A 56,914-nucleotide genomic window follows, 5' to 3' on the forward strand; every position below is an offset into this window, starting at 1 on the left:
GGGATGACAGGGGAGGGGACTACTCCAATGTCACCGCCGTGCCGCTGACCGTCACCATCATCATGCCTTCGTTCTTGCCGATGGCCCCGTAATCCATGTGAACGCCGACGATGGCTTGGGCACCAAGGCGCTTTGCCTCGTCGATCATCTCCTCCAGGGCCGTGTCGCGCCCGTCGCGCAAAACCCGCTCGTAGGAGCCGGAGCGCCCGCCGACCACGTCGCGGATGGAAGCAAAGAAATCGCGGAACACGTTGGCGCCGAGAATGGCCTCACCCGAGACGATGCCGCGATATGAAGCGATGCGACGGCCTTCGATAGTGGGCGTGGTGGTGACGATCATGTGCTTCTCCTTTGCTCTGTCCAATATGGGAAGGCTGAGGAGAAACGTCATCCCGGACGGCGTGAGCCGATCCGGGATGACGCTGTTGTCAATGCCTGAAATGCCGGTGGCCCGTGAACACCATGGCCAGCCCCGCCTCATCAGCGGCCTTGATCACCTCGTCGTCGCGCATGGAGCCGCCGGGCTGGATGACGGCGGTCGCGCCGGCTTCAGCTGCGGCGAGCAGGCCGTCCGCGAAGGGGAAGAAGGCGTCTGAGGCCACCACAGAGCCTTTGGCCAGCGTTTCCGGCAGGCTGGCGGCCTTTGCCGCTTCCGCAGCCTTCCAGGCGGCGATGCGGGAGGAATCGACGCGGCTCATCTGGCCGGCGCCGATGCCCACGGTGGCGAGGTCCTTCGCATAGACGATGGCATTCGATTTTACGTGCTTGGCGACCCGGAAGGCGAAGCGCAAATCGGCGAGCTCCTGCTCCGTCGGTGCGCGCTTCGTCACGACCTTGAGGTCCATGGCATCGACCACGGCGTTGTCCCGGTTCTGCGCCAGGAAGCCGCCAGCGACCGTGCGAAGCATCAGGCCCGGTGCACGCGGATCGGGCAGGGAGCCGGCGAGAAGCAGGCGCAGGTTCTTCTTGGCGGCGACGATCGCAATCGCCTCCTCGCTCGCATCGGGCGCGATGATCACCTCGGTGAAGATCTCGGTGATGGCCTTGGCCGCCTCCGCATCGAGCGGGCGGTTCATGGCAACGATCCCCCCGAAGGCCGATACCGGATCACAGCGCAACGCCTTCTCGTAGGCCTCGCGAAGGCTCGCGCCTTCCGCCACGCCGCAGGGATTGGCGTGCTTGACGATTACGATAGCGGCCGAGCGATTCGGATCGAACTCGGCCACGGCCTCATAGGCCGCATCGGTGTCATTGATGTTGTTGTATGAGAGCTGCTTGCCCTGCACCTGACGGGCGGTGGCGACGCCGGGGCGGTTCTCCGGCGTACGGTAGAAGGCGGCGCTCTGGTGCGGGTTCTCGCCGTAGCGCATCACTTCGGCAATCGAGCCGCCGAGCGCGCGGAACGGCGGTGTGGCCTCGCCGAGCTCGTTAGCGAACCAGTTGGAGATCGCCGCGTCATAGGCGGCCGTGCGCGAGTATGCTTTCTGCGCCAGCCGGCGCCGCAGGGTGAGCGTCACCGATCCGTCGTATTGCGCGAGATCGTCGAGAACGGATGCATAATCGGCGCCGTCCACCACCACGGCCACGTCGCCGTGGTTCTTGGCCGCCGCACGGATCATGGCGGGGCCGCCGATATCGATGTTCTCGATGCAGTCGTCATGGGGTTTTCCCGCCGCGACCGTGGCCTCGAAGGGATAGAGGTTCACCACCAGCAGGTCGATGGCCTGGATGCCATGCGCCAGCATGGCCGCCTGATGCTCCGGGTTGGACCGGATCGCGAGCAGGCCGCCATGGACGGCTGGGTGCAGCGACTTCACGCGCCCATCCATCATTTCCGGAAAGCCCGTGAGCTCGCTCACATCCTTCACGGGCAGGCCCGCCTCGCTCAGTGCCTTATGTGTGCCGCCGGTGGAGACCAGCTCGATGCCGCGCTCAACGAGCGCGCGAGCGAAGTCCACGAGACCCGTCTTGTCGGATACGGAAAGCAGAGCACGGGTGACACGCTTCAGGTCGCTCGGCATGGCGGCCGCTCCCTTCGAGGAAAAAGATGCGGGCGCGATAGCACGGTGGGGCAGGGATGGGAACAGGGGAGGGGCTGAGTTTCAGGCCACTCCTTACGCAGTGCCGGGCAAATCCCTTGTCGCTGGTCATCGACATTCCACCGGGCCTGAACAGCGCCATTCATCTGCCAGAGCCCTCTCGATCATATCGGCACGCTCCGCCACACTGACCTTAGGCAAGATGGAAACCTTGTACCCAAGCATTGGGTAGGCTTCCAGCAAGCGGGCGTATTCAGCTTCCGCTGCTTCCATGTTGTGACGCCGCTCTGGATCATTGACGTATATTTCCGGCCAGGGAGGCGTGAGGAACACAGTTTGGTGGTAGCGATGCGGCTGGGCGAGCGAAGTGAGAATTGGCTCGTTGGTCAGGTGCTGTAGAAAAGACGCAGCGTCCACCAAGCTCCTGTCAAAGAACACCCACCCATCCAGAGCAGCAGCTGCTGCTCGATCTTCGAGGGCCATAGCGATGGCACGGCGAGAAAAGGCCCATTCATCTTTCCAGGGAAGCGCCGTCCCTCCTTCTTGCAATTCCTGTTTGACGATCCGTCGGCCAGGCTCCTCCACAATAGGGTGCCCACGCCTGCCAAGCTCGGCCAGCAAGGTGGATTTGCCCCCGCCCGAACAGCCGGAGATGACGACAAACCGCTACATTCACCCTCTTGCATTCATGAGATCGCGACCGTTTCCATCAATGGCCACATAGAGATGCAGCCTATCAGCGCATTTGCTTCACATCCAAAAGCTTGGCGGACGATATAACTTCTGCTAGGACTTCTGTCATGATCAACCGCATGTCCCGCCTTACCCATCAATTCACGTACCTCAAAGGGTGCGGGGGATGGGTATTGCGCTGATGCGTGCGTGATCATTCCCGAGGACCCTCCCGAGGCGGGTAGGGTCCTGACGTTCTCTGCTCTCCTCGCGTCGATTGTGGAGAGCAAGCATGAACACACATTTATCTGCGCCGAAACATAAGCTCCGATTCCGTCAAGCCATTCTCACGGTCAGGAACGCTGCATCTTGGGCGACGGGACTTGTCGCGTGGTGGAAGCGTTTCACCTACCAGCGGGCTTTGCAGAGGTTTGATCATCTCAACGATTATACGCTGCGTGACATCGGCCTGTGGCGCGAGCCCGAAAGCCGAGTCGATGAATGGTGGATGATGAATCCGCCGCCTTGAGAAAACGAGAACTGTAAGGCCTCAGGGGATATAGAGCCCCTGAGGCTGCTCGGTGCCTTTGAGGAAAACACATGGGTGCGGTAGCACGATGAGTGCTGGACAACCGATAGAAGCGCGAGCTGGCTTTACTCTGTCTGCCACCAATCAATGCGCCAGCCCCGCAGAGCCGAGAGTAGCGCGAATATACCGTAAGGAAGAACTACCCAGTAGGGGCTGGATGTCGGAAACCACTTCGCCGGGGCTGAGTTCAGAAGTGCAATTCCTATCCCTAAAAAGATAACCATTGTTAGCAGGAAGTGCATTCTTTTGCCGACGCTGTGCCGTCCATCGTAGGGATGGATTCCCCGCTCACCTCTCCAGAACACGATAGCTAGAGCTACACACATCACAACAGGCATGACGTCAGAGAACAGGCCTTGTCGATGCATCCAGAACGCCAGGATCACGACAGAGGCTGTGATCCCATACCATGAGCGTTCATGAGCCTGATCTTTGGAGGGGGCAGGCCTGCTGAATTCTTTGATAAAGCCCCACAGCCTATCCATGCTCATGCTCCCCTAGTTACATTATAGGAGAAGATAAACCCGAAAATTTCATAAGTGCATAGTCAGAGGATTCTTGATCCTATTCAAATCAGCTCCGCCTGCTCCTGTGGCTGGTTCGGCTCGAACGTGCGCGCCAGGCGCTCGAATCGCCAGCGCACCGTCGGGGTCTCGCTCGGGCGAACGGTCAGGACGATCTGCTCCGTACGGCGCATGCCGTCGGCTGTGGCGAGGAACACGCTGTCCTCGATCTCCGCCTCGATGGGAACCGCCGAGAACTGCCAGGCCTCCCGGTTCGGCAGCACCAGCATGACCACGCGGCCGCCTTGTGCGCGGCTCGCCTTGATGCCAGGCGCGAGATGGAAGCGGATGATGGCTTGCGCGCTGCCGGAATGTCCGCCCTGGCCCCCTTCGCTCCAGAAATTGTCCTCGCCTTCCAGCACGTTGCCCTTGGGCGCCAGCTGCCAGCGCCGCTCGTGGGTGATCCCGAAACGGGGCTTGTAGCCGTCATGGCTGGCGCTCAGGAGCTGCGCGTGCTCGCGCTCGCTGCGCTCCGCCGCGACACGCTGGGGGCCATTCAGGACGACAGGACCGACGCGGCGCACGATCCAGGCCGAGACCCGGCGCTGCAGCCAGTTGCCTTTCTTATCGACGATCTGGCAGGACGAGATGTCGTTGATCGAGGCGGTGGAATGCGCCGCCGTCGAGCGCGAGGCCTGGATAATCGGATTGCTGGCGATCTGCGGCATGCCGCAATTGACCACGATGCGCTGCGCAGCGCTCGAGAACTCGAACGACAGGCAGCTCGCGCAAGCCTCCTGGGACAGAGGCCGCGGTGGTGATGCGCCCACATCGGCGACCAGCAGCGTGCGCCCGGCCTCCAGCCGCTCATAGCCCGAATGGGGCGCATGATGGATCGGCTGGCTGCGCATGTCGTCATAGGTGAGCAGCGTCGCCAGATGGTCCGCCGCCGTCACGCCCATGCCGTTGAAATGCGACAGCGTGCCGTCCCCGTGCCGGAACAGGCGCACCATCGGCAGCATGCGGTCGACGGAGCGCAGGAGCGCCTCGGGCGTGTCGACCTCGCGGCTGGCGAACATCTGGCGCAAGGGCAGAAGGTCGAACAGCAGCTCGACAACGACGCGCGGGTTGCGGCTTACATGCCCGCCATCGGCCAGGATCTGCCGGTCGAGCTCCCGTGACAGCAGGCGGCTGGCGCGCCTCAAGGTGCGGTCGAGGCCTTCGCAGCATAGGCCGGCATAACAGAGGGCGATGGCTGCCATGAGCTGCTGATAGGGCATGGCGCCGGCGCGGGCCTGTCGCTCCAGAATGCGTACATGCTGCCCGATGATGCGCAGGAAACGCTGGTAGAAGGCGTGGTCGGCGCCTTCCAGGATCAGCGGCGACTGGCTGATGAAGGACATGAGCCGGCGCGCCGTGATTTCGGTGCTGCAGGCAAGCCGCTTGTCGCCGAGCTTGGAGGTGACGAACTCATCCACCAAAGAGCGGGCATTGGCCTGGGCCAGCGCCGTGCCGGCGGCGCGCAGGTGTCGCAGCCAGCCGAATCCGTAGAGCGCCTCGCCCCAGGCGCGGCTCGGCGGGTTGTAGGCGAAGGGCGAACGACCGCCCGTGGTGATGGCGCGGCCTGAGAAGGCGAAGAAGCCGGAATAGATGTCGGTCGCGATGGTGGGGTCGGCGGTGCGCAGGTCCTGCGGCGCGAAGAGCAGCCGCGTCGGCACGGGCGCGCTGGAGAGCCTGGACAGGCTCCAGACCATGCTCTCACGCGTGGCGCGGCCTGCCTCCCGAGCGGCAAGCCTGTACAAACGCCAGCGATCCGGCCCGAAATCCACCCGTGGCGCTCCTCTTGTTCTGAATCCCTGCCAGCTTAAGAGAGGAGTTCCTGCTGACCGGTTAACAACCGGTAAGGGACGATTCACCATCGTCACGAAGCGTTGTGCATAAACCGTGCGACAAAGAACCCGTCGAGGCCGCTGCGATCATGGTCTGCCAGCGCCAATTGGCTCGGCAGGGTGCGAAGATCGCCCTCCGGGGTGATGCATTCCGCAAAACCGCCGATCTCGTCGGGCGTGACGGGCACGCGCACGAACTCGGGATGACGCGCCAGGAAGGCTTCTGCCTGCCGCTCACCTTCCTCCGCCTCCAGGGAACAGGTGCAATAGACCAGCCGCCCGCCGGGTTTCAGCAGGCTTGCCGCCTTGTCGAGGAGCCGGCTCTGGAGGCCTGCCAGCTTGCGGATGTCCTCTTCACTCTTCGTCCAGGCCACGTCCGGGTGGCGGCGGATGGTGCCGGTGGCAGAACACGGGGCATCGAGCAGGATCGCGTCGAAGGGCCCGGCATCGAGCTTTTCCGCATCGATGGCGCGGGTCTCGGCCTTCAGCTTCAGGCGGGCGAGGTTTTCATCGAGCCGCTGCAGACGCTTGGCCGAACGGTCGACGGCGAGCACCTCGGCGCCGGCGGTGGCCAATTGTGCGGTCTTGCCACCGGGCGCGGCGCAGAGATCCGCGATGCGCTCGCCGGGCTTTGCCTGCAGCAGGCGGGCCGGCAGGGCGGCGGCTGCATCCTGCACCCACCATTCACCGGCCTCGAAGCCAGGAAGATCACGGATGGCGGTGCGCTCTTTAAGCCGAATGCTGCCGGTGGGCAGGAGAACGCCACCCAGACGCTCAGCCCAGGATTCCGGATCGGACTTCACCGTCAGGTCGACGGAGGCGAGCGAGCGATGAGCTTCGGCAATCCTTGTGGCGAGAGGCTCGCCGTATTGTGCGATCCAGCGCTCCTCGAGCCAGGTGGGCGTGTCGAGCCAAGGATCGTCCTGGGCCAGAATCGCCTCGCGCTCGCGCGCCACACGGCGCAGGACGGCGTTGATGAAGCCGCCGGCGTGATGGAGCTTGGGGTCGCTTTGCGCCAGCTGCACGGCACTGTCGACGACGGCATGGTCCGGCACGTCGAGAAACAGGATCTGCGCCGCCCCGGTGGCGAGCAGGTGCATTAGGCGCTCGTCCTTCGGCGGCTTGTTGAGCCGCTCCCTCAGCGCGTGCCCGACGGTGCCGAGGCGCCGGAAGGTCACGATGGCGATGGCCCGCGCCAGCGCCTCATCGCGACCCGACAGGTTCTCCGCCCGGGCGAGTTCCTCCATCACGTCGTCGAGCGGCACGCGCCGCTTGAGGGTTTCCGTGACCGCCATCCAGGCGAGGCGGCGGGGCCCTAGGCCCGATTGTTCGTCCGATTGATTCAAGATTTATCCCCAGGGCCCGCGGCGAGTGCCGGTCGAGCCCCCAGTGGATCCCCATGGACCCGATGAATTCTGCGTGAAGAAGCCGCTTTGCGGCACGGAGCCACTCTCCTGCGCCAAAGCGTGGAGCGCCGCAATCCGGTTTTCCGTCGCGGGATGGGTGGAGAACAGGTTGTCCACGCCTTGGCCCGAGAGCGGGTTGATGATGAACAGCGAGGCGGTTGCCGGGCGGCGCTCCGCATCGGGGTTCGGAATCTGCGCCACGCCACCGGCGATGCGGGCGAGCGCCGAGGCCAGCGCCAGGGGCTGGCCGGAGATTTCGGCGCCCATCCGGTCGGCGTCGTATTCCCGCGAGCGGCTGATCGCCATCTGGATGATCATGGCGGCAATCGGCGCGAGCAGGGCAGTGGCCAGCATGATGATGGGGTTCGGGCGCTCGTCGCCACGCCCGCCGAAGAGAAAGCCGAACTGGGCCAGGGTCGCGATGGCGCCGGCAACGGTCGCGCTGACCGTCATGATCAGCGTGTCGCGGTTCTTGATGTGGGCCAGCTCATGCGCCATCACGCCGGCAATCTCGTCGCGGGAGAGCATGTGCAGCAGGCCCGTGGTGGCGGCCACTGCCGCATTTTCCGGGTTGCGCCCGGTGGCAAACGCATTGGGCTGCGGGTTGTCGATGAGATAGACCCGCGGCATGGGAAGCCCCGCACGCTGGCTGAGATCGCGCACCATGTACACGAGCTCGGGCGCGGTGCGCTCGTCCACCTCGACGGCGTGATGGGCGGCGAGCGCCAGCCGGTCCGAGTTCCAATAGGCGAAAAGGTTGGTGGCAAGGCCAAAGCCCAGCGCAATCATCATGCCGGTGCCGCCGCCCAGGAAATAGCCGACGATTCCGAACAGGGCCATCAGGCCTGCCAGCAGCATTCCGGTCTTGACGGTGTTCATCGGGGTCTCCACCTCGTGGTCAACACGACATCATCCTTCAACCCCTATGTGGGAACGGTCCAGCTCCCTCCCAAGAGGGGCTTGGATCTGGCATAAGGCAACCCATGAGCACGAACGAACACCCCATTGAAGGCGCGGCTCCCGGCAAGCCCCTGTCACCCGCGGCCCAGCGGGCGCTTGAGGAAGCGGCCCAGCGCCGCCTCGAGATCGACGCCCGCGCGGCCGAGATCGCCAAGCAGAAGGAACTCCAGGGCCGCGGCGGCCTCGAGCCCGTCCGCTACGAGGACTGGGAAGTGAAGGGGCTGGCGAGCGACTTTTAGAAAATTTTCGGGTCTCATGTCACATCCGGCTGCCCTGTCTCGTCTTACCATCGTCAGCAACACGACAATGAGGACCAAGACGATGAAAGCCCGGTTGATTCCCTTCGAAGTCGCCCCCCAAGCTCTGAAGCCGATGATCGAGCTGGAGAAGACCCTGAAGAACAGCGGTCTGGAGCTTAAGCTCATCGAGCTGGTAAAGACCCGCGCCTCGCAGATCAACGGTTGCGCCTATTGCATCCACATGCACACCAAGGATACCCGCGCCAACGGCGAGACCGAAGAGCGGCTCTATCTCCTGAGCGCTTGGCGGGAATCCCCGCTCTACAGCGACCGCGAGCGGGCGGCGCTCGCGTGGGCCGAGGCCCTGACGCTTGTGGCCGAGACCCACGCTCCCGATGAGGATTATGCGGAACTTAAGCAGCACTTCACCCCCGCCGAGCAGGTCAACCTGACCCTGCTGATCGGCGCGATCAACGCCTGGAACCGTCTGGCCATCGGCTTCCGGTCCGTCCATCCGGTCGAGGCGAACCGTGCTGCCGCCTGACGACGCGGCGGACCGGTTCCAGCCCCTCAGGCCGGGGCTGGTCCGCCTCGCCTACCGCATGCTCGGCTCCATCGCGGAAGCCGAGGATGTGGTGCAGGAGGCCTATATCCGCTGGCACCAGACGGACCGCACCATGATCCGCGAGCCCGGCGCCTTCCTGTCCAGGACGGTCACGCGCCTGTGCCTCGACATCCTGAAATCGGCACGCGTGAAGCGCGAGACTTATATAGGGCCCTGGCTGCCCGAACCGGTTCTGGAAGCGGACGGGGAGGAGGATAGGGCCGAGGACCTCTCCCTGACCCTGATGATGGCGCTTGAGCGGCTCTCGCCTCTGGAGCGCGCGGCCTTTCTCCTGCACGACGTGTTCGGGCTCGGTTTCGACGAGGTTGCCACGACCCTTGATCGCGACCCGGCCGCCTGCCGCCAGCTCGCTGCCCGGGCCCGCAAGAACGTGCGTGCGGAAAGACCGCGTTATGCCGTCGACCGTGAGGAAGGCGAGCGCATGACCAACGCCTTCTTCGCCGCCTCGCGCAGCGGCGACCTGTCCGGGCTGCGCAATCTCCTAGCCGAAAACGTCGTCTCCTACACGGATGGCGGCGGCATCCGGAATGCGGCGCTCAATCCGTTGTTCGGTTTCCGCCGGGTCGCCGGCCTGTTCCTGGGCGTGGCGCGCAAGAGCGGAGGCGAGTTGCCGACGGTTCTCTACAAAGGCCCGATCAACGGGCTGCCGGGCTTCGTCACTCTCGAACAGGACGGCATGGTGCAGACCACCGCGCTCGACATCGAGGACAGCCGCATCGTCGGAGTCTATATCGTCCGCAATCCCGAAAAGCTCCGGCACCTGGCGGATCTGGCGCACTAGAGCATCGGACCAAAAGTGGATCTGCACTTTTGGATCCGCGCGATGCACTAAAGGACGGTCGACAATTCAATATTCATGCAACGGAAAGGTTGTTACGTCCGTAGCCTCCCGCTACTTTGGCCCGGGGGAGAGGCTCATGGTTGAAGCGGGCGAGACGGCACGGCTTGGAATGTTCCGGGAGCTGCTGAGCGATGCGCATAGAGCGCTCGATCTCCAGTTCGGCTTCGAGCTGTGGGACGGCTCAACGATTCCGGCGGACCTGCCGTCCTATGCCATGCGTCTCGTGATCCGGCGCGAGAGCGTGATCGCGGCCCTCCTGCGTCGCCCGAACCTGGATACCGCGCTGAATGCCTATGTGGCCGGGCTGCTGGATCTCAAGAACGGCACGATCTTCGATCTGGCCGACCAGCGCCCGCAAAAAATCGGGCGCCGCCTGAAAACGGTGAGCAAGCTCAAGGCCCTGAAGACCGCCTATCACTTCCTGCGCGCGCCTTCCCGCATGCCGCGCCCGCTGGCGCGGGTCGAGGAAAAGGCTGACGCCCGCGATGGCAGGCCGCAGACCAACAAGCGCAACGTCGCCTACCATTACGACGTCTCGAACGCGTTCTACCAACTCTTCCTCGACCCGGAGATGGTCTATACCTGCGCTTACTTTCAGCCGAATTGGCACGACGACATCGCCCGGGCTCAGCGCGACAAGCTCGACATGATCTGCCGCAAGCTGCGGCTCAAACCCAATGATCGCCTGCTCGACATCGGCTGCGGCTGGGGGGCGCTCATCTGCCATGCGGCGCAGCATTACGGCGTCAAGGCCACGGGCGTGACGCTGTCCGAGGAGCAGGCCGCTCTGGCACGGGAAAAGATCGCGCGATTGGGCCTGCAGGACCGGGTCGAGGTTCTGCTGAAAGACTTCACTCAGATCGAGGGCGAGTTCGACAAGATCTCCTCCATCGGCATGTTCGAGCAGGTGGGGATCGCCAATTATCCCTCCTATTTCACTGCCGTGCATCGCCTGCTGCGCCCGCGCGGGCTCTATCTCCACCACACCATCGCGCGGCGAGCCAAGCGCAGCGAACGCGCGTTCCGCAAGCTCAAGCCCGAATACAAGGCGCTGACCCGCTACATCTTCCCCGGCGGCGAGCTCGATCATTTGGGCATGTCGATTTCCAACCTGGAGCGACACGGCTTCGAGGTGCACGACGTCGAGGCCTGGCGCGAGCATTACCAGCGCACCACGCGCCTGTGGTGGGAGAACCTCAACGCACGCCGGAAAGAAGCAGAGGCGCTCGTCGGACCGGAGAAGACCCGCATGTGGCTGCTCTACCTCGCCGGCTGCTCGCTCGCCTTCGAGCGCGGCGCGGTGGGCGTGAACCAGACGCTGGCCTCCAAGCGCACGCGAGGGCCATCAGGCCTGCCGCCGAGCCGTGCGGATCTCTACGCCTCGTCCGGCTCAAGCCAGCCCTGATAGCGGACAAGCGGGCCGACCCAAGGCAGCGCAATCGCGACATCGAAGCGATAGCGGCCTTCCTCATCAGCATAGGCTCTTGCCGGAGCCTGCGGGGCCAGGCGAAGAGGAAGCCGTAAGGGTCCAAGCTTCCAGCCCACGACCGTCAGCGTAAAACCGGCCGGATCGGGCGCGACCTCGAGCATGAAATCGAACGGGCCGAACCGTTCGTAGATGCACCCGGCCACATCGGCAGCGCGAAATGTGCTGCGAAAGGTCGAGCCTCCAAATCGGCGGATCCAGATCTCCCGGTGGCCGTGACGCTTCAGGGAAATGTCGGCGGCGGTATCCGGCGTGCCTGCCGGAAACCCGAACAGGCGAGCCAGAAGCTTTGTCGACCAGCTCCGCGCACCATCGATGCTGGCGCGGCCCAGGAGGTGCATCGGTGCATGAGTATGCACCTTTCGCACGATCGGCGGCAGGACCTCGACCCGAGCCCCAAGAGCCCTCTCGAAAAGACTGTCGGCTTCCGGCCAGCGAACGTCGCGCCGGGTCGCAATGCGGAAGCGGCCGAATTCCTGCTCGATGACATCAAGAGTCAGAAGCTCGCTCGCGATCTTCGCACCTTTCGCCTGCACGCGGCCCTGGAGCAGCCCGCGAAGGAGCGCGAGCGCCGGAAGCACGGGAATGTTCGGCCCGTCGCCGGCCTCCGCCACCAGGGACCACGTGGCGCGGACGGCACATCCGTTCGCATCCACGCCCGACACATCCACGCTCATGCCGCCGCGATCCGTGCCTAACCGCTCGAACAATGATGCGATCTTCTGCAAGGGAGCAGCACATGGCCGGAGCGAGCGGATCAGGCCAGAGCGGACGGGAAGAGTGAGCGCCCAAAGCCCGAGATGGAGGATCGACAATTCGAGGCCCGCCCGGAAGCGCACCGTGCGGACGGATGAATAGCGGGCGGGAAGAAGATCGAGATCCGGCGTCTCGCACAGGGAAAGCCAACGTGGTCCAAGCCCCGGCATGTCCCGCTTCACGAGTTCGCCCCAGCCCGGCCTCGTGGTCCACCGCCCGTCGAGCCAGATCCGCACAGGCTGCCCGGCATAGGCCAGAATAGCCTCCACCACCGACAGGCCGCGAGGTGCGCGGTTGCCCGGCGAGATAGCGATGGCGATCTCATCGACCTGTCGCCATCCATCCGTCAGGGCCGACACGGCCGCGCCGGACAGGGCCGGGGTCGAGCTTGCGCCGGTCGCGGCCAGCACGCCTGCCTCCCGGGCTGCCGCATCAAGGTTTTTGAAGCAGCCTACGAAATCGCGTGCATCCGCTAGGTCGATGTAATGGCAGCCTGCCGCAATCGCCGCCTTGGCCAGATGGGGATGGGCGTTCTGGAAGGGGCCTGCCGCATCGACGACGCAGAAGGGTTTCAGGTGCTGAAGGGTGTCGAACGCTTGGTCGCGATCAAGCGCGACGGCCTCGATCCTATCGTTTCCATAAAGCTGCCTCAGAGTGTCGATGAGGTCTGCGTAACGATAGGGCCTTCGCCCAGCGACGATCACCGTCGCATCCGTTGTCTCGAGCAAACCCTCGACGAGCCTGTGCCCGAAAGCACCCGCACCGCCAACGACCAGAATGCAGGGCTTCATGGGGAGCCCTCTTGCTGGGAGCGGTCAAGGAGACGGGCTGCAAGCTCCGGCGTCGGCAGCAGGCAGGCCTCGTCGCGCCCGAACCACGCATAGCGGTTGCGGGCGATCAGGTCATAGAGCTTGTCGCGCAGGCCTCTCGGGACGAGCGTCAGCACACGTGTCCATCGCACTCCGCGCAGATGACGCATCACCATCAGGGCGGCGTCGGATTTGAAATAGGCCACACCGTCGAGGATGGCCGCATTGGTCTGCGGATTGTCGGGGTCGATGCCGAACACCTCGGCCAGCCGGCGTCCTTGCGGAGACTGGATCGATACGAACCGGAAGCGGCCGGCCTCATCGCGCCGGATGATGAACCGTGTCCAGGACGTACACAGGACGCATACGCCGTCGAACAGGATCAGGTGATCCGTCCAGCCGGGAGCCGCCTGGGGAATCCAGCGGGGGCGCGCGTCGGAGAAACAGGGTTTCATCCCCTCCAGGTGTAGCGGAACTTGCTTTTAATCGTAAAGGTCTCTCACGGCACCACCACCACCCGTGTGCCGACGCCCACCTGATCGTAGAGGTGCACGATGTCCTCGTTGAGCATGCGGATGCAGCCGTAGGATGCATAAGTTCCGATGGAGCTCGGGCGGTTGGTGCCGTGGATGGCGTATTCGTCGAGGTTGAGGGTCAGCGCCCGTGCGCCCATGGGGTTGTTGGGCGCACCGCCGGGGATCACGTCGGGCAGGCGCGGGTTGTCGCGCTTCACCTCTGCCGGCGGCGACCAGGCAGGCCGCACGTATTTGCCGTCGATCTGCGCCTCGCCGAACCACTGCTTGCCCGGCTTGCCCACGGCCACCCGGTAGCGCAGAGCCGTTCCGTCGCCGCGCACATAATAAAGCCGGCGCTCGGCCGTCCTGATCACGATGGTGCCGGGCGATACGCTGGCCTGAAAGGGCACGACCTCGCGGGCGGAGGCTGCCGTGGTGACGGCAATGCCGATGATGGTGGCGGCGAAGGCGGCAAGGATGCGCATGTCTCGAACCCTCCTGCGGATAAGCTGAGGGTGAGACGCGATAGATAAGGCTACGGTTCCAGGGGCTGGAAAATGACACTCTCTGCGTCATCCCCGGACTTGTTCCGGGGATCCACGTCTTGAGCCCTTGAAACGTGGATGGCCGGGACGAGCCCGGCCATGACGTAGAGTATCAGGAAACGATCAAGCCGCCTGCGTGCGCTTGTTCTGCCTGTTCGTGATCAGGTCGTCGACCACATTGGGATCGGCCAGAGTGGAAGTGTCGCCCAGCGAGCCGAACTCGTCCTCGGCGATCTTGCGCAGGATGCGGCGCATGATCTTGCCGGAGCGCGTCTTGGGCAGGCTCGGGGCGAACTGGATCAGGTCGGGAGACGCGATGGGGCCGATTTCTTTGCGCACCCAGGCCACCAGCTCCTTGCGCAGCTCTTCCGACGGCTCCTCGCCTGTCATCAGGGTCACATAGGCGTAGATGCCCTGGCCCTTGATGTCGTGCGGGTAGCCCACGACGGCCGCTTCCGACACCTTCGGATGCGCGACGAGGGCGGATTCCACCTCCGCCGTGCCCATGCGGTGGCCGGACACGTTGATCACGTCGTCCACGCGGCCGGTGATCCAGTAATAGCCGTCCGCATCGCGGCGGCAGCCGTCGCCGGTGAAATACTTGCCCGGATAGGTGGAGAAGTAGGTCTGCACGAAGCGCTCGTGGTCGCCATAGACCGTGCGCATCTGGCCTGGCCAAGAATCGGCGATCACCAGATTGCCCTCGGCGGCACCCTCGAGCACCTTGCCTTCCGCGTCCACCACTTGCGGCTGCACGCCGAAGAAGGGCTTCGTGGCCGAACCAGGCTTGAGCTTGGTGGCGCCGGGCAGCGGCGAGATCAGGATGCCGCCGGTCTCCGTCTGCCACCAGGTATCGACGATCGGGCAGCGGCTGTCGCCGACTACCCGGTGATACCATTCCCAGGCTTCCGGGTTGATCGGCTCGCCGACGGAGCCCAGCAGGCGCAACGACTTGCGCGCGGTCTTCTTCACCGGCTCCTCGCCCGCCTGCATGAGCGAGCGGATGGCGGTCGGAGCGGTGTAGAAGATGTTGACCTGGTGCTTGTCGATCACCTCCCAGAAGCGGGAGATCGACGGATAGGTGGGCACGCCCTCGAACATGAGCGTGGTGGCGCCGTTCGCGAGCGGTCCGTAGAGAATGTAGGAGTGGCCCGTCACCCAACCCACGTCGGCGGTGCACCAGTAGATGTCGCCGTCGTGATAGTCGAACACATATTGGTGCGTCATCGCCGCATGAACGAGATAGCCGCCGGTGGTGTGCAGCACGCCCTTCGGAGTGCCGGTCGAGCCTGAGGTGTAGAGGATGAACAGCGGATCCTCCGCGTTCATTTCCTCATAGGGGCACTCGTCGGAGACCTGTGCCGCCGCCTCGTCGTAATAGACATCGCGGCCCGGCAGCATGTTCACCGTTCCACCTGTGCGGCGCACCACCAGCACGTGGTCGACCACGCCCGCGCCGACACGCTCGAGCGCCGCGTCCACGTTCACCTTCAGCGGAACTTTCCGGCCTCCGCGCAGGCCTTCGTCGGCCGTGATGATGAAGGCGGATTTCGCGTCCTGGATGCGGCTCGCGAGCGAATCCGGCGAGAAGCCGCCGAACACCACCGAGTGGATCGCGCCGAGCCGCGCGCAGGCCAGCATGGCATAGGCGGCTTCCGGGATCATCGGCATGTAGATCGTGACGCGGTCGCCCTTGGCGACGCCGCGGTTGCGCATGATGTTGGCCATGCGGTTCACTTCCGCATGCAGCTCGCGGTAGGTGATCTTTTTCGACTCGGACGGGTCGTCGCCTTCCCAGATGATGGCGACCTGATCGCCGCGGGTATGGAGATGCCGGTCGACGCAGTTATAGGCCACGTTGGTGACGCCGTCCTCGAACCAGCGGATCGCCACGTTCTCGGGGCCGAAATTGGTGTTCTTGATCCGGGTCGGGGCCTTGAACCAGTGAATGCGCTTGGCTTCCTCGGCCCAGAACGCCTCCGGGTCCTTGATCGAAGCCTCGTACTTGGCCCGGTAGCCTGCCTCGTCCAGATAGGCGCGGTGGGTCCACTCGGACGGCACGTCGTAGATCTTCTCTTCCATGGCGCTTCTCCCAGACGCATGCCTGATGAATTTAGCGCTAGATTTACGGAAAGAGCCAGGGGTCGGGCAAGCGGGACCGGGATCGGACTTTGGTCTTTGCTCCTTTTGGGGCATGGCCGGGCGGCGAGCCCTGCACCCCAATGCGCTCCCCACGTCATCCTCGGGCTTGTCCCGGGGATCCACGTCTTCTGCTGCGGTTTGAAGACGTGGGTGGCCGGAACAAGCCCGGCCATGACGGTGAGGATGTCATCCACGGCGCACGAAGTGCGGGAACGGGATCAATGCCTGCCGCAAGGCTGAGGCCTACTCAGGCACGTACCGCGGGTAGGTGGTCTTGCTGGCCCTCGCAAAGGCGAGGTCGATCTCCACGGTGGCATAGGGCGCCTCCGGGGTTGTCTCGGCCAGCACGTTGCCCTCCGGGTCCACCACCCAACCGAGCCCGCCGCAATTGGCCTTGTATCCTTCAGGCGCCCACAGGTTGGACGACAGGCAATAGGCGCCCGAGCAGACGGCTGCCGCCTGCCCGCCGGCCAGCCACTTGCGGGTGGATCCATGCGGCGTCGCCCGTGGGACGCACAGGAGATCGGCACGGCCGGCCGCGTAACGGCGCGCCCATTCGAAGAACCACATCTCGGTGCAGATCTGCACGCCGATGCGCATGCCCAGCGCCCGCGCGATGTCGAAGGTGCCCGGACCGCGCTCGTACCAGGTATGCTCGTAGTAGCCTTCCTCGTCGGGAAGGTAGTATTTCTGGTGCACGGGAGCGGCGCCGGTGCCTTCCGTCCAGACATAGGCCTCGTTGCGCCGGCTGCCGTGAGGCATGACGATGGGCCGTGTGCCCATGACGGCTTTGGCGTTCAAGGCGGACATGCGCGCGATGCGCTCGTCATGCGCGGCCACCGCCTTCTGCCACTGAGCGGCATCCGGCTTAGGGTCGGCCGCCAGCCACTCGCCGAAGCACATCTCCGGCACCAGCAGGAAATCCGACGCCTCCTTCGCCACATGCGCGGCAAGGCCCTTCAAGGCCTCATCCAGGTGATCCGGGCGGCAGTCGATCTGACAGACGGTGACTTTCATGGCCTCGACGTCCCTTTCTCTCCACGGCAGTTGCAAGTTTAGCGCCGCCTGCCGTCTTTTTTACAATCCGCCCATCCGGCACACGATGGCCCATTCCTCGTCCGTCACCGGCTGCACCGAGAGGCGGGAGTTGTTGATGAGGATCATCTTTTCGAGGCCGGGCTGCTTCTTGATGTCGTCGAGCGTCACTGGCTTGGGGAAGGCCTTCATGGCCTTGATGTCGACCATGCCGAACTTGCCCGTCTCGTCCGTGTGGTCTGGGTAGTATTCTTTAATCACCTCGACGATGCCGACGACGGCCTTGCCCTCGTTGGAATGGTAGAAGAAGCCCTGCTCACCCAGCTTCATGGCCATCAGGTTCTGCTTGGCGACATGATTGCGCACGCCGTTCCAATGGGTGCCCTTGGCGCTTTGCGCGACTTGGGCCTCCCAGGACCAGACGGAGGGTTCGGACTTGTAGAGCCAGTGGGCCATGTTCTGCTTACCCCTTTATCTGCAACGCGAAATCTTTGGGTTTCGCTTTAGTGCTCGGACTTGATCGGACGGTTCATCAGCGCATCGACCGCTTGATCGAGATTCCATGCGCCGTTCAGAATCTGGTCGACAGCTTCCGCAATCGGCATGTCGATGCCTTTGGCGCGCGCCAGCGTCACGAGGGCGCTCGCAGTGGCGGCCCCCTCGACCAGCTTGCCGCCGGAAGCGTCTTCGACGCTCAGGCCCTGGCCGAGACGCTGGCCGAAGGCGAAGTTGCGCGACTGCGCCGTTGAGCAGGTGAGCACGAGGTCGCCAAGACCGGAGAGGCCCATGAGGGTTTCCGCTTCGCCGCCATAGGCACGGGCAAAGCGCAGGAGTTCGGCGAAGCCGCGGGCGATCAGCGCCGCCTTGGCGCTCTCGCCGAGGCCCTTGCCCGCCACCGCCCCGCAGGCGATGGCCAGCACGTTCTTGGCCGCGCCGCCGATCTCAACGCCGCGCACATCGCCCCGGTGATAGACGCGGAACGTCGGGCCGGAGAGGGCATTCGCCAACTCCTCGGCCAGCACCGCGTCCCGGCAGGCCAGTGTCACGGCGGTGGGCAGGCCGCGCGCAACGTCATGGGCGAAGCTGGGGCCCGACAGCACGGCCACGGGTGCGCCGGGGCGCTCCTCCTCGACCACGTTGCAGAGAAAGGCTCCGCTCCCGCGCTCAATGCCCTTGGCACAGAGCACCAGGGGCGTTGCGGTCGGCAGCACGCGGGCCAGCGCCGCCGTCACCTCCCGGGTGGTCTGCGCAGGCGTGACGAGGAGGACGGCGCGGGTTGAGGCGAGCGCGTTCAGATCGGCGGTGGATCTGATCCGCTCGTGCAGGGGCACGCCCGGCAGGCAGCGCTCATTCGTGCGCGTGGCTGCCAACGCCTCAGCCTGTTCGGGCGAGCGCATCCAGAGCACCACGTCGTTGCCGGCGGCGGCCGCCGCGTTGGCGAGCGCCGTCCCCCAGGCTCCGGCTCCGGCAATGCCGATCGTTTGAGTCTGCACCGTCATGTCACAACTTGCCGGTCGATGCTCTCACCCGCCGACCTCATCCTGAGGAGGCGCGATAGCGCCGTCTCGAAGGAGGATCCAGAACGCACTGGAATCTTCTTCGAGACGCAGCTGCGCTGCTCCTCAGGATGAGGTGAAAGGATGATAAGCCTACTTCTCAGAACGACCATGTCGTTCACGCCTTCGCTCCGGCCTCGTCGCGGCTGGTGTCGAGCGGCCAGCGGGCGCGGGCCGGCGCTCCAATATCGTCGATGAGGCCAAGCCGCATGCGCTCGAGTCCCGCCCAGGCGATCATCGCTCCGTTGTCGCCGCACAGGTGCAGGGGCGGCGCCACGAGCTTGAGGCCGGCCTCAACGGCGAGCCGCTGCAGCCCCTGGCGCATGCCCTGGTTGGCGGCAACGCCGCCCGCCACCACGAGAGCTGCCGGATGGCCAGCGATCTCACGGAAGGCGCGAAGCCCCACGCGGGTGCGGTCGACCACCACGTCGACGACGGCGGCCTGGAAGCTGGCGCAGAGATCCGAAATGTCGCTGGCGGTGAGCGGCGCGATTTTCTCCGCCTCGATCCGCACGGCCGTCTTCAGGCCGGAGAGCGAGAAGTTTGGTTCTTTCCGGCCCTGCATCGGGCGCGGGAAGGCGAAGCGCTCCGGATTTCCCTTCACGGCCTCGCGCTCCACATGCGGGCCACCTGGATATCCCAGTCCCAGCATCTTGGCGACCTTGTCGAAGGCTTCGCCGATGGCGTCGTCGATGGTGGTGCCGATGCGCACGTAATCGCCGACGCCGCGCACCGCCACGAGCTGCGTGTGGCCGCCGGAGGCGAGCAGCAACAGGTAGGGAAAACCGATGCCGTCCGTGAGCCGCGCGGTGAGCGCATGGGCCTCGAGATGGTTCACCGCCATCAGGGGTTTTCGGGTCACGAGCGCGATGGCTTTTGCCGTGGTCAAGCCCACCAGCACGCCGCCGATGAGGCCGGGGCCCGCCGCCACCGCGATGCCGTCGATGTCCTTCACGGAGCAGTTCGCGTTCTTCAGCGCGCGTGCGATCAGCCGGTCGATCACCTCCACATGGGCGCGCGCCGCGATCTCCGGCACCACGCCGCCATAGCGGGCGTGCTCTGCGATCTGGCTCAAAACCTCGTTGGAGAGGATCTCGCCCCGTCCGTCGAAACCCAGTCCTACCACGGCGGCCGCGGTTTCGTCGCAGGTGGTCTCGATGCCTAGAATGCGCATGATCGTTGGCCGCTCGATTTAAGGTGTTGTCCGGGGTTTCGGCCCGGCGCTCCTCCCCCTATAGTCCGCCGCGCCGCACAAGATCAAACCCGTAACGCGAAACGCAGGAGAACTCGGGCAGAATGGCCTCTTCATCGACCCTGGTCATCGGTACGCGAGGAAGCCCCTTGGCTCTCGCGCAGGCTCATGAGACGCAAGACAGGCTGGTCGCCGCCCGTGGCTGGACCGTGGAGCACCTGCCCCTGTCGATCATCAAAACCACGGGCGATGCCATTCAGGACCGACCCCTGTCGGAGGCCGGCGGCAAGGGGCTTTTTACCAAGGAGCTCGACATCGCGCTGCTGGAAGGCTCCATCGATCTCGCGGTGCATTCCGCCAAGGACCTGCCGACGACCCTGCCGGAGGGCATCGTGATCGCCGGCTTCCTGCCGCGCGAGGACGTGCGCGACGCCTTCATCAGCCACCGCTTCAAGAGCCTCCAGGATCTGCCGCAAGGGGCCGTCGTGGGCTCGGCCTCCCTGCGGCGCCAGGCTCAAGTTCGGCGCCTGCGGCCGGATCTCCAGGTCACGCTCCTGCGCGGCAACGTGCAGACGCGGCTCGCCAAACTCGAACGCGGCGAGGTCGACGCGACGTTGCTCGCCATGGCGGGCCTGCGCCGCCTCGGCCTCACCGACCATGTGACCACGGTGCTGGAAACGGACGACTTCCTGCCTGCGGTCGGACAGGGCGCCATCGCCATCGCGATCCGGGCCGAGGACGAGCAGGTGCGGGAAGTTCTTCAACCCATCCTCGATGCGCCGACCGGCCATGCGCTCGCCGCCGAGCGGGCCTTCTTGACCATCCTCGACGGCTCCTGCCGCACGCCTATTGCCGGGCACGCGCGGCTGATCGGCGGCGAACTCGAATTCCGCGGTCTCGTGCTGCGCCCGGACGGCTCGGAGAGCCTGGAGGCCATGCGCCGCGGCTCACTGGGCGATGCGGCGGCTCTCGGGCGCGATGCCGGCAGCGAACTGCGCGCGCGCATGCCGGTCGATTTCCTCAAAGCCTGATGCGGTTCCTCGTCACCCGCTCAATGGACGATGCCGTCCGCACGGCGGAAAAACTCGCGAGCCGCGGCCATGAAGCATGCCTTGCGCCTGTGACCCGGATCGTCCCGACCGGCGATCCGATGCCGCTCGATTCGTACGATGCCCTGATCGTCACCAGCGCCCATGCGGAGGCGGCCCTCGCCAGCCTCGACCGAATGAGACCTGTCTTCGCCGTGGGCGAGCGCACGGCCGAACCGGTACGTGCGGCAGGCTTTCCCGACATCACCGTGGCGGAGGGCGATGCGGTCTCCCTGGTGCGGCTGATTCGCGGCACCCTGGCGCCCGGCCTGACCCTGCTGCACGTAACGGCGCGCCATCACAAGGACGAGCCGGCAGCCTCCTTGAGGGCTGCCGGGTTCACCATCCTGCAATGGGAGGCCTACGAAGCCGAGGCCGTCGAGACGTTGCCGGACAATGCCGTCGAGGCTCTCCGCTCTGGCCAAATCGCCGCCGCGCTCCATTATTCCCGGAGGAGCGCGGATCTCGTGATCCGGCTGGCAGGGGAGGCGGGTCTGGCATCGCGCCTCCTGGGGCTTCCCCATCTCTGCCTGTCGGCCGATGTGGCCGCGCCCCTGAGATTGGCAGGCGCCACGACCCTTGTGGCGGAGGAGCCGTCGGAAGAAGCGCTGCTCGGACTTCTCGATCGGGTCTCATGACCTTGGCCGTGACTTCGGATACGATCCCCACCGGGGATCTTTGTCGTAAGGAGAGGATCATGGCCCCATGGGTCTGCCGTTCGTGGACAATCACCGGCTCTTGAGGGAACGAAACCTGAGCGCCCAAGCTTGCCTCAATTGCCTATCACACTGCCCTTTTGAAGACCTCGCCCCAGAGAAATCTTTCCCTGGCGACCCTGCAAGAGAGACCCGTGACCGATTCATCTGACCCCCGACGCTCGAAATCCTCCCGCAAGAAGCCCTCGCGCGAGCCGGCCACCATCGACCTGAAGGCCTTCGTGATCGACGATGGTAGCGTTCGGGCCAATCCCGAGGCTGCCGCCCAGGAGACGGTCGGCCAGGATACTCTTGGCCAGGGTACCCTTGGGCAGGACACCATCGGTGAGGGGCTTCGCGCTTCGGAGACCCCCGACACAGATTCGGTGATGGGCTCGCAACCTGACGAGACCATTGCCAGCGGCAGCGAGCCCCCGGCCGAGGATGTGGTCGCGTCCCCGGAGGCCAGTCTCGACTCGGGCTCGGGCACCGACACGCTTCCCTCGGAAGCCTCCCTCGAGCAGATGGCAGGGCAGGATACCAGTTCAAGTGGCACCTCCTACCAGGACACTTCCACGGCGGAGACGCGGGCGGATGCCACGCCCCCGCCCGCTCCCGAGCGGCGGGGCTCCGCTGGCGCCCTCCTCGGATCCGGCCTCCTCGGTGGCCTCGTCGGCGCCGGGCTCGTCTACGGATTACAGACCTGGCGAGAGCCAGCTCCCGCACAGAGCGATCCGCGCATCGCTCAGCTCGAGCAGCGTGTGAATGCGCTGCGCCAGCAGCCGGCAGCACCCGCAGGTCAGGCGCAGGGCGATACCGGGGCACTCGAAGGACGCATTCAGGCCCTCGAAACCGCGAGGGGCGATCTCGACCAGCGGCTCCAGGCGATCCAGGGCACGGCCCAGCAGGCGGCGTCCCAGGCGCAGGAGGCCCTGAACCGTCCCGCACCGGAGGCGGCTCAGCCACAGGCCTCTTCCCAAAATGACGCGGCTCTGGCCGATCTCTCCACCCGCCTCGGAGCGCTGGATGAGCAGGTGCGTACGAGCGGGCAGAGCGCCACGAATGCAGCGAACATCACGCAGGAGCTCGACCGCCGTCTGGCGGACCTCGATCGTCGCTTCGGTGAACGGGAGCAGCGCTTCCAGGACACCGACCGGCGCCTTGCCGATCTCGACCGCCAACTGGCGGAAAGCAACCGGCGCCTTGTCGACACGGACCGTCGTTTCGGTGAGCAGGAGCAGCGCCTTGCCGCCCTGTCCCAGCAGGCGGCCGAGAACACCAGGAACGTTGCGACCGCGAGCCAGACCGGCACCCGCGTGGTGCTGGCCGGGCGCCTAAACGATGCCCTGCAGGGTGGCACCCCCTACCCGGAGGTGCTCGACGGGGTGAAGAAGGCTGGCACCGATCCGGCCCGGGTCGCGCCCCTCGAACCTTTCGCTCAAGGCGGTGCCCCGACCCCGGCCGAGCTGGCCCAGAGCTTCGAGCCCGTGGAGACGGCGATCCTGCGCGAGAGCCGCGGCCCGGCCGAGGGCTGGACCGACCGCATCCTGCGCATGGCCGACAAGGTGGTGACGGTCAGGCCCGTGAACGAACCCGGCGGCAGCGGCGTTCCTGCTCTTGTCACCCGCATCCGGCAGGCTCTGGAGCGCGGCGACGTGGTGGAGGCCGCCGCCGCCTGGGATGCCCTGCCGGAGCCGTCGCGGCAGCTGTCCGAGGAATGGGGGCGGCAGGTCAAGGCCGTCGCCGAGGCGCATCGGGCAGCTCAAGCGATCAGCTCTGATGCCCTCGCCACCCTCAACCGTACGACGCAATAAGAAAAGGATCAGCCTAGCATGTGGCGCGCTCTCGTCTTCATCGGTCTTCTCTGCGTCGCGGCCTTCGGCGCGGTCTGGCTGGCCGACCGGCCCGGTACGGTTCTGATCACCTTCGCGGGCTACGAGATCCGGATGTCGGTGGCGGTCGCCGCCATCGCGCTCGCAGGCCTCGCGCTCTTCCTGGCCCTGCTCTGGTCCCTGGTGTCGGGCATCCTGCACCTGCCCTCCCGCCTGACCTTCGCCTCAAAGGCGCGCCGCCGCTCCCGGGGCTACCAGGCCATTTCCCGCGGCATGGTGGCGGTGGGCGCGGGCGACACCATTGCGGCCCGCCGCTATGCCAACGAGGCCGAGCGTCTGCTCGGCCGCGAACCCCTGACGCTGCTGCTCAAGGCGCAGGCAGCCCAGGTTTCCGGCAACCGCGAGGCGGCCGAGGCCGCCTTCAGCCAGATGATGGAGGAGGACGAGACCCGTGTGCTCGGCCTTCGCGGCCTCTTCGTCGAGGCGCGGCGTCGGGGCGATGCAGGAGCAGCTCAGCAATTCGCCTCCGAGGCGGTCCGTCTGGCACCTGCCGCTGCCTGGGCGAGCGATGCAGTCCTCGAGGCACGCTGCGCGGATCACGACTGGCGCGGGGCCCTGGAGGCAGTCGAGCGGCGCGCGTCCCTCGGCCTCCTGAACAAGACCACGGCCAAACGCCACCGGGCTGTCCTGCTCACGGCCGATGCCCTGGAGCGGGTGGACCATGATCCCGACGGGGCGCTCAGAAGCGCTCAGGATGCAGTGCGGCTCGCGCCCGATCTCGTGCCGGCGGCGGCCATGTCCGGTCGTCTCCTGTCGCGCAAGGGCGATCTGCGCAGGGCCGCCAAGGTGGTGGAGACGGCTTGGCGCAGCCTGCCTCATCCGGACCTGGCGGACGTCTATCTCAACCTGCGCCCCGGCGATTCCGGCCTCGACCGGCTCAAGCGCGCCGAAACCCTCATGAAGCTTTCCGGCGGTGCGCCCGAAGGCCGGCTGGCGGTGGCCCGCGCAGCCCTTGAGGCGCGCGAGTTTGCCCGCGCCCGCGACGCCCTGGACCCGCTGCTGCAGGAGAGGCCGAGCATGCGCGTCTGCCTCCTCATGTCCGACCTGGAGCAGGCGGAGCACGGCTCCACGGGCAAGGGCCGCGAATGGCTCTCCCGCGCCACCCGCGCGCCGCGGGATCCGGCCTGGCTCGCCGACGGGATCGTGTCCGATCACTGGCTGCCGATCTCGCCCGTCACCGGCCGCCTCGACGCTTTCGTCTGGCAGGCGCCGCCGGACGTGCTGGTCGCCCCCGAACTCACCCTGCATGACGACGTGACGGCGGATCTCGACGACGAGCCGAGGCCGCTGCCGGCCGTGGTCACGTCCTCACCCGAAGTCGTGCCTGCTCCTGCGCCTGTCTCCGAACCTGTGGCCTCAAATGAGCCGGTGCCCGAGCCGGAAGACGATGTTCTGAAGAACGAGCTGAGAGCCGCCTTGAGTGATGAGCAGCCTGTAAGGCAGGAAACATCCCTGCCGCCACCGGGGCCCGTGATATTCCCCGCCACCCCTCCGGACGTGCCGAAGCCGAAGGAAGAAGCGGCTGCGCGCCGCAGCGTTTTTTCGGTCTGGTAGGGCCTTTCCGGCCTTTCCCGCCCTTGCCAAGCGGCAGGCGAGGGGGTAAGAGGTCGCCCTCTCGGATCGCAACATTTGCGATGCCGCAATAGCTCAGCTGGTAGAGCACCTCATTCGTAATGAGGGGGTCGGGGGTTCGAATCCCTCTTGCGGCACCATTCCCATCCTTAGCGCTTAACGTCGCTGGAGATGGGGAAGGAAGGGCAGGGGGCCATAGCTCAGCTGGGAGAGCGCTTGCATGGCATGCAAGAGGTCGGCGGTTCGATCCCGCCTGGCTCCACCATCCTGCCGAAGACTGAGACGGAGCGTGCGGGTGTAGCTCAGGGGTAGAGCACAACCTTGCCAAGGTTGGGGTCGAGGGTTCGAATCCCTTCGCCCGCTCCATTTCCTTAAACCAGGAAATTCATCGACAAGGCGCCTTCGGGCGCCTTTCGCGTTTTCAGGCCTGTCCATGAAAACGGACCCCTCTCGATGAGAAAGGGGCCCGCGGTGACTCGAGGTCACACGTCATTGACGTTCATCCGGTTAAACCGGTCAATTCTTCCAGTGATGTCGGGCCGAAAAATGCCTCGACGCTCAACGCATGATCGTGGAGGGAGTCATCAGCCCAGGCGAAATCGCTATGCGAGCCTCCATCCGTTCAGGCCGAGGCGGGTACCCGGCTCATCGGTTTGCGGAGTCGGCGCCTGGCAGGAACCCGCAAGGGAACGATGCCGATCCGCTCTTGTCGACGGGTGAGCCTCGAGGAGTGTGATCGCGACCCGTCAGTAGCTAAAGCCATTGGCGGGACGCTTGTTTCAGCGTAGCGGCAAAGAAAAAGACCCGGCAACGTTGCCGGGTCTTTTACCTTCCGCCGGAGAGAGGCGAATTTTAAGCGGCTTTGACGCCTTGGAGGAAGTCTGAGACCTCTCTGGAGAGGTCATTGGAGTGGCGGGAGAGCTCCTGAGCGGCACCCAGCACCTGAGAAGCCGCCGAGGTGGTCTCGCCTGCTCCCTGCTGCACGTCCACGATGCTGCCGGTCACCGCTTCCGTGCCGCGGGCGGCCTCCTGCACGTTGCGGGCGATCTCGGCAGTCGCCGCCCCCTGCTCCTCCATGGCGGCGGCTATCGAAGTCGAGATCTGGCTCATCTCAGTGATCGTGCGGGCAATCTCCTGAATGGCCGCCACCGTCTGTTGCGTGGCCTGCTGCACCGAGCCGATCTGGGCCGAGATCTCTTCGGTGGCCTTGGCCGTCTGGGAGGCCAGCTCCTTCACTTCCGTTGCCACCACGGCAAAGCCCTTGCCTGCTTCGCCCGCCCGCGCTGCCTCGATAGTCGCGTTGAGCGCCAGGAGGTTGGTCTGGCCTGCAATGGTGTTGATCAGCTGCACCACGTCGCCAATGCGGCTGGCGTTGGCGGCCAGGTCCTGCACGGCCGCATCGGTGCGGCGCGCACCCTGCACGGCCCGGTCGGCAATCTGCGAGGACTGCGCCACCTGAGAGGCGATCTCCCGGATGGAGATCGACAGCTCTTCCGTGGCCGCCGCCACCGTCTGCACGTTGGCCGAGGTCTGCTGGGCGGCCGACGAGACGGTGACCGACTGCTGGGTGGTCTGGCTGGCGACCGCCGTCATGGTCTGGGCGGTGGCCTCCATTTCGGTGGCAGCCGAGGACAGGCCCTGCGTCAGCGCCGACACGTTGCTCTCGAAGCGACGGGTGATCTGGTCAAGCATCTCGGCCCGGCGCATCTTGGTTTGGTTCTCGACTTCTTGTGCGGTGGTCAAGCGGCGAGCCTCAACAGCGTTGTCCTTGAACACCTGCAGCGAGCGGGCGAGCAGACCGACCTCATCCCGGCGCTCGGTGCCGGTAACGCTCACGTCCAGATCACCCTCGGCCAGACGACCCATTGCAGACGTCATGACATTCAATGGACGCGCAACGCCGTAGACCGCGATGGCTCCGAGCAGGCCGATCGCCAGAGTCAGGCCAACTGCGGAGGCGAGGATCAGCTGGGTAGAGGTGAAGGAGGCCAGATTGGCTGCATCCTGCTTCTCCTGCTCAAGAGCCACAGCGTTGGCTTCGGCGCGTTCGTCGAGGGCTCGGGAAGCCTTCTGGCGCAGGGTTCGTCCTTCGCCGCTCGAGAGCTTGAAGGCTTCTTCGCTCTCGTTGAGCTGGGCATGGGCAATGGTCCTGCCCATGATGGCGAAGTAGTCTTCGACGATCTTCTTCAAGTGCTCGTTTGTCGCGCGGCGCTGCGGAGTATCGGACAGCTCAATGAGAGCGTCCAGATCCTTCAGAGCCTCCGTCTTGGCTTCGCGGAAAGCCTGCTCATAGACGGCCATTTCCTGGAAGCGCGTCTCGATGATCAGGTTCTTCTCCTGGACCGCCGCTTCGTTGACGTGAGCCTTGATGTCCAGCGCCATGCTGCGCCGGGCCACATGCACATCGACGATCTGCCGGGTTTCCTCGGCGAGGCTGTCGAGCCCAGTCTTGGCAAAGAGGATGAGGCCAATGGTGACGGCGACCATCACGATCACCGGGATGGCCAGCTTTGTAATGATTTTGAGATTGTTCAAGGCGCGCATTCAATTTCAGTGGCCTGCCCGCATCGCCGCGGGAGGCGCGCGCCCCCACGACGCGCTTATCCAGGCTTGCTGTTTGTAGTCCGTAATGCTTGCATCAGCTATTACGGTTAATACCTATTCCTGAAGTAAGCCTTTGTTAATTCCTTTGAGAACCAAAGCAAAAATAAAGATCATTTATGATCTATTGATAGATCACTTCACGATCATGGCTTCTGCCTAGAGCACCACGATGCCGGAGTGCTTGGCCTTGTTGTCCGGCTCCACGTGGATCGTGATGAGCGCATCCTCCACATCGGCTTTGAGGGCGCGCTCCAGCCGGTCGCAGATGTCGTGCGCTTCAGTGACGCTCATGGCACCCGGCACGACGAGATGGAAGTCGATGAAGGTCATCCGGCCCGCATGGCGCGTGCGCAGATCGTGCGCTTCGATGGCACCTTCCGCATTAAGAGCGATGATCTCGCGCACGCGGATGAGCGTTGTTTCCGGCAGGGCCTCGTCCATGAGGCCGCCGATGCTCTCCTTGACCAGTCCCCATCCTGACCAAAGAATGTTGACAGCCACCATGGCGGCAAGCGCCGAGTCGAGCCAAGCCCATCCGGTGAGGGGCACGAGCAGGAGGCCGATGATGACCACCGCCGATGTGATCACATCGGTGAAAAGATGGCGCCCATCGGCCACGAGCGCCGGAGAACGCAGGCGCCGTCCGCGACGGATCAGGAGCCAGGACCAGACCGCGTTGATCACACCGGCAACCGCGTTGATGGCGAGGCCCTGCATCGGGGCATCGATCACCTTCGGCGACAGGAACCCGAAATAAGCTTCCCGCAGGATCGCAAGAGCCGCGACGATGATCAGCACGCCTTCGAGCACGGCTGAGAAATACTCCACCTTGTGGTGGCCATAAGGGTGATTGGCATCCGCCGGTGCGGCACTCAGGCGAACGGCCATGAAGGCCGCCACCGCCGTCACCACGTTGATGATGCTCTCCAGTGCGTCGGAATAGAGCGCAATGCTTCCCGTGATGTAATAGGCGGCATATTTCAGGACGAGAACAACGGTTCCGACGAATATGCTGCCGATGGCAAGTTTTTGAGTCTTGTCCATGGCGCGTCACTTAAAAAGCTGGCTCAGCGGGAAACAAGGCGACCTTATAGAGCGTGTGTCTTCAAGCGCAAGAACTTGTTTTTACTTGCAAATCGGTTGCAAGATCATGACGCGCGACAGAGCGGTCCGGAGAATTTCGAGCCTGTTCCGAGGTTGAGTGACCTCAACTTTTCAGAGTCGTGCCATCCCTTGATGCGGCCTTGCGGGAGTACATCACTCGGGGATCGCCGCCGCCTTCGCCATAAGCTTCTTGTAATAGGTCGACAGGGGCGGAGAGAGCGTCTGGCAATGCTGAACGAGTGCCAAGGCTTCCGCCCGCTTTCCCGCACCGATGGTGTCGAGGAGCGTGGGATGCAGCTCCGTCAGTTCCGCCAGCGCCGGATCCTTCTGATGCTGATCGGCCGGTGCCACGATGGTGAAGATCGCTGATTGCTCGCTGCGGCCTTTGACGGCGATGCGGTCGAGCTCGATGAGCACGAAGTGCTCCTGCAGGGCCTTCGCCGTGGCAGGTCCTAGCACGATCGAGACACCGTATTCCTTTGACAGGCTTTCCAAACGCGAGGCGAGGTTCACCGTATCGCCCAGGACGGAGTAATCGTAGCGCCAGCGCGATCCCACATTGCCGACCACACAGTCGCCGGTATTGATGCCGACACCGATGGCGAAGCGAGGGGCATCCTCACCCTGCTCCTGCCGCAGTTCCGCATTCAGGACCTTCACCGCCTCCAGCATGCGCATGGCGGCGCGTGCGGCCCGCAAGGGATGATCCGGGCTGGGCAGGGGCGCGTTCCAGAACGCCATCACGCAGTCGCCGATATATTTGTCGATGGTGCCGCCTTCCGCGAGCACTGCCTCCGAGAGCGGATCGAGGAGGCGGTTGATGAGCGTGGTCAGCCGCTCCGGCTCATCCTTCAGCTTCTCCGACAGGGTGGTGAAGCCGCGCACGTCGCAGAACAGGATGGAGAGGTTGCGGCGCTCGCCGCCGAGCTTCAGGGAGCTGGGATCGCGCGCCAGCTGCGCCACGAGATCCGGCGACAGGTAGCGCGAGAAGGCCTCCGACACTGTGCGGCGCAGATGGCGCTCGCGGGCATAGTCGAGGCCGAACCGCGCTCCGAACACCGCAAGCGCTGCGGCCATGGGCAAGGCAGGCGGCGCCCAGACCCGACCGAAGCGCAAAAGTGCCCAGGCTCCGATGATGAAGAAGGCAAGCACGGCAACGACGGACACGCCCGTGCGCCACGTGGCACCCTTGGTTGAGAAGGCAGCCGCCAGGAAGGCTCCAGCGATGATGAGGATCACCATCAGGGCGCGCGGAACCGGGAGCACGTAGAGCCCGTGCCGGAGATTGTCGAGAATGTTGGCCTGCACCTCCACGCCGGGCGTCAGGGTATTCGTCGTCAGCGTAAAGGGTGTCGGAAAAGCATCGGGAGTGCCGATATCGGCGGAGGTCGCCTGCTTCAGGCTCAAGCCGACCAGAACGATCTGGCCCTTGAAAAAGCCGGGCGGCAGGAAGTTCACCGGATCCAGCGCCTGATAATAGGAGACGCGAGGATAGGTGTAGGCCGGCCCGATATACTGGATCAGCGCTCCCTCGGGAGCAGCCGGTTTCGGTTCTCCCATCAGGCGAAGTGCCTCGCCGGCGAAGCTGTCCCGCATCTCCGGCATGCGGCGTAAGTAAGCATCCCCATCGAGGTGGACCGAGGCGACACCGGCTGCTGCTCCCGCATCGAGGAAAGGATCGAGCGGGCTGACCCGGGTGACCTGAACGCCCTGATTCAACATTGTGGTGACGTCGTCGGCCGCCAACACCACATCCGGGCCGAGCGCCTTGGCAAAGGCTGTGTCCGCCTCCTCCGTCGAAGGATCGGCAAAGACGATGTCGAAGGCGATGACTTTCGCGCCGGCCGCACGCAGGCTCTCGACGAGCTTTGCGTGGGTCTCTCGCGACCAGGGCCAACGTTGGCCGATTTCGCCGATAGACGGCTCATCGATAGCCACCAGGATGGCTCCCGGCTGTGCCGGGCCTGGAGGGGCGATCACCGAGAGAAGATCGTAGAGCCGCGCCTCGATGAGACGGAAGGGCTGGAAGAACAGAAACGGGATCAGCAGCGCCGCGATGATCCCGGCCATGGTGAAGTGGCGCCAGAGGGGTTCTCCGCCGCCATGGTCCCGTGCCGTCTCGGTGCCTTTCACCTCAGAACCTGGCTTTCACGCTCGCCTCGAAGGTGCGTCCCGGCCCCCGGATGTCGGTAGCCAGCTCGTAGTCCTCGTCGAGCATGTTGAGCACGCTGAGACCGAAGAGGAAGCGGCGATCCGCGGTTTCCCAGGTCAGTGCCGCATCGGCCGTCCAGTAATCGTCGATCTCACGCCCCTGCAGGTTGCCCGTGATGTCTCCGAGGAAGGTTCCTGCGAGGGTGAACCTGAGGCGGCTCGGATGGACGAAGGTGACGCCCGCGCGGGCGAACTTGCCGGCGACGAAGGGCACGTCGGCCCCCGGCGCCTCATCCGAGAGAATTTTTGACGAGATCGTCCCGATGGTGCCGAACACGCCGATGCCATGGGTCAGCCAGAGGTTGGCCGTTGCAGCGAACCGCTCGATGCGCGCCTTGCCGATGCCGATACCGTCGAAGCTGTAGGCGATCGGAAGGTTCAGGTCCTCCGCGTCCTGGCGCTGATACTCGACCGATGTGAAGACGTAAGGGGACCATTCCGCGTCCCAGCGCAGAGCTAGGGTTTTGGTTTCGCCGCCCAGCTGCGTGGGCAGGGCATTGGGCACCAAGCCGACTGTGGTCACGGGCGCCAGGGTAAACGGGATGGGAGATCCCGTGTCCTGGCGGTAGGCCGCACGGAGCCATTGCCCGTCGAAGGGTGAGACGCCGATCCCGACGCGCGGCGAAACCGCGTTATCGGCCGGCTGGCCCTCGACTTTGACCGTGCTGCGCTCGATGCCCGCCTGCGCCTCGAACCAGTCGAACGGGCGCCAGAAGACGTCGGCGTAGAGGCGGGTCGTGCGGAAGGTCGCGCTCGATCGCTCGTTGATGTCGGAGAAGTCGAACGTGTCCGTGGCTATGTTGTAGACGTAGGCTCGGCCTGCATCGCGGGTGATCGTACGACCCCTTTGTGCCTCAAACCCGTAATGCAGGGTCAGGTCCCCAAAGCCGATCATGTGGGACAGGGCGGCCGAGGCACCCTCAGTCCGGGTCCGTCGCCAGTTGTTGCCTCCGACGATGAAACCGGGGGAGATTTCAGCATTTGCCGTGTTCGTGAAGCTGCGGTTGATGGCGTTAATGCCGAAGACGGCACCGGTCAGAACGTTCCGGTCGCTGAAGCTGTGGCTCCAGCCTGCCCCGCCGAGCAGGGCGGCATTGTTCTGCGTCCCCTCGGCGAAGTTGGTCGGGGTGTTGATCGTGGCGATGGCCGGATCGTTGTTCGCTCCGGCCCCAAACACGAGAAAACGATCGGCCGCCGTGGGCGCCATGCCGATGAAGAAAGAGCCGCTATCGGCATTCTCCCGGTCGATGAGATCGCGTCCGTTCGTCTTGATGCGGCTTGCCGTGACGTTGAAGGAGGTTGGAACCGGCTCGTTCGAGAAACCCTGCACCGTTGCGTCCGCTCCCCAGCCGATGCGGCCGTTGTGATGCAGGAGCGAGCCCCCGACCTCCGCGTCGACGAAGGGCCGGCGATAGAAGTCGGGCCGTCCGATGCGGCCGGATACGGCCAGCGGATCGAAGAAGAGGCCCTGAATGGTGAGGTTGAGCGCCGAGAGATCCACGCCGACGCCGCTCTCGATATTCGAAACGTCCGGACGGCCCGTCACGAGGCCGGGCCGTTCCACGGCCGATTGGTCGAAGTAGCTCGACGCGTCGAACGGATCGAACACCCGGTCGCCATAGAAGCGGGACCACTCGTTGAGGTTCAGGAAGCGATAGGCCTGGGCCGGGTAGGAACCGCCATCCTTGTTGATGGCAATACCGGCGAAATCGCCGCCGCGCTGGCGGTAGCGGCGCAGGGTCTCGCGAGCCGCGAGCACGGCCTGATCCGCCTGATACTGATCGATGGCGATGCCGGTACGCACGCTCGAGACGGCGGGATCGTTCGGGTCGAGCCGATCCGCATTATCGAGGGCCTGGATCGCCAGCTCGTCGTCACCGTTCTGGTAATAGGAGGCGGCAGCCAGCAGCAGGCCCTGCGACAGGCCGGGATTGGCGGCCGACCCGGCGAGAATGGCCTCCAGACCTTTGACCGGCTCCCCTTTCTGCATCAGGTAGCGGCCTCGGGCGAGATAGGCCACATGGAAGCCGGGATCGAGGGCAAGCGCCTTGTCGATCATCGCGCCCGCTTCCTCCACCCGGTATTGGTCCAGCAGGAAGATCGCCAGGTTGGCATAGGCAACCGGGCTAAACGGATCTTCCGCAATGGCGCGGCGCATGGCTTCTTCAGCGGCAAGCGGTCGGTCCCGGTCGGATTCAAAAAGGCCGAGCGTGTTCCACAGGCCGGAATTGCCTGGAGCGATCTCGACGGCCCGGCGCAGGGCCTCGACCGCCGCATTGACCTCGCCGTCGATGTCGCCGCGGATGTTGCTGTCGGCCGCGATCACCTCGGGATTGTCCGGGTCGAGAGCCTTGGCTCTGGCGATGGAGACCCGCATCTCCTCGCGCCGGTTCAGGGCATAGGCAACCGTTGCAGCCGTCATGGCGATCCGCGCATCGTTCGGGAAGCGCTTCTCCGCTGCCCTCAGGACCTCGGCCGCGGCATTCAGATCCTGCTTGAAGGCAACCACATAGGCATGGGCCAAGGCCGCGAACGGATCGTTGCCCGGAGCCTTGGGTTCCGCGTAGATCCGGTTCGGATCGGACAGCGACTGGGTGATGTAGCGACCATAGGATGCCAGCACGCGCCGCTTGGGATCGAGACCGCGTTCGGCTTTCGCGAACAGAGCTGCGGCCTCGGACCAGCGGTGCTGCGATCCGAGAAGAGCCGCCTCGATCATGTCCGCGCGGGCGCGCTGAGAGACGCTCATGCGGCGGCTGCGGGCCTCGGCAAGCGCCTGCGCCGCAACGGCCCTGCCGTCATAGGACGGGGCGATCTCAGCAAGGGTCAGCCAATCCTCGACGGTGCGCGCCTGCGGAGCAACGGCTTTGATCCTAGTGCGCTCCGCTCTTAAGGACGGCCCCGTCAGCGGCGTGGTCGAGAGGGACGAGAAGGTCTCGCGCAGGCTCAGGTAGAAGAGCATCTGCTCGCGGTCGTTCGAGTTCGTGATCACGAACTTCGTCGGAGCCTGCCCGATCGACACGACGGCGCCCTCGCCCTGGCGGACCGTCACCGATCCCTGGGCATTGGTGAGCTCGACCACGCCTTCAAGCACGATGAGGGAGGTGCGGCCTCCCTCGACCGAGAGCGACCAATCGGTGCCGCGGATGGCCGCGACCGCTGCCGGCGTCTTGACGTCGACACCGGAGCCGCCGCGAGCCGCGCGCGCCCAGATATTGCCGCTCTGGAGGTTGAGCTGGGTGTTGCCGGCCTGGCCGCCGGCGACTTCATTGACAGTCAGGGTCGAGTTGCGGCCGACGCGGATCTGGGTCTGGTCGGAGAACAGGATCGCGAGATTGCCGATCTCGTTGGTGCGCAGGGTATCGCCACCGACCACGCTCTGCTGGATCGGGGCCGAGCGCCAGAGATCCTCGCGCACGAAGCGCATTTCCTCGCCGCCCTTGGCGGCCACGATGGCACCCGCCGCCGGGACAGGCCGCGCCACCGGAGTCTGGGCCTGCGCATGGACGAGGCTCAGCGCAAGGGCGCTCGTCGCGGTCAAAAGGCGGAGAGAATGTACAGACATGAAGGCCCAGCTTGATCGGAAGCTACCTGCTCTAACGTTACTAGAGCTTAGCAGCAAGAGCCTGGGATCAAAGCCGATTTACATCTCGTCCGGTGTGTTTTGGAACACAGGGTAAACATTGCAGCATATCGGCCACAGGTAGAGCCACGAAGTCGCAGCAGATTCGCTGAAATTAGGCCTTCTTGGTGCGGGCCATGAGAAGCTTCTGCTTCAGGTCGTGCTGGGCAAAAGGCTTCTGCAGAACCGGACGGTCGCGGAAGGTGTCGCGGATCCCGGCGCTGCCATAGCCCGTGGAGAACACGAACGGGATCGAACGCAGCGCCAGCGCCTCTGCCACCGGATAGATCGGCTCTCCGGCCACGTTCACGTCGAGAATGGCCAGATCGACCTGCTCGCGGGACACGGCCTCGAGGGCCGCAGACAGCCGGGCCGCGGGCCCGATTACCTCGCAGCCGAAGTCGAGAAGCATGTCTTCCAGCAGCAGGGAAATCGCAGCTTCGTCCTCGACGACAAGGATTCGAAGGCCATTGAGATCGCCGTCGCTCATTACGCTATCGGTCACGGTTTTGCTTTCTTTCAGGCAAGGCGCTGGTAGATTGTTCCCCAGAACACGGGACACATGCCCTGGATTTTTTCGACTTCAAGCCTTGAGACTCAGACGCTTCTATCACTTTTGCGCCTCCATGCAAAAGGCTCTGGAAATGCCCTGATCCATGATATCATTATAGAACAGGATCTTAGGGTTAGACAGGCCTATTTCCTAGATCCGAGGCCCTCTTGCGCAGGGCCAGGCTTGTCCTGAATAATCCGCTGATGGCCTCGCGTCTCCTCACCCGTCCTCCCGCTTACGTTTCCGTCTGGAATCCCAATCATGCCTAGGCGGCGATCCAGGGCACCGGTTCTCATTGTGCTGCATCAGGAGCATTCGACCCCTGGCCGGGTCGGACGCTTGCTCGTGGAGCGCGGCTATCCCCTCGACATACGCCGCCCCCGCTTCGGCGATCCGCTGCCGGAGACCCTCGCGGAGCACGCCGGCGCCGTCGTGTTCGGCGGGCCGATGAGCGCCAACGATCCGGACGAGTTCATCAAGCAGGAGATCGACTGGATCGAGGTGCCGCTGAAAGAGAACAAGCCCTATCTCGGCCTCTGCCTCGGCGCGCAGATGATGGCCAAGCACCTGGGCGCCAGCGTCTGGGCACATCCCGAGGGGCGAGCCGAAATCGGCTATTACCCACTCCTGCCCACAAAGGCCGGCGAGGCCCTGAGCACGGATTGGGGCGTCCCCTGGCCGAGCCATGTCTATCACTGGCATCGGGAGGGGTTCGATTGCCCCTCGGGCGCCGAGACCCTCGCCACCGGCGACGATTTCCCGACGCAGGCGATCCGAGTGGGCGAGAGGGCCTTCGGGCTTCAGTTCCACCCTGAGGTGACCCACGCCATGCTCTGCCGCTGGACGGTGGTCGCCGAGGAGCGCCTGTGCATGCCGGGCGCCCAGGACCGGGTGCGGCAGCTCGAGGGTCGTTATCAGCACGACCCGCATGTCTCCCGCTGGCTGGAGCGGTTCCTGGATCATTGGCTGTCCGAGAAGCAGTAGGAGCCACCTATGACGCCTCCCGTTCTGGTCAGCGAGCGCCTGTGTTTTAACCCCTGGGACGCGGAAGACTTTCCGCTGTTCGCATCGCTTCACGGTGACCCTGAGGTCCAGCACTTCCTGCAGATGGGTGATCCGCCCTGGAATGAGGCGTATCTTCGGGCCAAGTTCGAGGGTTTTCGAGCCGATTATGCGGCCCATGGCTGGACGAAGTTCAAGGTCACCGACCGGCAAGGGGCTTTCTTAGGCCGCGCAGGCTTCGGCTGGTTTCCGGAAACCGATGAGCTTGAGCTCGGCTATAGCTTCATGCGCCACCTCTGGGGCCATGGCTATGCGACCGAGGCCGCCCGGGCGCTGCTCGATTGGATCTACAGGGCCAAGCCCATCGATCACGTCATCGGGTTCGCGGTGGCCGAGCATGCAGCCTCCCGCCGCGTGCTCGAAAAGGCCGGGATGTCGTTTGCCGGCATCAGGGATGTCGATGGCATCCCCAACGCCTTCTATCGCCATACCCGGCCAACCTGAGGCACTTCGGTTTTAAGTTGCATCGAACTCAAAGGGTGAGATGCCGCGCTTCATCTCGTCCACAATCAGCGCATGCATCAGGGGCGGCGCCGCGCGTTGCGGGCAGGCGGCGCGTTCGCACAGGCGGCAGTTGATGCCGATCGGTGTGGCCTCGGCGGAGGACAGGTCGAGGCCGCGCGCATAGACGAGGCGATGGGCGTATTTCAGTTCGCAGCCGAGGCCGACCACGAATTGCGGATCGGGCGCTCCCCAGGGGTTGAAGGCGCGCTTGACCGTGCGGGCCATGGAGAACCAGCGCGAGCCGTCAGGCAGTTCGATGATTTGCGTCGCCACCTGGCCCGGTGTCCGGAACGTGGAATGCAGGTTCCAGAGCGGGCATGTGCCGCCGAACTGCGAGAACGGGAAGCGACCGGACGAGAAGCGCTTCGACACGTTGCCGGCCGAATCCACCCGCACCAGGAAGAAGGGAATGCCGCGGGCGCCGGGACGGGCAAGCGTCGTGAGGCGATGCGCCACCTGCTCGAAGCTGGCGCCGAAGCGGGCGCCCAGCACCTCCACGTCGTAGCCCAGTGCCTCCGCGGCCGCGTGGAACTTCGCATAGGGCATCATCAGGGCGCCGGCAAAATAATTGCCGAATGAGACCCGCAGCAGGCGCCGGGCCGGGCCGTCGGCCGGCTCCAGGCGTGCGGCGAGCGCATCGATGGCCTCACGCATTTCGGCGAAGGCCAATTGGTAGGCGGCCTGGAAGGTTCTGCCGGAAGGATCCACCAGTTCCGAAATCAGGAGCTGGCGCCGGTGGTGATCATAGCGGCGCAGCGCATCCGGCATCACGTCGATGGGCATCACCCGCACCCGGATGCCGTGCTTGGCGTGCAGGCGCTCGCCGATGGCGAAGAACAGATCGTGCCCGGTCATCGCAAGTTCCGACGCCAGCGCTTCGGCGGCCTCGTCGAGTTCCGGAAAATGGTTCTTCGCCTCGTGGATCAGCTCCCGCACCCGGTCGACCGGGTTGACCTGCGGTGCGTCCTCGGCGCGGTCGCGGTCGTTGAGGCTGGTCGTCACGACCTCCCGGGCGCCGCGCATGGCCTGATAGGCGCGGTAGAGGCGGTTGATGGCATCGACCAGGGAGGGAGCGCTCTCGATGGCCTCGCGCAATTCGAGACGAGCCACCGGCGTGCTTCGGAAGAGCGGGTCGGCGAAGACCTCCTCCAGCTCCGACACGGTGCGCTCGTGATCGTCGTTGGCGAACTCACGTGGATCCAGCTGATAGGCATGGGCGAGGCGGATGAGCACCTGCGCCGTGATGGGACGCTGGTTGCGCTCCATCAGGTTCAGGTAGCTCGGTGAGAGCCCGAGTTCCTCTGCCATGCGGGACTGGCTCATGTTGAGTTCGCGCCGCAGACGCTTCAGGCGGGGGCCGACGAAAAGCTTTCTGCTCTCATCCATATTGTAAATCTTTTTACAACTTTACACGAACTTGTTTGTCATAGGTTTACAAGGCCACTTTTCTTCGGAAATCCGTCGTTGAAACAATAGCCTCTTCGACGATTATTAAAGGAACGAGCCCTGCTGCATTGCAGCAATACTGGCCTGCAGGCGGGTTTTGTCAAGGAATGTAAACTGAAGGATTGAAGATGACCTCCCAGACGTCCCAGGCTTCGACCAACGACCTGATCCCTTCCGCCCCGAAGGGCCGCTTCGATGGCATCCGTCGCCCCTATTCGGCCGAGGACGTCCAGCGTCTGCGGGGTTCGGTGCAGATCGAGCACACCCTCGCCGAGCGCGGTGCCCAGCGCCTGTGGCAGCTGCTGCACGAGCGTCCCTACGTTCATTCGCTGGGTGCCATGACGGGCAACCAGGCCATGCAGATGGCCCGGGCCGGGCTCGAGGCGATCTATCTCTCCGGCTGGCAGGTGGCCGCCGACTCGAATGTGGCCGGTGCCATGTATCCCGACCAGTCGCTCTACCCGGCCAATTCCGGCCCGGAGCTGTGCCGCCGCATCAACCGCACCTTCCAGCGCGCCGACCAGATCGAGCATGCGGAGGGTGGCGCTGAGCGCGACTGGTTCCTGCCGATCGTGGCCGATGCCGAGGCCGGCTTCGGCGGGCCGCTCAACACCTTCGAGATCATGAAGGCCTATATCGAGGCCGGCGCCGCGGGCGTGCATTTCGAGGACCAGCTCGCCTCGGAAAAGAAGTGCGGCCATCTCGGCGGCAAGGTGCTGATCCCGACCTCGGCGCATGAGCGCAACCTGATCGCGGCGCGGCTCGCCGCCGACGTGATGGGCACCTCGACCCTGATCATGGCCCGCACGGACGCCGAGTCCGCCAAGCTCATCACCTCGGACGTGGACGAGCGCGACCGTCCGTTCATCGAGCCCGACAGCCGCACCCCGGAAGGCTTCTATCGCCTCAAGGACGGCACGGGCCTCGACCATTGCATCGCCCGCGGCCTAGCCTATGCGGAATTCGCCGACCTCCTGTGGTGGGAGACCTCGCACCCGGATCTCGACGATGCCCGCAAGTTCGCGGAAGCCGTCCACAAGCGCTATCCGGGCAAGCTGCTGGCCTATAACTGCTCGCCGTCCTTCAACTGGAAGAAGAAGCTGGATGACGCCACCATTGCCAAGTTCCAGCGCGAGCTCGGCGCCATGGGCTACAAGTTCCAGTTCGTGACCCTGGCCGGCTTCCACCAGCTCAACTACGGCATGTTCGACCTGGCGAGCGGCTACCGCGACCGCGGCATGGGTGCCTATTCGGAACTCCAGGCGGCCGAGTTCGCCGCAGAGACGAGCGGCTACACCGCCACCCGCCACCAGCGCGAGGTCGGCACCGGCTACTTCGACAAGGTCTCGGTGGTGATCACCGGCGGCAAGTCGTCCACCACGGCCATGGCCGAGTCGACCGAGACCGCACAGTTCCAGTCCGCCACCAAGCTTCAGGCGGCTGAGTGAGCCTCACGCAAACCTCAAACCCTTTGTACCAATGGAGAGTGACAATGAATACATCACGTTTCTGGGTTGTCGGTGGTGAGTACACCTCCTGCGATTGCGAAAAAATCGTCCAGGGCACCGAGCGGGTCGTCGGCCCCTTCGAGAGCCGCACCGAGGCCGAGCGCACCTGGCGCACCCTGTCCGAGGATCACCGGCCGCAGGCGCAGGTCCGCTTCACCATCGCCCAGGAGCCGCCTTCAATCCTGAGCGCCTGACGAGGCCATCGATAGCGCTCAAGGATAGGACCCGTCGCAGGCTCTTGAGTCTGCGGTGGGATCTTTTGCCATCACACTAAGTTTTTATCCTCCGGCCCAACTCTTCTTGAGACCCCCTCTGCCTAAATCGCCGGACTGTCCTAAAAACAGCAGGGCAAGGTTCCATAAGGGGGTTCACATGAAGTCCATGCTCAAACCGGCGGTGTTCGCTGTCGCCCTCGGGCTGGCGGCGATGGGTGCCGCCAGGGCCGATGTGGTCGTCTCGTCCAAGATCGACACGGAAGGCTCCGTTCTCGGCAACATCATCCTGCTCGCCCTCGATGCCAACGGCATCAAGACCCAGGACCGGATCCAGCTCGGTGCAACCCCGGTGGTGCGCAAGGCCCTCACCGCGGGCGAGATCGACATCTACCCCGAATATACCGGCAATGCGGGCTTCTTCTTCAACAAGGCGGACGACCCGGTCTGGAAGGACGCCGCCAAGGGCTTCGAGACCGCCAAGAAGCTCGATTACGACGCCAACAAGATCGTCTGGCTCGACCCGTCGCCAGCCAACAACACTTGGGCCATCGCGCTGCGCAAGGAAGTGGCCGATGCCAACAAGCTCAAGACCATGTCCGATTTCGGCCAGTGGATCGCAAAGGGCGGCAAGGTGGTGCTTGCCGCGTCCGCCGAGTTCGTGAACTCGGAAGCCGCCCTTCCGGCCTTCCAGAAAACTTACGATTTCCGCATGAAGCCCGAGCAGCTCATCGTGCTCTCCGGCGGCGACACGGCGGCCACCATCAAGGCGGCGGCCGAGCAGACCAACGGCGCCAACGCCGCCATGGTCTACGGCACCGACGGCGGCATCGCTCCCTCCGGCCTCGTGGTGCTGGCAGACGACAAGGGCGTCCAGCCCGTCTATGCGCCGGCTCCTATCGTGCGCGAGGCGGCCCTCAAGGAGAACCCGAAGATCGCCGAGATCCTGAAGCCCATCTTCGCCTCTCTCGATCTCGTCACCCTTCAGGGGCTGAATGCCCGGGTGCAGGTCGGCGGCGAGCCGGCGAAGGCGGTGGCGATGGATTACCTGAAGTCCAAGGGCTTCCTGAAGTAATCTGACGGCTCGATTCAAAGAAAGAGCTGCGCGACAAAGGCCGGACGCTTTGTGAACACGATCTCCTCCCGAACCACTGCGCCCGGCATGCCCATTCAGCGCCCCACCTTGCACCTGGACCGGCTCGGGAGCGTGATCGCCGGGCTCATCGGCATTGCGCTTTTCGCAAGCCCCTTCGTGACGTACCGTGCCAACCGCATCGTCTCGGGGGAAGGGCGCCTGCTCATCGATGCCTTGGCGCCGGCTGGAGCGCTCATCACCATCGTCGTGGTGCTTGCCGTCGCGCTCTGCGCGGTGCTGGCGCACAGACCGCTCGTCCGGCTGGCGGCAGCCTGCCTCGGGCTTGGCGTGATCTTTCCCACGGTCGGATTCTCCGCGGGCTTTGTCACGCCGGCGGGCAACACCTTCGCGCGCGTGTCGCCCGCCCTCGGCTTCTGGCTTCTCGCTCTGGCCTTTGCGCTCTTGGCCGCCGACGCGCTGACGCGCCTGCGTCTGGGACCTTGGGGGAGACTCGCGGCCCTAAGTTTAGCCGCGGGCGTGCTGGCGCTTCTGCTTCTCTCAGGAGCCTGGAACGATCTCTCCCTGATGAAGGAATATACGAACCGGGCGGAGAGCTTCTGGCGCGAGGCGCGCCAGCATCTGTGGCTCGCCTTCGGGTCGATGCTGGCCGCCTGTCTCGTCGGATTGCCGCTTGGCCTCGCAAGCCATCGCTTTCCTGCGCTGCGTACCGTGATCCTAAACGGGCTCGGCATTGTGCAGACGATCCCGAGCATCGCGCTCTTCGGCATCCTGATCGCGCCGCTGGGCTTTCTCGCGGCAAACGTGCCGCTCGCCGCAGCGCTCGGCATCCGCGGCATCGGCGCGGCGCCCGCCTTCATCGCACTGTTCCTCTACTCCCTGCTGCCGGTGGTGGCCAACACGATGGCGGGACTGAGCCAGGTGCCGGCCGACGTGACCGAAGCCGCGCGCGGCATGGGCCTATCGCGACGGCAGCGCCTCATGCAGATTGAGCTGCCGCTGGCACTTCCCGTGATTCTCGCGGGCATCCGCATCGTGCTGGTTCAGAACATGGGGCTCGCCACGATTGCTGCGCTGATCGGAGGAGGGGGCTTCGGCACTTTCGTGTTCCAAGGCATCGGCCAGACGGCGATCGACCTGGTGCTGCTCGGAGCCATTCCGACGGTGGTTCTATCCTTCGCCGCAGCCATCATCCTCGATGCGATCATCGACCTGACACAGCGGGGCGCCGCATGATCGAGATCGAGCATCTCAGCAAGCGCTATGGCGACAACATTGTCGTCGATGACGTGTCCTTCACGGTTGGCGAGGGTGAGATCGCGGTTGTCGTTGGCACCTCGGGGGCCGGCAAGTCGACTCTGCTGCGCATGATCAACCGGCTCGTCGTTCCGGATACAGGCCGCGTCCTCATCGATGGGCAGGACACGGCAACCATCCCGGAGGACGAGCTCCGCCATCGCATCGGCTATGTCATCCAGGGCTACGGATTGTTCCCGCATCGCACTGTTGCGGAGAACATCGCCACCGTCCCGCGTCTTCTCGGCTGGGACAGGCGGCGGATCGCAGCCCGCGTCGAGGAGCTGCTCGATCTGTTCCAGCTCGATCCGGGAGAGTTCGCCCGAAAATTTCCGCATCAATTGTCCGGCGGCCAGCAGCAGCGTGTGGGTGTCGCCCGCGCGCTTGCCGCGAAGCCCGCGCTTCTCCTGATGGACGAGCCTTTCGGATCGCTCGATCCCGTCATTCGCGGCAAGGCGCAGGACGATCTCCTGGCGATCCAGCGGCGGCTCGGCACCACCATCGTGCTCGTGACCCATGACATGAACGAAGCCTTTCATCTGGGTGACCGTATCGCCGTGATGGATCAGGCGCGTCTCCTGCAATACGCCACACCGGCGCAGCTGCTGACCCATCCGGCGGAAGCCTTCGTCGATCAGCTCGTGGGAACGGCGGAGCGGCCCTTCCGGCTGCTGTCCCTTGTGACGGTGAAGGATGCGATGGAGGTGGGTCACGCGGAAGGAGAGCCGATTATCGTGTCGGCGACCTTGCGCGATGCGCTGGCGCAGCTCATCTGGCGGGGCAAGCCCGCTTTGCCTGTGGCCGATGCAACTGGGGTTCCCGTCGGGCGCATCAGCGTCGAGGGCATCCTCAAGCACGGGCGCTCTCTCGCATGAGCACGCGTGCCGTCATCCTGCGCGCTGCGGCGCTGCTCCTGCTCATCGCTTTCGTAACAGTGCCGCAGCTTTTCGCCTTTGCGTTCGAGCCGCTGACCGCCAACAACGCACCGGCGATCTACAACCAGGGCAGCCTGCTTTCTCTCACCCTGTCGCATCTGCGCATCGTGTTCCTGGCCACATTCGCCAGCACCGCCCTGGCGGTTGCGCTCGGCATCTTCGTCACGCGGCCGAGCGGCCGCGAGTTCCTGCCGCTCTCGCGCAGCCTCGTGAATATCGGCCAAACCTTCCCGCCCATCGCCGTGCTGGCCATCGCTGTGCCGCTTGTGGGTTTCGGGGAAAAGCCCACCTTCATCGCGCTTTTTCTCTACGGCCTCCTGCCGATCTTCGAGAACACGCTGGCCGGCCTGACGGAGGTGTCGGCCCGCACGCTCGAGGCCGCCAGGGGCATGGGCATGAATGCCCGCCAGCGCCTGTGGCAGGTGGAGCTGCCGCTCGCCCTGCCTGTGATTCTGGCCGGCATCCGCCTCTCGGTCATCATCAGCCTCGGCACCGCCACCATCGGTTCGACCGTGGCGGCCAAGGGGCTGGGGGAGGTGATCATTGCGGGGCTTCAATCCAACAACGTCGCGTTCATCCTCCAGGGCGGATTGGTGGTTGCCTTGCTGGCGGTTCTGATCCACGACGGGCTTGGACTGGCCGAGCGGATCGCTGCCAAGAGGCTTGGCCGCCCCAACGACGAGACTGCATGACGATTCTGGCACGACTGAAAACCGAAACCCGGGCGGCCCACGACCGCATCGAGGCGGCGATGGATCTCGACCGCCGGATCACCTCACGCGATGGCTACCGCGACCTGCTGATCCGCTTCTACGGGTTCCACAAAGCCTGGGAAGAGGAAGCGGTCGGCCAAGCGCCCGACCAGGGCTTCTTCGAGCGCCGGCGCAAGACGCAGCACCTGGTCCGGGACCTTGAGGCTCTAGGACTAAAATCGGAAGACATCATCCGTTTGCCACAATGCCGGCCTCTGATGCCGCTGCCGGCGCCGGAGGCCGTGCTGGGGAGCATGTATGTGGTCGAAGGCTCCACCCTCGGCGGTGCCATCATTGCCCGTGAGGTGCAGCGCCGGCTTGGGCTCGACGCGGAGACGGGCTGCGCCTATTTCCGCAGCTACGGACGCAATATTGCGGCCATGTGGAAGTCGTTCGGCGCGGTGCTGCTGGAAGCGTCGTCGCCGGAGGCCGACGATGTGATCGTCGAGTCCGCACAGAAGACCTTTACCGTGATGCATGATTGGCTGTGCGAGACCCCATGAATCTGCAGACGCAAGACATCGACCTGACCGCCTGCGAGCGGGAGCCGATCCACATTCCGGGCAGCATCCAGCCGCACGGGATCCTTCTGGCGCTTCGGCTTTCCGACCGGACGCTCGCCTATGCCAGCGCCAACATCGCGGAGATCTTCGGGCTCGATCCGACTGACGCCCTGGGCCGGCCCTTCGCCGAGGTCCTGCCGGTTCTGAGCCGGGAACTCGAGGCACAGCTCGCGGATCCGCCGCCAGCCGGGACCACGCAGTATCTGCGCACGATTGAAATCTCCACGGCACAGGGCCAACGGACCTACGAGGCCGCAATCTCCCGCTCGGGTGAATGCGTGGTTCTTGAGCTGGAGGAAACACCCCTGGAGGCCGTCTCGAGTCTCGATTCGCTGTACCCTACCTTGCGCCGTTTCGTGGAACAGCTGCAGGGAGCCTCCAGCGTCGAGATCCTGTGTGGTCTCGCGGCACAGGACGTTCGCGGCATGACCGGGTTCGACCGGGTGCTGATCTATCGCTTCGACGAGCAATGGAACGGCACCGTCATCGCCGAGGATCGCAACGAGGTCCTGCCGTCCTATCTCGATCTGCGCTTTCCGGCCTCCGACATTCCGGCCCAGGCGCGAGAGCTCTACCGGCGCAACCGCCTGCGCATCATTTCGGATGCCAACTACACCCCGGTCCCGATCCAGTCGCGGGATCCTGCGCCGCTGGACTTGAGCGACTCGGTGCTGCGCAGCGTCTCCCCGGTGCATCTCGAATACATGCGCAACATGGGGACGCTTGCCTCCATGTCGATCTCGATCCTGCGCGACGGCAGGCTGTGGGGCCTGATCTCGTGCCACAGCAAGGAGCCGAAGCGGGTCTCGCTGCAGGTGCGCAACGCCTGCGATTTCCTCACCCAGATCTTCTCCCTGCAGCTCGAGGCGCGGGAGAACACAACGCTGGCTGAAAAGCGGGTGCGTCTCGGCGCCGTGCAGACGCGGCTCCTCGCCCATATGGCGGCGGAAGACCATTTCATCGCCGGTCTCATGAACAACCCTGACGACCTGATGCGTTTGGCGGGCGCCCAAGGTGCGGCTGTCCTCACGGAGGATCGTTGCTGGTGTCTGGGTGAGACGCCCAGCGAGGATCAGGTCAAAGGTCTGTTCGCCTGGCTCTCGGAGAACCACCAGGAAGATGTCTTTTCGACCGACTGCCTTTCGCAGGATTACCCTGCAGCCCGATCCTTCGCCGACCGGGCCAGCGGCCTTCTCTCGATCTCGATCTCGAAGGCCCGTCCCAGCTATGTGCTCTGGTTCCGCCCCGAGGTGGTCCAGACCGTGAAATGGGGCGGCAATCCGCAGAAGCCCGTGCAGGAAGAAGCCGGCACGGCGCGGCTCCACCCCCGCCGCTCCTTTGAGATCTGGAAGGAGACGGTGCGGGAGCGGTCCCTGCCTTGGGACCGGAGCGAGACCGAGGCGGTCAAGGAACTGCGCCACGCCATCGTGGGCATCGTGCTGCGCCGGGCCGAGGAGCTGGCGGCCATCTCCGAGGAGCTGCGCCGCAGCAACAAGGAGCTGGAGGCCTTCTCCTATTCTGTCTCTCACGACCTGCGTGCGCCGTTCCGGCACATCGTGGGCTTTTCCGAGCTCCTGAAGAAGCAGGAATCGAGTGAGCTCTCGGAGAGGGGCAGGCGCTACATCGACACCATCATCGATTCGGCCTACACGGCCGGAACACTCGTGGACAACCTGCTGCGCTTCTCGCAGATGGGCCGTACCGCCCTCAAGCCGCGGCGGATCGACATGAATTGCCTGATCGACGAGGTCCGGCAGCAGCTCACCGTACATGCGGCCGGTCGCCGGATCGAGTGGGTGATCGGCGACCTCCCCGAGGTGACGGCCGATCCGGTTCTGATCCGGCTGGTGTTTGAAAATCTTCTCGACAACGCCGTAAAATACACCCGCCCCCGGGAGAAGGCCCGCATCGAGATCGGCTCCACGCGCAACGGTGGGGAGACGGCGTTTTTCGTGCGCGACAACGGTGTCGGATTCGATATGAGGTATATCGACAAGCTCTTTGGTGTCTTCCAGCGGCTGCACCGGATGGAAGATTTCGAAGGGACTGGTATCGGGCTGGCCAATGTTCGCCGCATCGTCGAAAGACATGGGGGGCGGACCTGGGCCGAAGGCATCCTCGACCGGGGAGCGACTTTCTCCATTGCCCTGCCGGATGAAACAATGACTGAAGGAGCGGCGTGAATGCCGGATTTGAAACCGATTCTGCTGGTTGAGGACAACCCGAAGGATCTCGAACTGACGCTGGCGGCCCTCGAGCAGAGCCAGCTCGCCAATGAGGTCGTTATCGTGCGCGACGGTGCCGAAGCTCTCGATTTTCTCTATCGTCGCGGCGCGCATGAGAGCCGCAACACCAGCGACCCCGCAGTGGTCCTGCTCGATCTCAAGCTGCCAAAGGTCGACGGGCTTGAGGTGCTGGAGAAGGTGAAGGCCGATCCGCATCTCAGGCAGACGCCCGTCGTGATGCTCACCTCCTCGCGGGAGGAGAGCGACCTCCTGCGCAGCTATAAGCTCGGGGTGAATGCCTTCGTGGTGAAGCCGGTGGGCTTCCGCGAGTTCTTCGACGCGATCCAGGATCTCGGCGTGTTCTGGGCCATCCTCAACGAACCGCCGCCGCATCGCAACGGAGGGTAACGCCACCGATGAGCGTGCAGGCCCGTACTCAGTCCAGCCCAATGCTGCGCGTCCTCCTCCTGGAGGACAGCGCGCTCGATGCTGAGCTGGTGATGGAGGCTCTGGCCTCCGCCAACCTGACTGTTTCGGTGGAGCGCGTCGACACGGCGGCCGATTTCACGCGGGCGGTACAGGATGGGCGCTGGGACATCATTCTGGCCGATTACCGGCTTCCGGCCTTCGACGGATTGAGCGCGCTGGAAATCGTGCAGGCGCGGGCTCCCGGCACGCCTTTCGTGTTCGTGTCCGGAGCGCTCGGCGAGGAGGTGGCGGTCGAGGCGCTCAAGCGCGGCGCCACCGACTACGTGCTCAAGCACAGCCTCGACCGGCTTCCGGGCACGGTTCTGCGCGCCCTTTCCGAGGCCCGCGAACGGGCCGACAAGCGCCATGCGCAGGAGGCTCTTCAGGGGCTCCTCGATCGGCAGACGGCGCTTCTGCACGAACTCGATCACCGGGTGAAGAACAATCTCCAGCTTCTCCTGTCCCTGATCGGGATCGAGATCCGCCAGGCCGAGGACGATCAGGTGCGGCAGGTTCTCAGTCGCATGAGGGAGCGTCTGCAGGCGCTCGGCGCGGCGCATCGGGATCTCTACGACGGCAAGGGCGCGGCGCGCTTCGATGCGTCCAGCTTCGCCAAGGGGCTCTGCCAGGAGCTCACCGCCGCCTTGCCCGACGTGAGGATCGTACCGGAATTCGAGGTCGAGAACGTGGAGGTCGAGGCCGCCAAGGCGGCGCCCCTCGCGCTCCTGTTCAATGAGATCGTCGTCAATGCTCTCAGCCACGCCTACCGGGAACGCCATGGCAAGCTGAAGCTCACCTTACGCATTCGGGGCGGGGTTCTGCTGTTCCAGCTCTCCGACGACGCTTTCAGTCCCGACGAAAAGCAGGCGGCGCAGAACAGCGCGTCGGGAACCGTTCTCAAAGCTCTCTCGCGCCAGCTCGATGCCCAGGTGGAATGGCCGCCGGGCGAGCCGCCAACCCTCGTGCGCGTCACCATGCCGGCGCAGGACGTGGGTTAGCACCATGACGCGAGATCCCATGGACGGAATGAACACTGCGCAAACGGCCACGGGTCTTCCCGGAAGAGCCAGAACATCCCTGCGGCAGGTTTTGTGGGTGCTGGTGCTCGCCATCTCGCTGCCGATCATCCTCGTGGCGACAGGCGGCTTCTACTCAGGCTACAGGGCCGAGCAGCAGGCGATCGACCAGCGCATGCAGGAGACCGCCAGGGCCTTAAGCCTGCTGCTGGATCGGGAAATCGATAAATCTGTTTTGGCGCTGCGGGTTCTGTCCCAATCGCCAACCCTGGCCCATGGCGACTTCGAGGGCTTCTACAACCGGGTGAAGGATCTTGGTCTCGCGGATCCTTCCTGGATCGCTCTTTTCGAGCCGAGCGGGCGCGCCATCCTCAACACCCGCGTGCCTTACGGCGTTCACCTGCCGACCAGCAACCGCGCGGCTGTTCTTCGGCAGGTTCAGGAGACGCGCAGGCCGTACGTATCGGACCTCTATGTCGGGTCCCTGACGGGGCAGCGCCTCATCACCATCGATGTTCCCGTCGTCCTGAACGAGCAGGTGGGCTACATCCTGTCGCTCGCCATCACTCCCGAGGCATTTCAGAACATCATCCGCGACCAGAGGATCGTCGACGGCTGGAACGCGGCCGTGCTCGACCGCAGCAAGCGGATCGTGGCCCGATCGCGCGCGCCGGAACGGTTCGTCGGCCAGCCGGCCAGTGCCAACGTCCAGGAGGCCCTTGCTGCGTCCTCCGAGGGAGTCCTGCAGAGCGTCACCCTCGATGGCATCGCGGTTCGCACTTATTTCAGCCAATCGCCGGCCTATGGCTGGTCCTTCGTCATCAGCATCCCGACTTCGGAGCTGGCGCAGTCGATCGAGCGCTCGCTCTTCTGGCTCCTGATTCTGACCGGAGTCGTCCTCGTCGGTCTCCTCCTGGCAGCTCTTCTGTCGCGCGCGATTGCGAGACCCGTCGACCAGCTCGTTGCGGCAGCTCAGGCGCTCGGCCGCCGGGAGGACGTGTCCGGACCGGAGACCACGCAGGTTCTGGAATTCGACACGATCAAGACGGCGCTGGCAGAAGCGTCGGCGGATATTCGCCGGCATGAGCGGGACCGGGAGGATGTTCTGGCCCAGATGGCGGAGAGCGAGGCCCGCCTGCGCCTGGCACTCAATGCAGGGCATTTCGGCTCCTGGGAGTTCACGCCGGAGACAGGCACCTTCATCACCTCCGCAACCTGCCGGGCCAATTTCGGCCGCAGCCGCGACGAGCCGTTCTCTTATGCGGATCTGGTCTCGTCCATTCACCCCGACGACCGTGCCATGCAGGCCGAAGCCTTGGCGCAGGCGATTGCCAACAACACTGATCTCCATGTGGAGTATCGCGCGATCTGGCCCGATGGCAGCGAGCATTGGATCCGTATCAGCGGCCGGACGCGAAGTGGAAATAACGGTCAGCTCTCCATGGTCGGCGTCTCGCAGGAGATCACGGAGCGCAAGCTTGCCGACGAACGGCAGGCGCTTCTGCTGCACGAGTTGAATCATCGCGTGAAGAACACGCTGGCGACCGTGCAATCGGTGGCGTCGCTCACCCGCCGTTCGGCCGAGAACACCGATGCTGCGTCCTGGAACGCTTTCATGGATCGCCTGCACGGGCTCGCCAAGACCCACGATCTTCTGACGACCACTCAGTGGCAGGGCGCACTTCTGGAGGATGTGCTGAAGAACGAGCTCGATCCCTACCAGGATGTCATGCGTCAGCGCATCCGCCTGAAGGGGCCGAGGATCAATCTCCAGCCGAGTGCCGCGCTGGCCTTAGGGTTGGCCATCCACGAGATGGCGACGAACGCGGTCAAATACGGCAGCCTGTCGGTGCCGGAGGGAAGGGTTCACGTGATGTGGGCTGTCACGACCGGCAGCGCTCCGCCGTCCCTCCTCGTCGAGTGGGTCGAAAGCGGCGGTCCTCCGGTGAAGAAGCCAGAGCGCCAGGGTTTTGGTACCAAGCTCATCCAGCGCGGTCTGGCGCAGCAGCTCGGGGGCGAGATCAAGCTCGATTTCGCCCCGGCGGGCATTCGCTGCGTGATCACCTTCCCGATTGCCACCATGGTCACCGACCCGGACGATGCCGACGAGACCCGGCAGCGCTATGCGTCCTGAGGCGGTAGCACCGTCCTGCTTGACAGAAGGCCGTGGCTCCGGTGCTAAGCTGAACATCTCTGCTGTTCATCCGGTGCTTTTATGACGACCATTCGCGATAAGCTTGAAACCATCCTGGAGCGTCTGGACGCGCGGGCCGCCGACGAGCGGGTGTTCGTTCGCCTCTATCATGAGGCCGCCCGTGCGGCTGTCGACGCTGCCGATGCACGCCAGCATGCGGGCGTTTCCTTAGGCCCGCTCGATGGGGCGATCGTCTCCATCAAGGATCTGTTCGACGTAGCGGGCGAGACCACGCTCGCGGGCTCCATCGCCCTAAGAGACAGGCCGCCGGCAACGAAGGATGCAATCATCGTCCGCCGCCTTCGCCAGGCGGGCGCCGTCATCCTGGGCAAAACCAACATGGTCGAGTTCGCCTATTCGGGGCTCGGCCTCAACCCGCATTACGGCACGCCGGGCAATGCGGCCGATCCCCTGCGCATTCCGGGCGGCTCGTCCTCGGGCGCCGGTGTCACCGTCGCCGAAGGCACGAGCGAGATTTCCATCGGCAGCGACACGGGTGGTTCGGTGCGCATCCCCGCGGCGCTCAACGGCGTCGTTGGATTCAAGCCGACCGCCCATCGGGTGCCGCTCGACGGGGCGTTTCCCCTATCGCCGTCGCTGGACTCGGTCGGGCCGCTCGCGCGCTCCGTTCAGGACTGCGCCTCCACCGATGCCGTCATGGCCGGCGAAGACCCGTGGATCGTCAATCCTCATCCTCTGGCAGGATTGCGGATCGGCATTCCACGCGGGCGCCTGTTCTCGGACACGGAGCCCCTGGTGGAGCAGGCTTTTGAGGCGGCTCTGAGCCGCCTGTCGCAGGCTGGCGCGAAGATCGACGACCACAACATCGACGATCTGCTCACCGCCATGGCGGAGACCACCGCCGCGGCCTCGATCGCTTCCATCGAGGCCTCCGAGGTTCATGCGGACTGGCTGGAAACCAAGGCTGCGGAGATCGATCCGCGCGTAAGATGGTCGATTGCGCGCAGCAGCACCGTTCCTGCGCCGATCTATATCCGCATGATCTATCAGCGCCGGGCGCTTGTCGCCGCCATGGACGAGCGGCTGTCCCCAGTCGACGTGCTGGCGCTGCCGACAACGGCCATCTCGGCGCCCCTGATCGCGCCGCTGGAGGCCGACGACAGGCTCTACAACAAAACGGACTGGCACATCCTGCGCAACCCGATGTTCTGCAACCAGTTCGACCTCACGGCGATCTCGCTGCCCGTGGCCGGCTGCGAGCGCCCGGTGGGCTTCATGCTGGTGGCGCGCCACGGGCAGGATCGCCGGCTGCTGGAGATCGCAGCCGGGGTGGAGCGCAGCATTGGCCGGCTGACACAAGGGGCGCAGTTTCAGGAACAGATGGCGCGGGCGGAACTCTGACAGGCAGATGAGCCTGCTGACGTCCTGCCTGTCCGAGGCGAGAAAGATCGCGTACATCGAAGGCCGCTGGCACCGATGCCGCCAACAGGCGTTATGATCCTTCCTGCCAGCCTTGGAGAACCCTGAGTCGCATGATGCGCCAACTCTATCTCTGCCTGGGCTATGCAAGCCTCGCCCTTGGCGTGATCGGGATCTTTCTGCCGGTTTTGCCGACGACACCGTTCGTTCTTCTGGCTGTCTGGTTCTTTGCCCGGTCGAACCCGGCTCTGGCCGAGCGGCTCTACAACCATCCCCGTTTCGGCCATCTGCTGACCACGTGGCGCGATCAGAAGGCCATTCCGCGACGCGCCAAGATTTATGCCCTGAGCATGCTTGCGGCGTCATACGGTCTCATTCTGTGGCTGACGGAAAACGATACCCTGCTTTTCGTCCTCGCGATCATCATGGGGAGCGTTGCTCTCTACATCGCCACGCGCCCGGCGCCGCGTGAGAGGTTGGAGGACCGGATCCCGGAAGCCTGAGACGAGCGGGATCGAGGAATTTTCGCTTCTAGGTCATCGAGAAAGATGCTGACGACCCGGCACTTCTCGCATTTGGCCAAGGTTGCGCCATGTTGCGGTCACGGTTCCGGTTAGGCTGCTGGCCTCTTAACGAGGAGGAATGTCATGCGCAGTCTCAGTCTGTCGATTTTCCTGCTTGCCTCGGCCGCCATGATCGCGCCGCTTCTGATCGCCATGGCTTATGGCGCCAGCATCGTGACCTCGGCCCTGATGTTTCCCTGAAGTCTCGCCACGCTCTTATCGCCGAGCAGTTTGTTCAGCTCCGCGGATTCGCGATCTCCGCCGTCAGCTTCGGCAGTTCCTTGGTCATCCAATCGACCATCTGATCGCTCGTCTTCAGATGAGCCGGCATGGGGATGAAGGGACCGTGCGATTCATAGATCGCCGTGGGATCCTTAGGCCCCAGAATCGGATCGAGATCGTCCTCGATCTCCGGCGTGATGCTTCTGCTGCCGAACCAAGTCAGGAGCAGGAGGAGCATTCCGACAGCGCCCGCAAGGACGACCAGCAAGGATATCGCCAAGTCTGCCACCTGTTCCTTCCCTGCGATGAGAGGACCACATTGCCCGGCTTCGAGCTTACCATCGAACGATCTTTCTTCCAACGGTGCAAGCCGCAGCCTTGCGACATGATGTTGCCTGTTTGATGGCGGACTATTGAGATCTACAATCGTCGCATGAGCGGGCATGAGGCTCGCTCATGCGTAAGGGGGCGATGCGATCGATCCGGTTGCAGGGGAGGCGCTCATGCGAACCTATTACGTGTTTCGATCCGAGGCGGAGCCAGATCTGCGCGGCTTCACCGAGAACGCCACGGGCGAGGCCCTGCCGGCCGATCTGGGGCCTTGGGGGCTGACCCAGCAGATTGGCCCTGATGATGAGTGGAACCTCGGCATCAGCCGCGCCATCGTGGCGGCGGGAATCCTGGAGAACGGCTTCTATCTATGGGGCCCTGTCAGCCGTGCAAGCTCATCCCATCCGGTGATCGAAAGCGACCGGGTCGAAGGCACCGCCGTCTACGATCCGCACGCGCGGCAGATCGGCACGATCAAGCGTCTCCTGATCGAGAAAGTGAGCGGCCGCGTCCTCTATGTCGACGTGACCTTCGGGGGCTTCTTCGGTCTGGGCGTCCATCACCACACGGTTCCCTGGGACAAGCTCTCCTACGACAAGGAACTCGAAGGCTACCGCACCGATGTGACCGAAGCCCAGGTTCAGGGAGCGCCGGCCTTCTACGGCGACGATACGGTCTGGCCCGACCGCAGGCGCGAGCAGGAAATGCGCGACTACTGGCATGACGTCCCGCGAGGGCCGATCTGACATCGCGGCTCCGTTACATCCTGGAGGATCCCCATGATCACGCATGTGTTCAAAGTCGGCCAGGTCGTCAGGCCCCATCCATCGTGCCGCGCTCTTCCGCACGATATCTTCAGAATCCTGCGCCTGCTTCCGGCGACAGCCGGCGGCGTGCCGCTCTACTGCATCAAGAGCGAGGCGGAGATGATCGAACGCGTCGTCGAGCAAAATCAGATCGAGGCTGCGCCGCGTTGATGGGGTGCGACAGGATGCCGGGAAACCTGCAACGGCCGGGAACCTGCCTTAAGGCTTGGCCGTTGTCTCCCTGAATACCTTCGTTCCCTCTGGCAACTCGACGGCCTGACGGTCTATCCGCTCAGGCCTTTTCTTTGCGATGTCGGCTCGTCTCAGCTCTCCACGGGCGCGGATTGCAGATCCTGCATCAGCATGACTCTCTAGGCGGCCGTAGCCTGGTGGGTGATCGCCGGTGTCATCATGCGCCCGCGATTGATCAGAGTGGCAGCGCAGGTCGCAAGCGAGAGGGCAGCGCGATCCGAGCGCCGGGTCTGCAGGCAGATCACATAAAGCCGCATCACTTCGACTGTGACATAGTGAAAGGCTACATTGGACCCTTGGGCAAGTTTCATGCGCCGGGAGGCCGTATCGAGCTTGTCGAGGTAGAGTGCCTGCTCGGTCTGCTCCTCCGCCAGGAAGCCGCTCAAGCCTCCGAAGGTATCCTCGAAGTGCCCCCACAGGAGCGCCAAGTTCTTGGCGGCCTTGTCCTGATGGTCGGGCGCGAGCACCTTGAATTCCCCCAGGAGTTGCCAGATCGGGTCCTGTTCAAGGGCCTCGTCCTCTGCGGTCTTCACCAGTGGAACGAAGGGAAGCAATGTCCGTGCATTCGAAATCAGGATGGGACGCAGCCTGTCCCATTCGGCAAAGACTTTTGGAAGCACGATCAACGCGGTGGCCAGAGCCGTTTGATCGAGTGTCTTGCCGATGCAGCGAAGCACCGGGCGCGCCGCCTCGCCGTATTGCTCCAGGATTTTCCAGCGCAGATGGCACAGCCTGTAGACCTGTTCGAGTCTTTCGATGAGTTCATTGCGCGATTGATCGTCGGCAGACCAAGGAAAGGCAAAGTCGTTTCGGGACTGAGGTGAAGAGCTCATGAGGCTGACGATTCGATCCGCAAATCACTTCGGTGTAGCTCAGCTCATACAGGGCCAATCGCGGCAACTTTGAGGCTCCGGCACCAGAATAGAGCCATTGAGGCGAGCCAAGTGAACTTGCTTCACCGCGATAGGAATCTGAGCGCGTTTTAAATAGAAATTCCTCTATCGGGATCCGGATGCTGCTCCGACAGGAGCGCCTCGGAAAGGGACGCGCGGCATCATCCGCTCCGTCCCGATCTTGAACGGCGACGGTTCGTGCTTACGTTTCAGACAGACCCCTGATCCGGGCCCCTCTGACGCAGGAAGCGGTGGCTCTTGCGTGATGTCGGATCGTTCCCGATCCGGCCACCGGCACAGAGATGACCATGTTTCAAGAACTTCTAGCCTCCCTCGTCAGCCTGCTGATCGTCGATCCGATCCAGGCGGAGATGAGCGAGCGCCTTGCGCAGGCCGGGGCGCCTCAGGGGGTCATTGCGGATGTGAGAACCTGCGCCGAGGCCTCGCTGCCGGGGCTGGCCGATCGCGCCGTGGCCGAGCCCCTATGGGTTGTTTCGACAGCCCTGAATGTCTGGACCGGCCAGACCACTCCCGAAAGCATCCTCGGCAACACCCCTCAATGCGAGGCCGCTCTCAAGTCGGCACGTGTGTATCTGGAGAGCCGCGGGGCGTGATGATGCTCATCATCACCTGAGGATGGGCAGGTGAGGCCGGGACAGGGCGTGCCAGAGGGAACGCGGGCGCTCCGGATCAAGGAGTTCGTGATCTGTCAGTGCCTTCTCGGCATCGTTGATGTCTGGCGGATCGAACGGCCGAAGAGAGCGCCCAAGTCCCGAGAGCGCCTCGATCGCTGCGATCAGCGAACGCCGCTCGGCGATGGTGGCGGAGACCTGCTCCGGCGACACACCGAGATGCTCGGCCAGCAACCTGGCCCGAAAGCTCCGGATCACGTCGGCTACGGGCGTGTCGTCATCCGTCTCGAATGCGAGGTCGCACTCGGTGTCGTAGCCCATCGAGCGGTTGTTCAGGTTTGATGACCCCACCCGCAGCAGCCGGTCGTCCATGATCATGATCTTGGCGTGCACATAGATCGGCTGCTCGCCTGCCGTGACGGGCGTATAAACCCGCAGGCGCCCGAAGCGGTCGCTGCGCCGGAGCATGGCCAGGAGACGGGCCCGCGCCGAGCCCATGGCCTCCTCCTCAAGCCAGCCTTCAGCCGATTCAGGGTTGACGATCACGAACTCGGGTCCGTCCGGCTCACCCAGGCGTCGGGCAATGGCCTCCGCGACGGCCCGCGAGGCGAAATATTGACTCTCGAAGTAAACGCTCCGGCGAGCGGCTGCGATCGCGGCGAGGTAGAGCGCTTCGATCTCGCGCACCTCGGTCTGAGCGTCGTAGGCCGGGATGGTCCGGGCGATCGCGACCGCCACGTCGGCCATGTCGACGGGCAATCCGTCGGGCCAGGGATCCGAGCCGGCAGGCGGCGGCGCCAGGGCCTCTCCCGAGGCTCGCTTCCAGCGCTCACGGGCGTGGTCGCCAAGAGCCTTGGCCGCCGCTCCGCTGACCGCCGTGGTGGCGTCATGCCAAGGCCCGTAGGCACGCCGCGTGAAAGGGCGGCGACGGCGGGGATCGTCGTCCCGGTGCTCCGACGTATCCCAGCGATCGCCTGTCATGTCGATGCCGCCGCAGAAGGCGACAGCGTCGTCGATCACGACGATCTTGTGGTGGTGCGCCGCGCCGGGCGGATGGGCGCCATCGAGCTTGAAGGTGATGCGCTCATGCCAAGCCCATTGGGCCAGCCGGAAGAGGGTTGTGCCCCGCCCCAGGGCCTTCACCATGCCGAGGTCCCACTTCAGGATGTTGACGTGAAGATCCGGCTTGGTTTCGACAAGCCACGTCAGGAACGCCCCCAGCCGCCGGGGATATTCATCTGTCTGGTCTGTGGGGTCGAGATCGATGCGCGTATCGAAATCCCATCCGATCATGAGGATGGAATGCTGCGCCTTGAGCATGGCCGACTGAGCAGCCCGGAAGTAGTCGGCTGCATCGACGATGAGGGCAACGCGGTCGGCCTGCTCGATACGCCAGCATGTATGACCGGGCCGCAAAACTTG

Annotated in this window: 50 protein-coding genes and 3 tRNA genes (1 of these 53 running past the window's edge); 30 read left to right on the forward strand and 23 right to left on the reverse strand. The window is 64.6% G+C overall.

Going from position 1 to position 56,914, the window contains the following annotated elements; translation table 11 throughout:
• Positions 1-19: 19 nt before the first annotated feature.
• The 3 genes from VB618_RS10755 to VB618_RS10765 all read right to left on the reverse strand — a co-directional run bounded on the left by VB618_RS10755 (position 20) and on the right by VB618_RS10765 (position 2,693).
• Positions 20-340 (reverse strand): heavy metal-binding domain-containing protein, encoded by a 321-nt coding sequence (locus VB618_RS10755; protein WP_329796643.1) that lies wholly within the window; start codon positions 338-340, stop codon positions 20-22.
• 88 nt (positions 341-428) lie between these two features.
• On the reverse strand, positions 429-2,021 hold the full coding sequence (gene purH / locus VB618_RS10760; RefSeq protein ID WP_329796644.1) for a bifunctional phosphoribosylaminoimidazolecarboxamide formyltransferase/IMP cyclohydrolase: 1,593 nt from the start codon (positions 2,019-2,021) through the stop codon (positions 429-431).
• A 126-nt stretch (positions 2,022-2,147) separates the two neighbouring features.
• A complete protein-coding gene (locus VB618_RS10765) occupies positions 2,148-2,693 on the reverse strand; it encodes an AAA family ATPase (RefSeq protein ID WP_329796893.1) in 546 nt (181 codons plus the stop codon).
• Positions 2,694-3,003: 310 nt separating this feature from the next.
• Between VB618_RS10765 and VB618_RS10770 the strand changes: the two genes are divergently transcribed.
• Positions 3,004-3,240 carry a hypothetical protein gene (locus VB618_RS10770; RefSeq protein WP_329796645.1) on the forward strand — a complete coding sequence of 79 codons (237 nt, stop codon included), beginning with the start codon at positions 3,004-3,006 and terminating at the stop codon, positions 3,238-3,240.
• Positions 3,241-3,868: 628 nt separating this feature from the next.
• Here VB618_RS10770 and VB618_RS10775 read toward each other — a convergent pair.
• The 3 genes from VB618_RS10775 to htpX form a co-directional block, all read right to left on the reverse strand.
• Positions 3,869-5,632, reverse strand: a complete 1,764-nt coding sequence (locus VB618_RS10775) for a heparinase II/III family protein (RefSeq protein WP_329796646.1) — start codon at positions 5,630-5,632, stop codon at positions 3,869-3,871.
• Positions 5,633-5,724: 92 nt separating this feature from the next.
• Positions 5,725-6,987, reverse strand: coding sequence for an RsmB/NOP family class I SAM-dependent RNA methyltransferase (locus VB618_RS10780; RefSeq protein ID WP_442931756.1), 1,263 nt, complete (start codon positions 6,985-6,987; stop codon positions 5,725-5,727).
• A 54-nt stretch (positions 6,988-7,041) separates the two neighbouring features.
• A complete protein-coding gene (htpX, locus tag VB618_RS10785; protein ID WP_329796648.1) occupies positions 7,042-7,977 on the reverse strand; it encodes a zinc metalloprotease HtpX in 936 nt (311 codons plus the stop codon).
• A 104-nt stretch (positions 7,978-8,081) separates the two neighbouring features.
• Here htpX and VB618_RS10790 point away from each other — a divergent pair, with 104 nt between their 5' ends.
• The 4 genes from VB618_RS10790 (at position 8,082) to VB618_RS10805 (ending at position 11,168) form a co-directional block, all read left to right on the forward strand.
• Positions 8,082-8,297: a DUF1674 domain-containing protein gene (locus tag VB618_RS10790; RefSeq protein WP_329796649.1), complete on the forward strand. Its 216-nt coding sequence runs from the start codon at positions 8,082-8,084 to the stop codon at positions 8,295-8,297.
• An 82-nt stretch (positions 8,298-8,379) separates the two neighbouring features.
• The gene (locus tag VB618_RS10795; protein WP_329796650.1) at positions 8,380-8,841 is read left to right on the forward strand and encodes a carboxymuconolactone decarboxylase family protein; all 462 of its coding nucleotides are present in this window, start codon (positions 8,380-8,382) and stop codon (positions 8,839-8,841) included.
• Complete coding sequence (locus VB618_RS10800; RefSeq protein WP_329796651.1) at positions 8,828-9,703, forward strand: sigma-70 family RNA polymerase sigma factor; 876 nt, start codon at positions 8,828-8,830, stop codon at positions 9,701-9,703. The genes VB618_RS10795 and VB618_RS10800 overlap by 14 nt, the downstream gene beginning before the upstream one ends.
• Before the next feature lie 136 nt (positions 9,704-9,839).
• Positions 9,840-11,168, forward strand: coding sequence for a class I SAM-dependent methyltransferase (locus VB618_RS10805; protein ID WP_329796652.1), 1,329 nt, complete (start codon positions 9,840-9,842; stop codon positions 11,166-11,168).
• On the opposite strand, the gene VB618_RS10810 is transcribed toward VB618_RS10805, so the two are convergent.
• The 8 genes from VB618_RS10810 to tsaD form a co-directional block, all read right to left on the reverse strand.
• Entirely contained in the window at positions 11,138-12,796 is a 1,659-nt protein-coding gene (locus VB618_RS10810) for a DUF4166 domain-containing protein (RefSeq protein ID WP_329796653.1), read from the reverse strand. The two genes, VB618_RS10805 and VB618_RS10810, sit on opposite strands and share 31 nt — an antisense overlap.
• Positions 12,793-13,269: a thiol-disulfide oxidoreductase DCC family protein gene (locus VB618_RS10815; RefSeq protein WP_329796654.1), complete on the reverse strand. Its 477-nt coding sequence runs from the start codon at positions 13,267-13,269 to the stop codon at positions 12,793-12,795. The genes VB618_RS10810 and VB618_RS10815 overlap by 4 nt, the downstream gene beginning before the upstream one ends.
• 44 nt (positions 13,270-13,313) lie before the next feature.
• Entirely contained in the window at positions 13,314-13,814 is a 501-nt protein-coding gene (locus tag VB618_RS10820) for a L,D-transpeptidase (RefSeq protein WP_329796655.1), read from the reverse strand.
• Positions 13,815-13,997: 183 nt separating this feature from the next.
• Positions 13,998-15,956, reverse strand: a complete 1,959-nt coding sequence (gene acs, locus VB618_RS10825; protein WP_329796656.1) for an acetate--CoA ligase — start codon at positions 15,954-15,956, stop codon at positions 13,998-14,000.
• Positions 15,957-16,259: 303 nt separating this feature from the next.
• A complete protein-coding gene (locus tag VB618_RS10830; protein WP_329796657.1) occupies positions 16,260-17,033 on the reverse strand; it encodes a carbon-nitrogen hydrolase family protein in 774 nt (257 codons plus the stop codon).
• 60 nt (positions 17,034-17,093) lie between these two features.
• Complete coding sequence (locus VB618_RS10835; RefSeq protein WP_329796658.1) at positions 17,094-17,507, reverse strand: EVE domain-containing protein; 414 nt, start codon at positions 17,505-17,507, stop codon at positions 17,094-17,096.
• Positions 17,508-17,554: 47 nt separating this feature from the next.
• The gene (locus tag VB618_RS10840; RefSeq protein ID WP_329796659.1) at positions 17,555-18,550 is read right to left on the reverse strand and encodes an NAD(P)H-dependent glycerol-3-phosphate dehydrogenase; all 996 of its coding nucleotides are present in this window, start codon (positions 18,548-18,550) and stop codon (positions 17,555-17,557) included.
• 175 nt (positions 18,551-18,725) lie between these two features.
• Positions 18,726-19,781 (reverse strand): tRNA (adenosine(37)-N6)-threonylcarbamoyltransferase complex transferase subunit TsaD, encoded by a 1,056-nt coding sequence (gene tsaD, locus VB618_RS10845; RefSeq protein ID WP_329796660.1) that lies wholly within the window; start codon positions 19,779-19,781, stop codon positions 18,726-18,728.
• Positions 19,782-19,903: 122 nt separating this feature from the next.
• On the opposite strand from tsaD, the gene hemC reads away from it, so the two are divergent.
• The 7 genes from hemC (at position 19,904) to VB618_RS10880 (ending at position 25,412) form a co-directional block, all read left to right on the forward strand.
• Positions 19,904-20,830 carry a hydroxymethylbilane synthase gene (gene hemC, locus VB618_RS10850; RefSeq protein WP_329796661.1) on the forward strand — a complete coding sequence of 309 codons (927 nt, stop codon included), beginning with the start codon at positions 19,904-19,906 and terminating at the stop codon, positions 20,828-20,830.
• Complete coding sequence (locus tag VB618_RS10855) at positions 20,830-21,525, forward strand: uroporphyrinogen-III synthase (protein WP_329796662.1); 696 nt, start codon at positions 20,830-20,832, stop codon at positions 21,523-21,525. Before hemC ends, VB618_RS10855 begins: the two co-directional genes overlap by 1 nt.
• A gap of 212 nt (positions 21,526-21,737) precedes the next feature.
• Positions 21,738-23,396 carry a hypothetical protein gene (locus VB618_RS10860; protein WP_329796663.1) on the forward strand — a complete coding sequence of 553 codons (1,659 nt, stop codon included), beginning with the start codon at positions 21,738-21,740 and terminating at the stop codon, positions 23,394-23,396.
• A gap of 18 nt (positions 23,397-23,414) precedes the next feature.
• Positions 23,415-25,028, forward strand: a complete 1,614-nt coding sequence (locus VB618_RS10865) for a heme biosynthesis HemY N-terminal domain-containing protein (RefSeq protein ID WP_329796665.1) — start codon at positions 23,415-23,417, stop codon at positions 25,026-25,028.
• Between the two features lie 82 nt (positions 25,029-25,110).
• Positions 25,111-25,186: transfer RNA gene (locus tag VB618_RS10870), tRNA-Thr, on the forward strand.
• Positions 25,187-25,235: 49 nt separating this feature from the next.
• A tRNA-Ala gene (locus tag VB618_RS10875) sits at positions 25,236-25,311 on the forward strand.
• Between the two features lie 26 nt (positions 25,312-25,337).
• A tRNA-Gly gene (locus tag VB618_RS10880) sits at positions 25,338-25,412 on the forward strand.
• Between the two features lie 486 nt (positions 25,413-25,898).
• Here VB618_RS10880 and VB618_RS10885 read toward each other — a convergent pair.
• The 5 genes from VB618_RS10885 to VB618_RS10905 all read right to left on the reverse strand — a co-directional run bounded on the left by VB618_RS10885 (position 25,899) and on the right by VB618_RS10905 (position 35,077).
• Positions 25,899-27,590, reverse strand: coding sequence for a methyl-accepting chemotaxis protein (locus VB618_RS10885; protein ID WP_329796666.1), 1,692 nt, complete (start codon positions 27,588-27,590; stop codon positions 25,899-25,901).
• 216 nt (positions 27,591-27,806) lie between these two features.
• Positions 27,807-28,694 carry a cation diffusion facilitator family transporter gene (locus VB618_RS10890; protein ID WP_329796667.1) on the reverse strand — a complete coding sequence of 296 codons (888 nt, stop codon included), beginning with the start codon at positions 28,692-28,694 and terminating at the stop codon, positions 27,807-27,809.
• A 213-nt stretch (positions 28,695-28,907) separates the two neighbouring features.
• A complete protein-coding gene (locus VB618_RS10895) occupies positions 28,908-30,887 on the reverse strand; it encodes a CHASE2 domain-containing protein (protein ID WP_329796668.1) in 1,980 nt (659 codons plus the stop codon).
• Position 30,888: 1 nt separating this feature from the next.
• The gene (locus tag VB618_RS10900) at positions 30,889-34,530 is read right to left on the reverse strand and encodes a FecR domain-containing protein (RefSeq protein ID WP_329796669.1); all 3,642 of its coding nucleotides are present in this window, start codon (positions 34,528-34,530) and stop codon (positions 30,889-30,891) included.
• Between the two features lie 172 nt (positions 34,531-34,702).
• Entirely contained in the window at positions 34,703-35,077 is a 375-nt protein-coding gene (locus VB618_RS10905; RefSeq protein ID WP_329796894.1) for a response regulator, read from the reverse strand.
• Positions 35,078-35,401: 324 nt separating this feature from the next.
• Between VB618_RS10905 and VB618_RS10910 the strand changes: the two genes are divergently transcribed.
• Together VB618_RS10910 and VB618_RS10915 are read left to right on the forward strand one after the other, a co-directional pair.
• Complete coding sequence (locus VB618_RS10910; RefSeq protein WP_329796670.1) at positions 35,402-36,124, forward strand: glutamine amidotransferase; 723 nt, start codon at positions 35,402-35,404, stop codon at positions 36,122-36,124.
• Positions 36,125-36,133: 9 nt separating this feature from the next.
• Positions 36,134-36,646, forward strand: a complete 513-nt coding sequence (locus VB618_RS10915; protein ID WP_329796671.1) for a GNAT family N-acetyltransferase — start codon at positions 36,134-36,136, stop codon at positions 36,644-36,646.
• Positions 36,647-36,658: 12 nt separating this feature from the next.
• Here the strand turns inward: VB618_RS10915 and VB618_RS10920 are convergent, their stop codons facing one another.
• Positions 36,659-38,092 carry a helix-turn-helix domain-containing protein gene (locus tag VB618_RS10920; RefSeq protein ID WP_329796672.1) on the reverse strand — a complete coding sequence of 478 codons (1,434 nt, stop codon included), beginning with the start codon at positions 38,090-38,092 and terminating at the stop codon, positions 36,659-36,661.
• 188 nt (positions 38,093-38,280) lie between these two features.
• On the opposite strand from VB618_RS10920, the gene aceA reads away from it, so the two are divergent.
• The 13 genes from aceA (at position 38,281) to VB618_RS10985 (ending at position 52,297) form a co-directional block, all read left to right on the forward strand.
• A complete protein-coding gene (aceA, locus tag VB618_RS10925; RefSeq protein ID WP_329796673.1) occupies positions 38,281-39,600 on the forward strand; it encodes an isocitrate lyase in 1,320 nt (439 codons plus the stop codon).
• Between the two features lie 44 nt (positions 39,601-39,644).
• On the forward strand, positions 39,645-39,854 hold the full coding sequence (locus VB618_RS10930; protein ID WP_329796674.1) for a DUF4170 domain-containing protein: 210 nt from the start codon (positions 39,645-39,647) through the stop codon (positions 39,852-39,854).
• A gap of 187 nt (positions 39,855-40,041) precedes the next feature.
• The gene (gene osmF / locus VB618_RS10935) at positions 40,042-40,947 is read left to right on the forward strand and encodes a glycine betaine ABC transporter substrate-binding protein OsmF (RefSeq protein ID WP_329796895.1); all 906 of its coding nucleotides are present in this window, start codon (positions 40,042-40,044) and stop codon (positions 40,945-40,947) included.
• Between the two features lie 87 nt (positions 40,948-41,034).
• Complete coding sequence (locus VB618_RS10940; protein ID WP_329796896.1) at positions 41,035-42,201, forward strand: ABC transporter permease; 1,167 nt, start codon at positions 41,035-41,037, stop codon at positions 42,199-42,201.
• Positions 42,198-43,136 (forward strand): ABC transporter ATP-binding protein, encoded by a 939-nt coding sequence (locus tag VB618_RS10945; RefSeq protein WP_329796675.1) that lies wholly within the window; start codon positions 42,198-42,200, stop codon positions 43,134-43,136. Before VB618_RS10940 ends, VB618_RS10945 begins: the two co-directional genes overlap by 4 nt.
• Positions 43,133-43,888 carry an ABC transporter permease gene (locus tag VB618_RS10950; RefSeq protein ID WP_329796676.1) on the forward strand — a complete coding sequence of 252 codons (756 nt, stop codon included), beginning with the start codon at positions 43,133-43,135 and terminating at the stop codon, positions 43,886-43,888. The genes VB618_RS10945 and VB618_RS10950 overlap by 4 nt, the downstream gene beginning before the upstream one ends.
• Positions 43,885-44,451, forward strand: a complete 567-nt coding sequence (locus VB618_RS10955) for a biliverdin-producing heme oxygenase (protein WP_329796677.1) — start codon at positions 43,885-43,887, stop codon at positions 44,449-44,451. The genes VB618_RS10950 and VB618_RS10955 overlap by 4 nt, the downstream gene beginning before the upstream one ends.
• Positions 44,448-46,694 (forward strand): ATP-binding protein, encoded by a 2,247-nt coding sequence (locus VB618_RS10960; RefSeq protein WP_329796679.1) that lies wholly within the window; start codon positions 44,448-44,450, stop codon positions 46,692-46,694. The genes VB618_RS10955 and VB618_RS10960 overlap by 4 nt, the downstream gene beginning before the upstream one ends.
• Positions 46,695-47,144, forward strand: a complete 450-nt coding sequence (locus VB618_RS10965; RefSeq protein WP_329796680.1) for a response regulator — start codon at positions 46,695-46,697, stop codon at positions 47,142-47,144.
• Between the two features lie 8 nt (positions 47,145-47,152).
• The gene (locus VB618_RS10970; RefSeq protein WP_329796681.1) at positions 47,153-48,202 is read left to right on the forward strand and encodes a sensor histidine kinase; all 1,050 of its coding nucleotides are present in this window, start codon (positions 47,153-47,155) and stop codon (positions 48,200-48,202) included.
• Positions 48,203-48,230: 28 nt separating this feature from the next.
• Complete coding sequence (locus VB618_RS10975) at positions 48,231-50,354, forward strand: sensor histidine kinase (protein WP_329796682.1); 2,124 nt, start codon at positions 48,231-48,233, stop codon at positions 50,352-50,354.
• Between the two features lie 81 nt (positions 50,355-50,435).
• On the forward strand, positions 50,436-51,776 hold the full coding sequence (locus VB618_RS10980) for an amidase (RefSeq protein WP_329796683.1): 1,341 nt from the start codon (positions 50,436-50,438) through the stop codon (positions 51,774-51,776).
• Between the two features lie 131 nt (positions 51,777-51,907).
• A complete protein-coding gene (locus VB618_RS10985) occupies positions 51,908-52,297 on the forward strand; it encodes a YbaN family protein (protein WP_442931750.1) in 390 nt (129 codons plus the stop codon).
• Between the two features lie 295 nt (positions 52,298-52,592).
• Here the strand turns inward: VB618_RS10985 and VB618_RS10990 are convergent, their stop codons facing one another.
• On the reverse strand, positions 52,593-52,859 hold the full coding sequence (locus tag VB618_RS10990; RefSeq protein ID WP_329796684.1) for a hypothetical protein: 267 nt from the start codon (positions 52,857-52,859) through the stop codon (positions 52,593-52,595).
• 223 nt (positions 52,860-53,082) lie between these two features.
• Here VB618_RS10990 and VB618_RS10995 point away from each other — a divergent pair, with 223 nt between their 5' ends.
• Both VB618_RS10995 and VB618_RS11000 read left to right on the forward strand, forming a co-directional pair.
• Positions 53,083-53,655: a PRC-barrel domain-containing protein gene (locus VB618_RS10995; protein ID WP_329796685.1), complete on the forward strand. Its 573-nt coding sequence runs from the start codon at positions 53,083-53,085 to the stop codon at positions 53,653-53,655.
• A 33-nt stretch (positions 53,656-53,688) separates the two neighbouring features.
• Positions 53,689-53,886: a hypothetical protein gene (locus VB618_RS11000; protein WP_329796686.1), complete on the forward strand. Its 198-nt coding sequence runs from the start codon at positions 53,689-53,691 to the stop codon at positions 53,884-53,886.
• A 200-nt stretch (positions 53,887-54,086) separates the two neighbouring features.
• On the opposite strand, the gene VB618_RS11005 is transcribed toward VB618_RS11000, so the two are convergent.
• The gene (locus VB618_RS11005) at positions 54,087-54,800 is read right to left on the reverse strand and encodes a hypothetical protein (protein WP_329796687.1); all 714 of its coding nucleotides are present in this window, start codon (positions 54,798-54,800) and stop codon (positions 54,087-54,089) included.
• A gap of 368 nt (positions 54,801-55,168) precedes the next feature.
• On the opposite strand from VB618_RS11005, the gene VB618_RS11010 reads away from it, so the two are divergent.
• Positions 55,169-55,474, forward strand: a complete 306-nt coding sequence (locus tag VB618_RS11010) for a hypothetical protein (RefSeq protein ID WP_329796688.1) — start codon at positions 55,169-55,171, stop codon at positions 55,472-55,474.
• Between the two features lie 12 nt (positions 55,475-55,486).
• Here VB618_RS11010 and VB618_RS11015 read toward each other — a convergent pair whose 3' ends face one another.
• On the reverse strand, positions 55,487-56,914 hold the 3' portion of the coding sequence (locus VB618_RS11015) for a phospholipase D-like domain-containing protein (RefSeq protein ID WP_329796690.1). 3 nt of this gene lie beyond the right edge of the window; only the last 1,428 of its 1,431 coding nucleotides appear in the window; the start codon falls outside the window, past its right edge; its stop codon occupies positions 55,487-55,489.

This window comes from Microvirga sp. CF3062, assembly GCF_036314045.1.
Lineage (GTDB): Bacteria > Pseudomonadota > Alphaproteobacteria > Rhizobiales > Beijerinckiaceae > Microvirga.

Excerpts from the sequence above, each read along its gene's own strand:
- VB618_RS10755 (WP_329796643.1), bottom strand. The coding sequence starts at position 340 with ATGATCGTCACCACCACGCCCACTATCGAAGGCCGTCGCATCGCTTCA.
- purH (WP_329796644.1), bottom strand. The coding sequence starts at position 2,021 with ATGCCGAGCGACCTGAAGCGTGTCACCCGTGCTCTGCTTTCCGTATCC.
- VB618_RS10770 (WP_329796645.1), top strand. The coding sequence starts at position 3,004 with ATGAACACACATTTATCTGCGCCGAAACATAAGCTCCGATTCCGTCAA.
- VB618_RS10780 (WP_442931756.1), bottom strand. The coding sequence starts at position 6,987 with ATGGCGGTCACGGAAACCCTCAAGCGGCGCGTGCCGCTCGACGACGTG.
- htpX (WP_329796648.1), bottom strand. The coding sequence starts at position 7,977 with ATGAACACCGTCAAGACCGGAATGCTGCTGGCAGGCCTGATGGCCCTG.
- VB618_RS10790 (WP_329796649.1), top strand. The coding sequence starts at position 8,082 with ATGAGCACGAACGAACACCCCATTGAAGGCGCGGCTCCCGGCAAGCCC.
- VB618_RS10795 (WP_329796650.1), top strand. The coding sequence starts at position 8,380 with ATGAAAGCCCGGTTGATTCCCTTCGAAGTCGCCCCCCAAGCTCTGAAG.
- VB618_RS10805 (WP_329796652.1), top strand. The coding sequence starts at position 9,840 with ATGGTTGAAGCGGGCGAGACGGCACGGCTTGGAATGTTCCGGGAGCTG.
- VB618_RS10810 (WP_329796653.1), bottom strand. The coding sequence starts at position 12,796 with ATGAAGCCCTGCATTCTGGTCGTTGGCGGTGCGGGTGCTTTCGGGCAC.
- VB618_RS10815 (WP_329796654.1), bottom strand. The coding sequence starts at position 13,269 with ATGAAACCCTGTTTCTCCGACGCGCGCCCCCGCTGGATTCCCCAGGCG.
- VB618_RS10820 (WP_329796655.1), bottom strand. The coding sequence starts at position 13,814 with ATGCGCATCCTTGCCGCCTTCGCCGCCACCATCATCGGCATTGCCGTC.
- acs (WP_329796656.1), bottom strand. The coding sequence starts at position 15,956 with ATGGAAGAGAAGATCTACGACGTGCCGTCCGAGTGGACCCACCGCGCC.
- VB618_RS10830 (WP_329796657.1), bottom strand. The coding sequence starts at position 17,033 with ATGAAAGTCACCGTCTGTCAGATCGACTGCCGCCCGGATCACCTGGAT.
- VB618_RS10835 (WP_329796658.1), bottom strand. The coding sequence starts at position 17,507 with ATGGCCCACTGGCTCTACAAGTCCGAACCCTCCGTCTGGTCCTGGGAG.
- VB618_RS10840 (WP_329796659.1), bottom strand. The coding sequence starts at position 18,550 with ATGACGGTGCAGACTCAAACGATCGGCATTGCCGGAGCCGGAGCCTGG.
- tsaD (WP_329796660.1), bottom strand. The coding sequence starts at position 19,781 with ATGCGCATTCTAGGCATCGAGACCACCTGCGACGAAACCGCGGCCGCC.
- hemC (WP_329796661.1), top strand. The coding sequence starts at position 19,904 with ATGGCCTCTTCATCGACCCTGGTCATCGGTACGCGAGGAAGCCCCTTG.
- VB618_RS10855 (WP_329796662.1), top strand. The coding sequence starts at position 20,830 with ATGCGGTTCCTCGTCACCCGCTCAATGGACGATGCCGTCCGCACGGCG.
- VB618_RS10865 (WP_329796665.1), top strand. The coding sequence starts at position 23,415 with ATGTGGCGCGCTCTCGTCTTCATCGGTCTTCTCTGCGTCGCGGCCTTC.
- VB618_RS10885 (WP_329796666.1), bottom strand. The coding sequence starts at position 27,590 with ATGCGCGCCTTGAACAATCTCAAAATCATTACAAAGCTGGCCATCCCG.
- VB618_RS10890 (WP_329796667.1), bottom strand. The coding sequence starts at position 28,694 with ATGGACAAGACTCAAAAACTTGCCATCGGCAGCATATTCGTCGGAACC.
- VB618_RS10900 (WP_329796669.1), bottom strand. The coding sequence starts at position 34,530 with ATGTCTGTACATTCTCTCCGCCTTTTGACCGCGACGAGCGCCCTTGCG.
- VB618_RS10905 (WP_329796894.1), bottom strand. The coding sequence starts at position 35,077 with ATGAGCGACGGCGATCTCAATGGCCTTCGAATCCTTGTCGTCGAGGAC.
- VB618_RS10910 (WP_329796670.1), top strand. The coding sequence starts at position 35,402 with ATGCCTAGGCGGCGATCCAGGGCACCGGTTCTCATTGTGCTGCATCAG.
- VB618_RS10915 (WP_329796671.1), top strand. The coding sequence starts at position 36,134 with ATGACGCCTCCCGTTCTGGTCAGCGAGCGCCTGTGTTTTAACCCCTGG.
- VB618_RS10920 (WP_329796672.1), bottom strand. The coding sequence starts at position 38,092 with ATGGATGAGAGCAGAAAGCTTTTCGTCGGCCCCCGCCTGAAGCGTCTG.
- aceA (WP_329796673.1), top strand. The coding sequence starts at position 38,281 with ATGACCTCCCAGACGTCCCAGGCTTCGACCAACGACCTGATCCCTTCC.
- VB618_RS10930 (WP_329796674.1), top strand. The coding sequence starts at position 39,645 with ATGAATACATCACGTTTCTGGGTTGTCGGTGGTGAGTACACCTCCTGC.
- osmF (WP_329796895.1), top strand. The coding sequence starts at position 40,042 with ATGCTCAAACCGGCGGTGTTCGCTGTCGCCCTCGGGCTGGCGGCGATG.
- VB618_RS10940 (WP_329796896.1), top strand. The coding sequence starts at position 41,035 with ATGCCCATTCAGCGCCCCACCTTGCACCTGGACCGGCTCGGGAGCGTG.
- VB618_RS10945 (WP_329796675.1), top strand. The coding sequence starts at position 42,198 with ATGATCGAGATCGAGCATCTCAGCAAGCGCTATGGCGACAACATTGTC.
- VB618_RS10950 (WP_329796676.1), top strand. The coding sequence starts at position 43,133 with ATGAGCACGCGTGCCGTCATCCTGCGCGCTGCGGCGCTGCTCCTGCTC.
- VB618_RS10955 (WP_329796677.1), top strand. The coding sequence starts at position 43,885 with ATGACGATTCTGGCACGACTGAAAACCGAAACCCGGGCGGCCCACGAC.
- VB618_RS10960 (WP_329796679.1), top strand. The coding sequence starts at position 44,448 with ATGAATCTGCAGACGCAAGACATCGACCTGACCGCCTGCGAGCGGGAG.
- VB618_RS10965 (WP_329796680.1), top strand. The coding sequence starts at position 46,695 with ATGCCGGATTTGAAACCGATTCTGCTGGTTGAGGACAACCCGAAGGAT.
- VB618_RS10970 (WP_329796681.1), top strand. The coding sequence starts at position 47,153 with ATGAGCGTGCAGGCCCGTACTCAGTCCAGCCCAATGCTGCGCGTCCTC.
- VB618_RS10975 (WP_329796682.1), top strand. The coding sequence starts at position 48,231 with ATGAACACTGCGCAAACGGCCACGGGTCTTCCCGGAAGAGCCAGAACA.
- VB618_RS10980 (WP_329796683.1), top strand. The coding sequence starts at position 50,436 with ATGACGACCATTCGCGATAAGCTTGAAACCATCCTGGAGCGTCTGGAC.
- VB618_RS10985 (WP_442931750.1), top strand. The coding sequence starts at position 51,908 with ATGATGCGCCAACTCTATCTCTGCCTGGGCTATGCAAGCCTCGCCCTT.
- VB618_RS10995 (WP_329796685.1), top strand. The coding sequence starts at position 53,083 with ATGCGAACCTATTACGTGTTTCGATCCGAGGCGGAGCCAGATCTGCGC.
- VB618_RS11000 (WP_329796686.1), top strand. The coding sequence starts at position 53,689 with ATGATCACGCATGTGTTCAAAGTCGGCCAGGTCGTCAGGCCCCATCCA.
- VB618_RS11005 (WP_329796687.1), bottom strand. The coding sequence starts at position 54,800 with ATGAGCTCTTCACCTCAGTCCCGAAACGACTTTGCCTTTCCTTGGTCT.
- VB618_RS11010 (WP_329796688.1), top strand. The coding sequence starts at position 55,169 with ATGTTTCAAGAACTTCTAGCCTCCCTCGTCAGCCTGCTGATCGTCGAT.